The 56748-nt window shown below is 72.6% G+C and carries 50 protein-coding genes (1 of these 50 only partly in view); 15 read left to right on the plus strand and 35 right to left on the minus strand.

The annotated features are described in order from the left end of the window. Positions 1 to 84: 84 nt before the first annotated feature. Complete coding sequence (locus tag AB0L89_RS31800; protein ID WP_365148660.1) at positions 85 to 897, plus strand: chaplin family protein; 813 nt, start codon at positions 85 to 87, stop codon at positions 895 to 897. Between the two features lie 96 nt (positions 898 to 993). On the opposite strand, the gene AB0L89_RS31805 is transcribed toward AB0L89_RS31800, so the two are convergent. Next, entirely contained in the window at positions 994 to 1182 is a 189-nt protein-coding gene (locus AB0L89_RS31805) for a DUF5703 family protein (protein ID WP_055702557.1), read from the minus strand. A gap of 47 nt (positions 1183 to 1229) precedes the next feature. Here AB0L89_RS31805 and AB0L89_RS31810 point away from each other — a divergent pair, with 47 nt between their 5' ends. Further along, positions 1230 to 1973, plus strand: coding sequence for a hypothetical protein (locus AB0L89_RS31810; protein WP_365148663.1), 744 nt, complete (start codon positions 1230 to 1232; stop codon positions 1971 to 1973). 91 nt (positions 1974 to 2064) lie between these two features. Here AB0L89_RS31810 and AB0L89_RS31815 read toward each other — a convergent pair whose 3' ends face one another. Next, positions 2065 to 4341 carry a helix-hairpin-helix domain-containing protein gene (locus AB0L89_RS31815; RefSeq protein WP_365148666.1) on the minus strand — a complete coding sequence of 759 codons (2277 nt, stop codon included), beginning with the start codon at positions 4339 to 4341 and terminating at the stop codon, positions 2065 to 2067. Further along, complete coding sequence (locus tag AB0L89_RS31820) at positions 4338 to 5318, minus strand: aldo/keto reductase (RefSeq protein WP_365148669.1); 981 nt, start codon at positions 5316 to 5318, stop codon at positions 4338 to 4340. Before AB0L89_RS31820 ends, AB0L89_RS31815 begins: the two co-directional genes overlap by 4 nt. Positions 5319 to 5557: 239 nt before the next feature. On the opposite strand from AB0L89_RS31820, the gene AB0L89_RS31825 reads away from it, so the two are divergent. Both AB0L89_RS31825 and AB0L89_RS31830 read left to right on the plus strand, forming a co-directional pair. After that, positions 5558 to 6613, plus strand: a complete 1056-nt coding sequence (locus tag AB0L89_RS31825) for an LLM class F420-dependent oxidoreductase (RefSeq protein ID WP_365148837.1) — start codon at positions 5558 to 5560, stop codon at positions 6611 to 6613. A gap of 259 nt (positions 6614 to 6872) precedes the next feature. Continuing rightward, complete coding sequence (locus AB0L89_RS31830) at positions 6873 to 7661, plus strand: ferritin-like domain-containing protein (protein ID WP_365148672.1); 789 nt, start codon at positions 6873 to 6875, stop codon at positions 7659 to 7661. A 21-nt stretch (positions 7662 to 7682) separates the two neighbouring features. Here AB0L89_RS31830 and corA read toward each other — a convergent pair whose 3' ends face one another. Next, positions 7683 to 8681: a magnesium/cobalt transporter CorA gene (gene corA / locus AB0L89_RS31835; RefSeq protein ID WP_365148840.1), complete on the minus strand. Its 999-nt coding sequence runs from the start codon at positions 8679 to 8681 to the stop codon at positions 7683 to 7685. A 62-nt stretch (positions 8682 to 8743) separates the two neighbouring features. Here corA and AB0L89_RS31840 point away from each other — a divergent pair, with 62 nt between their 5' ends. From AB0L89_RS31840 to AB0L89_RS31860, 5 genes are all read left to right on the plus strand, one after another. Further along, positions 8744 to 9430, plus strand: coding sequence for a histidine phosphatase family protein (locus AB0L89_RS31840; protein ID WP_365148675.1), 687 nt, complete (start codon positions 8744 to 8746; stop codon positions 9428 to 9430). Positions 9431 to 9485: 55 nt separating this feature from the next. Then, entirely contained in the window at positions 9486 to 10076 is a 591-nt protein-coding gene (locus AB0L89_RS31845) for a DUF3090 domain-containing protein (protein ID WP_365148678.1), read from the plus strand. Further along, complete coding sequence (locus AB0L89_RS31850) at positions 10040 to 10864, plus strand: SCO1664 family protein (RefSeq protein WP_365148681.1); 825 nt, start codon at positions 10040 to 10042, stop codon at positions 10862 to 10864. The genes AB0L89_RS31845 and AB0L89_RS31850 overlap by 37 nt, the downstream gene beginning before the upstream one ends. A 94-nt stretch (positions 10865 to 10958) precedes the next feature. Then, positions 10959 to 12188 carry a cysteine--1-D-myo-inosityl 2-amino-2-deoxy-alpha-D-glucopyranoside ligase gene (mshC, locus tag AB0L89_RS31855; RefSeq protein ID WP_365148684.1) on the plus strand — a complete coding sequence of 410 codons (1230 nt, stop codon included), beginning with the start codon at positions 10959 to 10961 and terminating at the stop codon, positions 12186 to 12188. A 156-nt stretch (positions 12189 to 12344) separates the two neighbouring features. Then, a complete protein-coding gene (locus AB0L89_RS31860) occupies positions 12345 to 15404 on the plus strand; it encodes an NPCBM/NEW2 domain-containing protein (RefSeq protein WP_365148687.1) in 3060 nt (1019 codons plus the stop codon). An 86-nt stretch (positions 15405 to 15490) separates the two neighbouring features. Here the strand turns inward: AB0L89_RS31860 and AB0L89_RS31865 are convergent, their stop codons facing one another. From AB0L89_RS31865 to AB0L89_RS31880, 4 genes are all read right to left on the minus strand, one after another. After that, positions 15491 to 16093 carry a hypothetical protein gene (locus AB0L89_RS31865; RefSeq protein ID WP_365148690.1) on the minus strand — a complete coding sequence of 201 codons (603 nt, stop codon included), beginning with the start codon at positions 16091 to 16093 and terminating at the stop codon, positions 15491 to 15493. Between the two features lie 99 nt (positions 16094 to 16192). After that, positions 16193 to 17947, minus strand: a complete 1755-nt coding sequence (locus AB0L89_RS31870) for a S8 family peptidase (protein WP_365148693.1) — start codon at positions 17945 to 17947, stop codon at positions 16193 to 16195. 253 nt (positions 17948 to 18200) lie between these two features. Beyond that, a complete protein-coding gene (locus AB0L89_RS31875) occupies positions 18201 to 19187 on the minus strand; it encodes a PAC2 family protein (RefSeq protein ID WP_365148696.1) in 987 nt (328 codons plus the stop codon). 128 nt (positions 19188 to 19315) lie between these two features. Next, a complete protein-coding gene (locus AB0L89_RS31880) occupies positions 19316 to 19987 on the minus strand; it encodes a FadR/GntR family transcriptional regulator (protein WP_055702570.1) in 672 nt (223 codons plus the stop codon). Between the two features lie 174 nt (positions 19988 to 20161). On the opposite strand from AB0L89_RS31880, the gene AB0L89_RS31885 reads away from it, so the two are divergent. Continuing rightward, a complete protein-coding gene (locus tag AB0L89_RS31885; RefSeq protein ID WP_365148700.1) occupies positions 20162 to 20716 on the plus strand; it encodes a MarR family transcriptional regulator in 555 nt (184 codons plus the stop codon). Here the strand turns inward: AB0L89_RS31885 and AB0L89_RS31890 are convergent. Genes AB0L89_RS31890 through AB0L89_RS31940 form a run of 11 tightly spaced genes read right to left on the minus strand, consistent with a single transcriptional unit; the run spans position 20698 to position 30593 of the window. After that, on the minus strand, positions 20698 to 21711 hold the full coding sequence (locus AB0L89_RS31890; protein WP_365148703.1) for an aromatic ring-hydroxylating dioxygenase subunit alpha: 1014 nt from the start codon (positions 21709 to 21711) through the stop codon (positions 20698 to 20700). The two genes, AB0L89_RS31885 and AB0L89_RS31890, sit on opposite strands and share 19 nt — an antisense overlap. A 1-nt stretch (position 21712) precedes the next feature. After that, entirely contained in the window at positions 21713 to 21937 is a 225-nt protein-coding gene (locus tag AB0L89_RS31895; RefSeq protein ID WP_365148706.1) for a recombinase-like helix-turn-helix domain-containing protein, read from the minus strand. Positions 21938 to 21952: 15 nt separating this feature from the next. Further along, positions 21953 to 22903, minus strand: coding sequence for a PDR/VanB family oxidoreductase (locus AB0L89_RS31900; protein WP_365148708.1), 951 nt, complete (start codon positions 22901 to 22903; stop codon positions 21953 to 21955). 13 nt (positions 22904 to 22916) lie between these two features. Further along, complete coding sequence (locus AB0L89_RS31905; protein ID WP_365148711.1) at positions 22917 to 24545, minus strand: thiamine pyrophosphate-binding protein; 1629 nt, start codon at positions 24543 to 24545, stop codon at positions 22917 to 22919. Between the two features lie 10 nt (positions 24546 to 24555). Next, entirely contained in the window at positions 24556 to 25332 is a 777-nt protein-coding gene (locus AB0L89_RS31910; protein WP_365148714.1) for an SDR family oxidoreductase, read from the minus strand. A gap of 19 nt (positions 25333 to 25351) precedes the next feature. Beyond that, positions 25352 to 26092, minus strand: a complete 741-nt coding sequence (locus AB0L89_RS31915; protein ID WP_365148716.1) for an SDR family oxidoreductase — start codon at positions 26090 to 26092, stop codon at positions 25352 to 25354. After that, positions 26085 to 26606, minus strand: a complete 522-nt coding sequence (locus AB0L89_RS31920) for a cupin domain-containing protein (protein WP_365148719.1) — start codon at positions 26604 to 26606, stop codon at positions 26085 to 26087. The genes AB0L89_RS31915 and AB0L89_RS31920 overlap by 8 nt, the downstream gene beginning before the upstream one ends. A gap of 15 nt (positions 26607 to 26621) precedes the next feature. Continuing rightward, positions 26622 to 27392, minus strand: a complete 771-nt coding sequence (locus AB0L89_RS31925; RefSeq protein WP_365148722.1) for an alpha/beta fold hydrolase — start codon at positions 27390 to 27392, stop codon at positions 26622 to 26624. Next, on the minus strand, positions 27389 to 28183 hold the full coding sequence (locus tag AB0L89_RS31930) for an aspartate dehydrogenase domain-containing protein (protein ID WP_365148725.1): 795 nt from the start codon (positions 28181 to 28183) through the stop codon (positions 27389 to 27391). Before AB0L89_RS31930 ends, AB0L89_RS31925 begins: the two co-directional genes overlap by 4 nt. Beyond that, entirely contained in the window at positions 28180 to 29085 is a 906-nt protein-coding gene (locus tag AB0L89_RS31935) for a VOC family protein (protein ID WP_365148728.1), read from the minus strand. Before AB0L89_RS31935 ends, AB0L89_RS31930 begins: the two co-directional genes overlap by 4 nt. A 20-nt stretch (positions 29086 to 29105) precedes the next feature. Further along, a complete protein-coding gene (locus AB0L89_RS31940) occupies positions 29106 to 30593 on the minus strand; it encodes an aldehyde dehydrogenase family protein (RefSeq protein WP_365148731.1) in 1488 nt (495 codons plus the stop codon). Positions 30594 to 30876: 283 nt separating this feature from the next. Here AB0L89_RS31940 and AB0L89_RS31945 point away from each other — a divergent pair, with 283 nt between their 5' ends. Continuing rightward, positions 30877 to 32289: an MFS transporter gene (locus AB0L89_RS31945; RefSeq protein ID WP_365148734.1), complete on the plus strand. Its 1413-nt coding sequence runs from the start codon at positions 30877 to 30879 to the stop codon at positions 32287 to 32289. A 28-nt stretch (positions 32290 to 32317) separates the two neighbouring features. Here the strand turns inward: AB0L89_RS31945 and AB0L89_RS31950 are convergent, their stop codons facing one another. The 8 genes from AB0L89_RS31950 to AB0L89_RS31985 are packed head-to-tail and all read right to left on the minus strand — an operon-like array spanning position 32318 to position 40469. Beyond that, a complete protein-coding gene (locus AB0L89_RS31950; protein ID WP_365148737.1) occupies positions 32318 to 33079 on the minus strand; it encodes a ferredoxin reductase in 762 nt (253 codons plus the stop codon). Next, positions 33072 to 33701: a sulfite oxidase-like oxidoreductase gene (locus AB0L89_RS31955; protein ID WP_365148740.1), complete on the minus strand. Its 630-nt coding sequence runs from the start codon at positions 33699 to 33701 to the stop codon at positions 33072 to 33074. The genes AB0L89_RS31950 and AB0L89_RS31955 overlap by 8 nt, the downstream gene beginning before the upstream one ends. Continuing rightward, on the minus strand, positions 33698 to 35053 hold the full coding sequence (locus tag AB0L89_RS31960; RefSeq protein WP_365148743.1) for an amidohydrolase: 1356 nt from the start codon (positions 35051 to 35053) through the stop codon (positions 33698 to 33700). The genes AB0L89_RS31955 and AB0L89_RS31960 overlap by 4 nt, the downstream gene beginning before the upstream one ends. A 40-nt stretch (positions 35054 to 35093) precedes the next feature. After that, positions 35094 to 35855, minus strand: coding sequence for a purine-nucleoside phosphorylase (locus AB0L89_RS31965; protein ID WP_365148746.1), 762 nt, complete (start codon positions 35853 to 35855; stop codon positions 35094 to 35096). Then, a complete protein-coding gene (locus tag AB0L89_RS31970; protein ID WP_365148749.1) occupies positions 35852 to 36754 on the minus strand; it encodes an ABC transporter permease in 903 nt (300 codons plus the stop codon). The genes AB0L89_RS31965 and AB0L89_RS31970 overlap by 4 nt, the downstream gene beginning before the upstream one ends. Beyond that, on the minus strand, positions 36754 to 37863 hold the full coding sequence (locus AB0L89_RS31975) for an ABC transporter permease (RefSeq protein WP_365148752.1): 1110 nt from the start codon (positions 37861 to 37863) through the stop codon (positions 36754 to 36756). The genes AB0L89_RS31970 and AB0L89_RS31975 overlap by 1 nt, the downstream gene beginning before the upstream one ends. A 1-nt stretch (position 37864) precedes the next feature. After that, positions 37865 to 39436: an ABC transporter ATP-binding protein gene (locus AB0L89_RS31980; RefSeq protein WP_365148755.1), complete on the minus strand. Its 1572-nt coding sequence runs from the start codon at positions 39434 to 39436 to the stop codon at positions 37865 to 37867. Continuing rightward, the gene (locus AB0L89_RS31985; protein WP_365148758.1) at positions 39420 to 40469 is read right to left on the minus strand and encodes a BMP family ABC transporter substrate-binding protein; all 1050 of its coding nucleotides are present in this window, start codon (positions 40467 to 40469) and stop codon (positions 39420 to 39422) included. The genes AB0L89_RS31980 and AB0L89_RS31985 overlap by 17 nt, the downstream gene beginning before the upstream one ends. A gap of 340 nt (positions 40470 to 40809) precedes the next feature. Between AB0L89_RS31985 and mtnA the strand changes: the two genes are divergently transcribed. Further along, complete coding sequence (gene mtnA / locus AB0L89_RS31990) at positions 40810 to 41871, plus strand: S-methyl-5-thioribose-1-phosphate isomerase (protein WP_365148761.1); 1062 nt, start codon at positions 40810 to 40812, stop codon at positions 41869 to 41871. 123 nt (positions 41872 to 41994) lie between these two features. Here mtnA and mtnB read toward each other — a convergent pair whose 3' ends face one another. The 8 genes from mtnB to AB0L89_RS32030 all read right to left on the minus strand — a co-directional run bounded on the left by mtnB (position 41995) and on the right by AB0L89_RS32030 (position 50404). Next, positions 41995 to 42621 carry a methylthioribulose 1-phosphate dehydratase gene (gene mtnB / locus AB0L89_RS31995; RefSeq protein ID WP_365148764.1) on the minus strand — a complete coding sequence of 209 codons (627 nt, stop codon included), beginning with the start codon at positions 42619 to 42621 and terminating at the stop codon, positions 41995 to 41997. Beyond that, a complete protein-coding gene (gene mtnC / locus AB0L89_RS32000) occupies positions 42618 to 43358 on the minus strand; it encodes an acireductone synthase (RefSeq protein ID WP_365148767.1) in 741 nt (246 codons plus the stop codon). Before mtnC ends, mtnB begins: the two co-directional genes overlap by 4 nt. A gap of 11 nt (positions 43359 to 43369) precedes the next feature. Beyond that, entirely contained in the window at positions 43370 to 43954 is a 585-nt protein-coding gene (locus AB0L89_RS32005) for a cupin (protein WP_365148770.1), read from the minus strand. 72 nt (positions 43955 to 44026) lie between these two features. Beyond that, positions 44027 to 45091 carry an LLM class flavin-dependent oxidoreductase gene (locus AB0L89_RS32010; protein ID WP_365148773.1) on the minus strand — a complete coding sequence of 355 codons (1065 nt, stop codon included), beginning with the start codon at positions 45089 to 45091 and terminating at the stop codon, positions 44027 to 44029. A gap of 110 nt (positions 45092 to 45201) precedes the next feature. After that, complete coding sequence (locus tag AB0L89_RS32015; protein WP_365148776.1) at positions 45202 to 46812, minus strand: glycerol-3-phosphate dehydrogenase/oxidase; 1611 nt, start codon at positions 46810 to 46812, stop codon at positions 45202 to 45204. A 5-nt stretch (positions 46813 to 46817) separates the two neighbouring features. After that, entirely contained in the window at positions 46818 to 48362 is a 1545-nt protein-coding gene (gene glpK / locus AB0L89_RS32020) for a glycerol kinase GlpK (RefSeq protein ID WP_365148779.1), read from the minus strand. A gap of 69 nt (positions 48363 to 48431) precedes the next feature. Beyond that, positions 48432 to 49223, minus strand: coding sequence for an MIP/aquaporin family protein (locus AB0L89_RS32025; RefSeq protein WP_365148782.1), 792 nt, complete (start codon positions 49221 to 49223; stop codon positions 48432 to 48434). A gap of 416 nt (positions 49224 to 49639) precedes the next feature. After that, positions 49640 to 50404, minus strand: a complete 765-nt coding sequence (locus AB0L89_RS32030; protein WP_365148785.1) for an IclR family transcriptional regulator — start codon at positions 50402 to 50404, stop codon at positions 49640 to 49642. 266 nt (positions 50405 to 50670) lie between these two features. Between AB0L89_RS32030 and metH the strand changes: the two genes are divergently transcribed. The 3 genes from metH to AB0L89_RS32045 form a co-directional block, all read left to right on the plus strand. After that, on the plus strand, positions 50671 to 54207 hold the full coding sequence (gene metH / locus AB0L89_RS32035) for a methionine synthase (protein WP_365148788.1): 3537 nt from the start codon (positions 50671 to 50673) through the stop codon (positions 54205 to 54207). A 99-nt stretch (positions 54208 to 54306) separates the two neighbouring features. After that, on the plus strand, positions 54307 to 54999 hold the full coding sequence (locus tag AB0L89_RS32040; protein ID WP_365148791.1) for an HAD family phosphatase: 693 nt from the start codon (positions 54307 to 54309) through the stop codon (positions 54997 to 54999). Between the two features lie 347 nt (positions 55000 to 55346). Beyond that, positions 55347 to 56748, plus strand: the 5' portion of a protein-coding gene (locus tag AB0L89_RS32045) for an ABC transporter substrate-binding protein (protein ID WP_365148794.1). It continues 206 nt past the right edge of the window; only the first 1402 of its 1608 coding nucleotides appear in the window; it begins with the start codon at positions 55347 to 55349; its stop codon lies off the right edge, out of view.

Here is a 56748-nt window from a genome sequence, read left to right on the forward strand (position 1 = left end):
CCATGCGCTCCGGGGCCGACGGGCATTCCACGTCGGGGTCACCGGGCCCGGACGTATTCCGGAAGGTAGAAGGCAGGGACAGCTATGCGACAGGTCACGCGCAAAGGCCTGATCACCGTGGCGGCCGCGAGCGGCGTACTCGCCGTGACCGGTGGCTACGCACACGCGGACTCGGGTGCCAACGGGAGCAGCTCGAATTCCCCCGGCGTACTGTCGGGCAATTCCGTCCAGGTTCCCGTTGACGCTCCGGTCAACGTGTGCGGCAACACCGTGAATGTCGTCGGGGTCCTCAACCCCGCGATGGGCAACAAGTGCGCCAATTCCTCCCAGGGCGGGGGCGGCGGTTCGCACAAGCCCTCCGGCGGCGGCTCCAAGGCGCACGGTCACACCAGTGACTCGCCCGGCGTCGGCTCCGGCAACAACGTGCAGGTTCCGGTCCACGCGCCGGTCAACGTCTGCGGCAACAGCGTCACCATCGGCGGCCTCGGCAACGCGGCCATGGGCAACGACTGCGCCAACGGCTCCGACGGCTCGGTGACCCCGCCCGGCGGAAAGCCCCCGACGGGACCCGAGCACCCGGGCAAGCCGGAGCACCCGGGCAAGCCCGAACAGCCGGGCAAGCCCGGCAACCCCGATCACCCCGGGAAGCCGGGGAAGCCGGGGAATCCGAACACTCCCGGCAAGCCGGGCAGTCCGAACAACCCCGACAAGCCGATCTCCTCGGACGACCGTGCCCTGCCGAACCACCCGGGCACGCAGAACGTCGCCCAGCCCGCGGGCACGTCGCGCCTCGCGGAGACGGGCAACGAGGTGCCGCTCGGCCTCGCGCTGCCGGTGGGGGCCGGGGCGCTGCTCGCGGGCGCGGTGCTCTACCGCAAGGCGCGGGCGAACGCCTGAGTCGCCCCGAGCGCGAGCACACCGAACGGAGCGGGCCCCGCCGTCGCGGGGCCCGCTCCGTTTCCCCGCTCTTCGTTCAGGCTCCCCCGTCCCCGGTCACCAGGTGGCTCTCACCTGGCGGATGATCCGTCGCTTCAGCCGCACCCTGCGGCTGCCGTCGCGGTGCAGGCTGAGACGGTCCAACTCCCAGTGTCCGTACTCCGCATGGTCCGTCAGCAGGCGCGTGGCTTCCTTGCGGGTGACCCCGCGCGGTACATACACGTCGACAAATTCGTATTCCGGCATCGCATCTATTGTGCGGGCATGGGCCCGGTACGGATAGCGTCTGCACTATGTCTGATGCTGCGCAGCCCACCGCTGCCGAGGTACGCGCCGCCGCCGAGGCGGTCAAGACCGCGCTCGACCGCCACTTGGCCGCGGTCGAACGCAGGTCGGGCGAGGACGACCCGGCCGTCTACGAAGCGTTCAACGAACTCGCCGCCGCGGCCGAGGAGTACGACGAGCTCCTCTACGACCGCTACGACGAGGTCACCCCCTTCGAGATCCCCGGCACCGGCGACCAGCTGCCGCCGTACGAGGGCCCGGAGGAGGCGAACGCGCTGAGCGTGCTGATCCGCCGCGACTACGCCGTGGTGGAGCCGCAGCGACTCCTCGCCCAGGCCCAGCGGGTCGCCGACCTCGACGCGGGCGGCGAGGCGGGTCCCGGCCCCGCCGACACCGTGCACGGCGCGCTCGGCGTCCTCTTCGGGGAGTTCGAACCGGACGAAATCGCCTCCCGGCACAAGGAGTTCGGTCTGGAGGAGGGCGACTCCACGCTCTGGGTCACCGCCGCGGACGCCTCCGCCGAGACGGGGGAGTGGCTCGACGCCCCCTTCGACCAGGCCGACCCGCACCGCGTGGTGTGCCGCTTCGACGTCAGCGCGGTCTTCGACGACGAACTGGACGACGACGGCGTCGACGGCCTCGACACGGACGTCGACGACATCGACCCGGGGGTGGCCGTGTCCCTCGACGAGATCGACGAGATCGACGAGGACGAACGGGACGGCAGGGGCGCCACGGGCGTCGGCCGCTGACGGCCGTACGCAGCGCGTTCGCGCCGAATCGCTCCTGCAACCGCCGGGGCCCCTCCTCCTCGGGAGGGGCCCTTGGCCGCGCCGGAAGAGGTCAGGCCGCCGCCGTCGGCACCTGGGGGCGCAGCAGCGTCCCCAGGCGCGTCGTACGGTCCTTCCAGAGGCGCTCGGCCACCGCGCGCGGCAGCTCCTGCCCCACGCCCTGGACGACCGACAGATGCCGCTCCGCGCGGCTGAACGCGGTGTAGACCCACGGTCGGGTCAGGACCTGCGCCGCGTCGCCCGGCAGCACCACGACCGCGGCGGGCCAGCGCAGCCCCGTCGCCTGGTGCGCGGTGAGCGCCCAGGCGTGCCGCACCTCCTGCTCCACCCGCTCCTTGCCCACGACGACGGGGGCGCCGTCGCACTCCAGGTGCAGCCCCTCCGCGTCGGCCCGCACCACGCGGCCGAGCGTCGTGCGCCCCGGCGCGGGGGAGTGGGCGACGCGGTCGCCGGGGTCGAAGCCGCCGAACCGCCCCGGGCCCGGGTTCAGCCGCTCCTTCAGCGCGGCGTTCAGCGCGCGCGTGCCCGCGGCGCCGCCGTGGCCGGGCGTGATGACCTGGGTCTGCTCGGCGGGCACCCCGATCGCCCGCGGCACCGAGTCCGCGACGAGCTGCACGGTGCGGTGGATCGCCTCGGCGGCGTCACGCACCGGGACCAGGACGACCTCCTTGCCGGGCGCCTCGACCTCGGCCAGCTCGCCGATGCCGATGCCCGACGTCAGCTCGCCGATGGGGCCCGGGTCCGGGGTGCGCGAGACGACCTGCGGGCAGCAGCGGGCGGCGACGAGGTCGGCGAAGACCCGGCCCGGACCCGCCGACCACAGCACGCCGGGGTCGCCGGCGAGCACCAGACGGGCGCCGTCCGGCAGGGACTCCACGAGCATCGCCGCCGTCTCCACGTCCAGCTGCGGCGCGTCCAGGACCACGAGGAGGTCGAGCGCGAGCGCGCCGTCCGCGTCGCGCCCGGGGCCCTCGGTCCCGGAGAGCAGCCCCGCCACGGTCACCGCGGTCTGTGCCGAGCCCGTCGCGGCGGCGAGGCGGCGGCGTCCGTCGGCGCCGTGGGCCGCGGCGCACACCCGCAGGCCGAGCCCGGCCGCGGCGCTGACCAGCGCCGCGGGCTCCGCGCGCGACTCCTCGCCGCCGGAGTGCAGCACCAGGCCGTGCCCGGCGACGGCGCGGATCAGCTCGGCCGCGGACCCCGAAGCCCGCGCGGCGGAGGCCTCCCAGTCGGCGTCCCGCGGGCCCGAGGCCTCGTCCTTCGAGAGGGAATTGATCACCCGGGCGAGGCCGTCGGCGAGGCTCTCCTCGGCCAGGGCGTACCGCTCCAGGCCGATCAGGACGCGGACCGGGCGCTCCGGCTCGGCCTCCTCGCCGTCCTCGCCCGCCGCGCCCGCGCCTTCGCCGTCGGCGCGCTGGACCGGCACCTCGGCCCCTTCGAGGGCGTCCTGGAAGACCAGGGCGTCGCCCTCCGCGAGCGCGCTCTGCACGGCCTCGTCGGGCTCCGGCACCCCGTACCGCCCGAGGGCCGCGGTCAGGGCCGGGGCGTCGAGCGCCGTGTGTCCCGCGACGGCGGCCTGTTCCAGGAGCCAGACGGTGACCGCGCGGCCCCTGCGCTCGTCGGCGGGCCCGCACTCCGCGCCGAGCAGCGCCCGCGCGAAGCCGTCGGCCTGCTCGGGCCGCACTCCGGAGACCCGCAGCAGCTGCCAGGGGTCCGTGCGCAGCTGCTCCTCGGCGTCCTCGCCGAGCGCGGCGGCCGTCCGGTCGGCGAGCGCGGCCGGCGCTCCGCCTTCGGTGAGCACGGCACGGACCGCGTCGACGGTCCGCGCGGCCGGGGCCGGCGCGGCCTGCGGCGGGCGCACGGGCTCGGGGGCGGGGGAGGGTGCGGCCTTGCGCGGCGCGGGCTCCGGCTCCCGGAAGGCTCCGGCGACCGGCTTCTCGCCGCTCTCCACGGCCCGCACGGCGGCGAGCAGGTCGGCCGCGGTCCCGCTCAGCTTGGTCCCGGCGTCGATCGGCCCCTGCTTGGCCGCCTTGCGCTGCTCGATCCGCTCGCGCAGCTCGCGCTGGGCCGCGATCTCGGCCTCGGTCTCGGACAGCTCGGTGCCTTCGGCGGCATCCGCAGCGGCACCTTCCGCCGCGCCGTCACCGTCGCCCTGGCCCTCGCCCTCGCCCGCGTCTTCGTCCGCGTCTCCGTCCGGGCCGGGCGCGCCCTCGCCGTCCGACACGCCGTCGGCCTCGGCCTCGGCGGTGGCGCCGGATGCGGTGTCCGGCGCGGCCTCGGCCTCCGGCGTCCCCGGCGCGGCTTCCTCCGCGGCAGCGGGTTCCGTACTCACAGCGTGCTCCAGTCGTGATCGGGATAGCGGTGCACGGGCGCCGACACGTCGTCGAGCGCCTGGCAGATCTCGTCAGGAAGACTAAGGGTCTCCACTGACAATGCGGCCGTGAGCTGCTGCGCGTTGCGCGCGCCGATGATCGGGGCCGTCACTCCGGGGCGGTCGCGCACCCAGGCGAGGGCGACGTGCAGCGGGCTGGTGGCGAGGCCGTCGGCGGCCGTCGCGACCGCGTCGACGATGCGGCCCGCCGTGTCGTCCAGGTACGGCGCGACGAACGCGGACATCTGGTCGGAGCCGCCGCGCGAGTCGGCGGGCGTGGAGTGACGGTACTTCCCCGTCAGCACGCCCCGGCCGAGCGGCGAGGAGGGCAGCAGCCCCACGCCCAGGTCGACGGCCGCGGGCAGCACCTCGCGCTCCACGCCGCGCTGCAGCAGGGAGTACTCCATCTGCGTACTGGCCAGGCCGGTGCGGGTGCCCGGGTGGGCCAGCTGCCAGGTGGCGGCCTTGGCGAGCTGCCAGCCGCAGAAGTTGGAGACCCCCGCATAGCGGGCACGCCCGCTGGTGACGGCTATGTCGAGCGCCTGGAGCGTCTCCTCCAGAGGCGTGTCCGGATCGAAGGCGTGCACCTGCCACAGGTCCACGTGGTCCGTGCCGAGGCGGGCGAGCGAGGCGTCCAGCGCGGAGAGCAGGTGACCCCGAGAGCCGTCGAAGCGGCGCTCGGGGTCCGGCACGCTGCCCGCCTTGGTCGCGATGACCAGATCGCGCCGGGGCACGAGCCGCTCGATCAGGCGCCCGAGCAGATACTCGGCCTCCCCGTCGCCGTACACGTCGGCGGTGTCGACGAGGGTGCCGCCCGCCTCCCAGAACACCTTCAACAGGTCGGCGGCGTCGTTCTCCTCGGTGTGACCCCAGGTGAGGGTGCCGAGTCCGATGCGGGACACGCGCAGGCCGGTCCGGCCGAGATGCCTCTGCTCCATGGGCGCTGAGATTACTGGCCGGGCTCCCGTGACGGGCGAGCCTGTGGACAAACCAGCGATTATGGATAACTCGGCCACCGGTTCGAGGGAAGGCGCCCCCGCGCGCCCCCGCGCCCTCCCGCCGCGAAGGAGGGCGAGGGCCCCTCTCGTCCCGCCCGTCACTGACGGATCCGCCGCCGCGCGCTACAGTCCCCGGCACAGGGACGTTACTCATGAGTACATCGGTTAGGGGATCGGCCATGCAGCTCGGGATCAACCTCGGCTACTGGGGCGCCGGGATGGACGCGGACAATCTCGCCGTCGCCAAGGAGGCCGACAAGCTCGGCTACGCGGTCTGCTGGGCCGCCGAGGCGTACGGCTCGGACGCCGCGACGGTGCTCTCCTGGGTGGCCGCGCAGACCGAACGCATCGACATCGGCTCCGCGATCTTCCAGATCCCGGCCCGGCAGCCCGCGATGACCGCGATGACGGCGGCCACCCTCGACTCGCTCTCCGGCGGCCGCTTCCGCCTGGGCCTCGGCGTGTCGGGCCCGCAGGTCTCCGAGGGCTGGTACGGCGTGAAGTTCGACAAGCCGCTGGCCCGCACGCGCGAGTACGTCGAGATCGTGCGCAAGGCCATGACCCGCGAGCGCCTCTCCTACGAGGGCGAGCACTGGACGCTGCCGCTGCCCGGCGGCCCCGGCAAGCCCATCAAGCTGACCGTCCACCCGCAGCGCGAGCACATCCCGCTCTATGTCGCCGCGATCGGCCCCAAGAACCTGGAGCAGACCGGCGAGATCGCCGACGGCGCCCTGCTGATCTTCCCGGCCGCCGAGCACCTGGAGGAGACCGCGATCCGGCATCTGCGCGCCGGGCGCGAGAAGGCCGGCAAGACGATGGAGGGCTTCGACGTCGTCCCGACGCTGCCGCTCGCCGTCGGCGAGGACTCCCAGGTGGGCGCGCTCGCCGACATGTTCCGGCCCTACACCGCGCTGTATGTCGGCGGCATGGGCAGCCGCAAGCAGAACTTCTACAACCAGCTCGCGCAGCGCATGGGGTACGAGAAGGAGGCCGCCGAGATCCAGGACAAGTACCTGGCGGGCGACAAGGAGGGCGCGGCCGCCGCGGTGCCGCAGCAGCTGATCGACTCGACGACCCTGCTCGGTTCCGTGGACCGGATCGCCGACCGGATGCGGGCCTACGCCGCGGCCGGCGTCACCACGCTCACCCTGGCCCCCGCGGGCTTCACGCTGGACGAGCGGCTCGCCTCGCTGCGGGCCGGCACGGAGGCCCTGGAGCGCGCCGGACTGGCGTAGCCGGGGGCCGCGATCGCGCAAACGGGATCGCCCAGGAGGAAGAGAAGGATTTCTGCGGCCGTGGTGGGGGCTCGGGGGGTCTTCCCCGCCACGGCCGTCACGGGGAACAACGCGTCACGGGGCCCGCGGTTACGGCCTCCGGGGCGGTCGGCGTCCTTCGTTCGGCGGAGCTGACTTGTACAGCTGTTGCCCTGTCGTGAACCTCGCACTTGACTATTTCTTTGCGGAGGTTCGCACACAGGGCATGGAGGTGCCAGTGATGCTTTCGGCCAGGACTGTCTTCGAAGAGATCCTCGACAACGACGAGTCGTTCCGGCTCTTCTGCTCCATCGCGGCCAGTGGTGAGGCCCAGGGCGGCTGGGAGAACGGCCGCATCGCCGCCCTCGTCCCCGAGGGCGAGCGGGCGCTCGCGCCCAAGATCGCCCGGCACGGCGCCGACGAGGACAAGCACGGCAGGATCTTCCACGCCCTGATGAAGAAGCGCGGCCTGCAACCGGTCGACATCCCGCACGAGACCGACTACACCATGCTCCTGGAGAGGCACGGCATCGGCCTCGCGCACGAGCAGCTGAAGGCCGAGCAGCCGCTCACCGTGCAGGACATCGTCACGTATCTCGCCCACAGCAGGGTGACCGAACAGCGGGCCTCCGAGCAGATGCGGCTGCTCCTCAAGTACTTCGCCGACCACCCGGACATCGGGCGCGCGGTGCGGATGATCTCCCACGACGAGGACAACCACCTGGCCTACTGCCACGAGGAGCTGCTGCGCTTCGCCCGCGCCGGACACGGCCACGCCATCCAGCGGACCCTGCGCGAGTGCGCGCTGGCCGAGATTCGCGTCTACCGCGACGTGAGCCTCGCCGTGATGGACCACATGGGCCGCATCCTCCGCTGGTCCCCGGCCAAACGGAAGCTGCTCGCCGCCGGCATCCACGCCGTGTACGGGTACGAGCGGCTCGGCGGCTGGCGGCGCATGGTGTCCCTGCGGATGCCCGAGCGGCGCGACGCCCTGGGCGGGCCCGCGGCGGCGGCCCCCGAGTTCGCCTGAGCCGGGAGCCCGGCCCGCGCGCTAGAGCCAGCCGCGGCGCTTGAACATCCGGTACAGGCCGACCTCCAGGAGGACCATGAGGACGATCACCGCGGGGTAGGCCCACCACCAGTGCAGCTCGGGCATGTGGTCGAAGTTCATGCCGTAGACCCCCGCGATCATCGTGGGGACCGCGGCCATGGCCGCCCACGCCGAGATCTTCCGCATGTCGTCGTTCTGCCGCACGCTCATCTGCGCCAGATGCGCGGACAGGATGTCCGACACGAGCCGGTCCAGACCCTCCACCGACTCGTTCACGCGCGTCAGGTGGTCGTAGACGTCCCGGAAGAAGGGCTGTGCCGATTCGTCCACGAACGGCACGGCGGGACCGAAGGGGCCCGCTCCGGACAGGCGGGCCACCGGCAGTGCCAACGGGCCGGTGGCCCGCCGGAATTCGAGGATCTGCCGCTTGAACGTGTAGATGCGGGACGCCGTGTTGCGCGAACCGCCGCCGTCCGGCGAGAAGACCTCCGTCTCCAGGACCTCCAGGTCGGCCTGGAGCTCGTCGGCGACCTCCAGATAGTGGTCCACCGAGGCGTCGGCGATCGAGTACAGGACCGCCGTCGGGCCGTGTCTGAGGACGTCGGGGTCGGCCTCCAGACGGTGGCGTACGACGCCCAGCGGCGCGCCCTCGCCGTGGCGGACGGTCACCACGAACGAGTCGCCCACGAAGACCATGACCTCGCCGGAGGAGACGGCGTCGCTGTCCGGCTCGTACACGACCGGCTTGAGGACCATGAACAGCGAGTCGTCGTAGACCTCCAGCTTGGGCCGCTGATGGGCCTTGAGGGCGTCCTCCACGGCCAGGGGATGCAGCCCGAACTCCTGGCTGACCTTGTCGAACTCGGTCTCCGTCGGCTCGTGCAGACCGATCCACACGAACGCGTCCCCGGCCGCCCGTGCCTCGTCCAGGGCATCGGAGAAGTCCTCGGGGCCCTCGGTCCGTCGCCCCTCGCGGTAGATGGCGCAGTCGACGATCACACCGCGCATTCTTCCCAACCTCCACACCGGACGCACCTCCTCGGGCGCTTAGGCTGAACCGCATGCCCACGCTGATCCTCGTCCGCCACGGACGCTCCACCGCCAACACCGCGGGCCTGCTCGCCGGGTGGACCCCCGGAGTGGCCCTCGACGAGCGCGGCGCCGCCCAGGCCGCCGCGCTGCCCGAACGGCTCGCCCCGCTGCCGATCTCCGAGGTCGTCACGAGTCCCCTGCAGCGCTGCAGGGAGACCGTGGCGCCGCTGCTCGCCGCCCGCCCCGGACTCCAGGCGCACACCGAGGACCGCATCGGGGAGTGCGACTACGGCGACTGGTCGGGCCGCAAGCTCGCCGAGCTCGCCGACGAACCGCTGATGGAGGTCGTCCAGCGGCACCCCTCCGCCGCGGCCTTCCCCGGCGGCGAGTCCATGCGCGCCATGCAGACCCGGGCGGCCGAGGCGGTCCGCGAGTGGAACGAGCGCATCGAGCGCGAGCACGGCGAGGACGCCGTGTACCTGATGTGCTCGCACGGCGACATCATCAAGTCGCTCGTGGCCGAGGCCATCGGGCTCCACCTCGACCTGTTCCAGCGCATCTCCGTGGAACCCTGTTCCGTCACCGTGATCCGCTACACACGGCTGCGCCCCTTCCTCGTACGCCTCGGGGACACCGGGGACTTCGCCTCGCTGGCGCCGCGCGAGCAGCCGTCCGGCAGCGATGCCACGGTGGGGGGCGGTGCGGGCGCACCGTGATCGTCACCCGCAGTAGGGTGAAGCCGACTTGCAGTCGAATCAATGGAGACAGGACGTGTCCCGTCAGGTGTTCCTCTACGACCCGCCCGAGCGTTTCGTCGCGGGAACGGTCGGGCTGCCCGGACGGCGTACCTTCTTCCTTCAGGCCTCCGCGGGCATCAGGGTGACCAGCGTCGCCCTGGAGAAGACCCAGGTGGCCGCGCTCGCCGAGCGCATGGAGGAGCTCCTCGACGAGGTCGTGCGCCGCAGCGGGGGCAGTGCCGCCGTGCCGGCCGTCGCGCCCGCCGAGATCTCCGACAGCGCGCCGCTCGACTCCCCGGTGGAGGAGGAGTTCCGCGTCGGCACGATGGCGCTCGCCTGGGACGGCGCGGAGGAGCGGATGATCGTCGAGGCCCAGGCCCTCGTCGAACTGGACGCCGAATCCGAGGACGACCTCGCCGAGGCCGAGGAGCGGCTCCTCCAGGACGAGGAGAACGGCCCGCCGATGCTGCGCGTCCGGCTCACCGGCGCGCAGGCCCGCGCCTTCGCCAAGCGCGCCCTCGACGTCGTCAACGCCGGCCGCCCGCCGTGCCCGCTGTGCAGCCTCCCGCTCGACCCGGAAGGACACGTATGCCCGCGCCAGAACGGATACCGGCGGGGAGCGTGACCGTCCGGGATTCCGTCGAGCTCCTCACCCGCGGGGAGCTGACCGTGCGCGGGCGGATCCGCGAGGCCTCGAACGCGGTGCTCTACTGCACGGTCGCGTACGACGGCCGGGAGGCCGCCTGCGTCTACAAGCCCGTCGCCGGGGAGCGCCCCCTGTGGGACTTCCCCGACGGCACGCTCGCGCAGCGCGAGGTCGCCGCGTACGAGGTGTCGCTGGCCACCGGCTGGGACCTCGTGCCGCCGACCGTGCTGCGGGAGGGGCCGCACGGCGAGGGCATGTGCCAGCTGTGGATCGAGGACTCCGGCGACGCCGAGCTGCTGGCCCTGGTCGACGGCGACGAGCCGGGCGAGGGCTGGAAGGCGATCGGCCTCGCGCAGGTCGACGAGGAGCGCACGGCGCTGCTCGTGCACGCCGACGACGTGCGGCTGCGGCGGCTCGCCGTCCTCGACGCGGTGATCAACAACAGCGACCGCAAGGGCGGCCACCTGCTGGCCGCCGACGGCCGCCTCTACGGCATCGACCACGGGGTCACCTTCCACGCCGAGAACAAGCTGCGCACGCTGCTGTGGGGGTGGGCGGGGGAGCCGCTGACCGACGAGGCGGTGGAGGTCCTGCGCGCCCTGCGGGACGGGCTCAAGGAAGGTGCCGCGCTGGCCGAGCGGCTCGGCGGGCTGATCACCGGCGCGGAGACCGGGGCGCTGCGCGCGCGGGTGGCGGCGCTCCTGGAGTCCGGCCGGCACCCGGAGCCGTCCGGTGAGTGGCCCGCCATTCCCTGGCCACCGGTGTGAGCGCACCGGCCGCGGGGCCCCGCGGCGCTGTGATCCGTACGCGGATGTAGATCCCCACTCGTATACGGACGCCCCGTCCGGTTACGCTCATGGCATGCATGCCTGGCCCGCTTCTGAGGTCCCCGCCCTTCCTGGCAAGGGCCGCGACCTCCGGATCCACGACACCGCGACCGGCGGACTCGTCACCCTCGACCCCGGTCCCGTCGCCCGTATCTACGTCTGCGGCATCACCCCGTACGACGCGACCCACATGGGTCACGCGGCGACCTACAACGCGTTCGACCTCGTGCAGCGCGTGTGGCTCGACACCAAGCGGCAGGTTCACTACGTCCAGAACGTGACCGACGTGGACGACCCGCTCCTGGAACGCGCCAACCGCGACGGCAAGGACTGGGTCGAGCTCGCCGAGGGCGAGACCGCCCTGTTCCGCGAGGACATGACCGCGCTGCGGCTCCTGCCGCCGAAGCACTACATCGGAGCCGTCGAGGCGATACCCGGCATCGTGCCGCTCGTCGAGCGGCTCCGTGACATGGGCGCCGCCTACGAGCTGGAGGGCGACGTCTACTTCTCCGTCGAGTCCGACGCCCACTTCGGGGAGGTGTCCGGGCTCGACGCGGCCGCCATGAAGCTGCTCTCCGCCGAGCGCGGCGGCGACCCGGAGCGGCCGGGCAAGAAGGACCCGCTCGACCCGATGCTCTGGATGGCGGCCCGCGAGGGCGAGCCGAGCTGGGACGGCGGCAGCCTGGGCCGCGGCCGGCCCGGCTGGCACATCGAGTGCGTGGCCATCGCCCTCGACCACCTGGGCATGGGCTTCGACGTGCAGGGCGGCGGCTCCGACCTCGCCTTCCCGCACCACGAGATGGGCGCCTCGCACGCCCAGGTCCTGACCGGCGAATTCCCCTTCGCCAAGGCGTACGTCCACGCCGGCATGGTCGCCCTGGACGGCGCGAAGATGTCCAAGTCCAAGGGCAACCTCGTCTTCGTGTCGAAGCTGCGGCGCGACGGCGTCGACCCGGCCGCGATCCGCCTCGCCCTGCTCGCGCACCACTACCGCGCGGACTGGGAGTGGACGGACGCCGTCCTGGAGGAGGCCGTCGAGCGGCTCGGCCGCTGGCGCGCGGCCGTGTCCCGTCCCGACGGGCCCGCCGCCGAGGCGCTGGTCGAGGAGATCCGCGACGCCCTCGCGAACGACCTGGACGCGCCGACGGCGCTCGCCGCGGTCGACCGCTGGGCGGCCCGCCAGGACGCGGAGGGCGGCTCGGACGAGGGCGCCCCCGGTGTCGTGTCCCGTGCCGTGGACGCGCTTCTTGGCGTGGCCCTGTAGCGGTTTTCCTCGCTGAGGTCGATCGCCCTGCGGGCTCGTCCTCACACGCCGGACGGGCTCACACCCCGTCACCCCGAATGGGCCGCTCCGGAAATCCAGGAGCGGCCCATCAAAGTCCATGGCCGTGGGGGCCGTTGACGCGCTAGACCTCCGCCCATGAGATCTCCCACGCGCTTCAGATCGGTGGCCGCGGCCGCCCTCCTGGGCCTTCTGGCGGCGTTCGCGGGGCCCGGCGGCGGTACCGCGCGGGCCGCCGACGAACCCGCGACCACCGTCGGCGACGTCACCGGATTCGCCCACGAAGGCGCCGTCTACCGGCTGTCCGCGGGCGCCGCCGAGGCCCGCGTCAGCTTCGTCTCGCCCAAGACCTTCCGGCTCGAACTCGCCCCCGACGGCACGTTCACCGACCCCGCGGGCAAGGACATCGTCCTGCCGCAGGGGAAGGCGCCGCGCACCACGTGGGCGGACAAGGGCGACCGTTACGAGCTGAGCACCTCCGAGGTGACGCTGCGCGCCTACAAGTCGCCGCTCCGCTTCGCCCTGTACCGCGCCGACGGCAGCCGCGTCTGGGCCGAGTCCCAGGGGCTCTCCTGGACGAAGGACGCCACGACGCAGAGTCTGGCGCGCGGTGCCGACGAGCAGTTCTACGGCGCGGGGATGCAGAACGGCCGCGGCAACACCTCGCACCGCGGCAAGAAGGTCGAGGTCGGCGTCGACTACGAGTGGGACGACGGCGGACACCCCAACTCCGTGCCCTTCTACCTCTCCTCGGCGGGGTACGGCGTCTTCAGGAACACCTACGCGCCCAACACCTACGACTTCGCCGAGCCGGTGACCGCCACCGCGAAGGAACAGCGCTTCGACGCCTACTACTTCGCCGGGAAGGGCGACGACGCGGCCAAGGACGTCATCGGGCAGTACACGAAGCTGACCGGCAAGCCCTTCCTGCCGCCGATCTACGGCATGGAGATCGGCGACGCCGACTGCTACCTGCACAACGCCAACCGCGGCGAGCGCCACACCTTGGACTCCCTGAAGGTCGCCGACGGCTACGTCGAGCACGACATGCCCAACGGCTGGATGCTCGTCAACGACGGCTACGGCTGCGGCTACGAGAACCTCGCCGAGACCTCCAAGGGCCTGGCCGAGCGCAAGATGAAGATGGGCCTGTGGACCGAGGACGGCCTGGAGAAGATCGCCGACCAGGTCAAGGCCGGCCAGCGCGTCGCCAAGCTGGACGTCGCCTGGGTCGGCGACGGCTACAAGAAGGCGCTCGACGGCTGCAAGGACGCCTACCGGGGCATCGAGGACAACAGCGACGCCCGCGGCTTCACCTGGGCGCCGGAGAGCTGGTCGGGCGCGCAGCGCTGCGGCGTGCAGTGGTCCGGCGACCAGAGCGGCAGCTGGGAGTACATCCGCTGGCAGATCCCGACGTACGCCGGGGCGACCATGTCCGGGCTCGCCTACACGACGGGTGACGTCGACGGCATCTTCGGCGGCAGCCCCAAGACGTACGTACGCGACCTGCAGTGGAAGATGTTCCTGCCCGTCACGATGACGATGGACGGCTGGGCCGCCAGCGACAAGCAGCCCTTCCGCCAGGGCGAGCCCTACACCTCCATCAACCGCAGGTACCTGAAGCTGCACGAGTCCCTGCTGCCCTACCTCTACTCGTACGGGCACGAGGCGACCAAGACCGGCGTGGGCGCCGTGCGACCGCTGGCCCTGGAGTACCCGGACGACCCGAAGGCCGCGACCGACGCCGCCAAGTACGAGTTCCTGTCCGGCGAGGACTTCCTCGTCGCGCCCGTCTACAAGGACACCACCACCCGCGACGGCATCTACCTGCCCAAGGGCACCTGGACGGACTACTGGAGCGGGCGGACCTACCGGGGGCCGACCACGGTCGACGGCTACAGCGCGCCCCTGGACACGCTGCCGCTCTTCGTCCGGGGCGGCGCGACCGTGCCGATGTGGCCGGGCGGCATCCGGTCCTACGAGGACCGCAAGGCGGACTCGCCGCTCGCCTGGGACATCTACCCGCAGGGCACCTCGTCCTTCGAGCTGTACGAGGACGACGGCGTGACCCGGCAGCACCGCGCGGGCGAGTATGCCGTCCAGCGTGCCGACGTGAGCGCGCCGCGCTCCGGCGCGGGTGACGTGCGGGTGCGGATCGGCGCGAGCAAGGGCGGGTTCGCCGGGAAGGCGGACGCGCGGCCCTACGCGTTCACGCTGCACACCGGGGACGCGCCGAGCCGCGTGGAGCTCGGCGGGCACCGGCTGCCGCGCCTCGCGTCGAAGGCCGCGTACGACGGCGCGCGGCAGGGCTGGTTCTACGACCGGGACGACCGCGGCGGCGTCGTGCGGGTGAAGACCACCGCCCAGCGCACCGACCGGTCCTTCGAGCTGAGGCTCGACGACACGAGCGCCGTCGGCGGTGCCGTGCCCGGCGCCCCCGCCACCGTCGGGGTTCCCGCGGGCCAGGAGCTCGGCGCGGGCACGCCGGGGAAGGTCGCCGTCGACGTCACGGCCGGCACCCGGGACGCCACCGGCGTCGAGGTCGGCGTCGACGCCCCCGAGGGCTGGACCGCCGGCACCGTGCGGACCGGCCGGATCCCGGCGGGCGCCACGCGCCGCGTCGAGGTGGCGCTCACCCCGGCCAAGGGGGCGGAGCCCGGCGAACAGCCGCTGACCGCGACCGTCCGCCACCGCGCGGCCGGGCAGGAGCGCACGGCCGTCCAAAGGTTCGCGCTCGGCGTGATGCCCCAGGCGCCGGACCAGGACACCTGGGCGAGCGACATGGTGTGGCTGAAATCCACCAACGGCTACGGGCCCGCCGAACGGGACCGCAGCAACGGAGAGTCGGGCGCCGAGGACGGCCGCACGCTGACCCTCGCCGGTAAGACGTACGAGAAGGGGATCGGCACGCACGCCGACTCCGTCATCGAGGTCTATCCGGGCGGCCGTTGCTCGCGGTTCACCGCGGACGCGGGCATCGACGACGAGATCAACGGCTACGGCGAGGTGGCCTTCTCCGTCGAGGCCGACGGCAAGGTGCTGTGGACCTCGCCGAAGGTGACGGGCGCCTCGGCGACCGTGCCGGTGGACGTCGACGTGAGCGGCGCGCGGCACGTGGAGCTGAAGGTGACGGACACCAACGGCTCCAAGAGCGGGGACCACGCGGACTGGGCCGCGGCCCGGTTCAGCTGCGCCTGAGCGGACAGGGAGCGGCGCCGGGCGGGAAGGACTCCGCCCGGCGCCGCCGTCTGTTCACGCGAGGAGAGGATCGCGTGCCCCTGCCGCTACTTGGTGACGACGATGGCCAGCAGGTAGCCCGGGTTGTTGGTGTCGTAGTACCCGATCACCTGCTGCCCGAAGGCGAACGCTTCCTGGACCTCGTCGTGGGTCTGCGGGTTCGGGTTGATGAACGCGCGCCAGGCGTTGTTGACGTGCAGATACAGGGTCGACGCCTGGCCGGGCAGCGGCTGGACGACGTCCCAGAACGCCGTCGCGACGTTCGAGGTCAGCGCCTGGGTGCTGATCTCGGGCGCCTGCGCCTGCGGGACCTGCTCCTGGCCGAACTGCTCAAGCAGCTGCTGGAACGGCTGCTGTTGGCCGAGCTGCTGGAGCTGCTGGCGCAGCTGCGGCGGGACCTGCTGGATGCCCTGCTGGCCCGGCATGCCCTGCTGGCCCTGGATGCCCATCGAGCTCTGGATGCCCGAAGGAACCTGCATGCCCTGCTGGTGGCCGTACTGCTGCTGGCCGTACTGCTGCGGCGGGGACGTGCTCGGGCTCTGCTGCCGCTGGCCGTACTGCTGCTGGCCGTACTGCTGCGGCCCGTACTGCTGGCCGTACTGCTGTCCTTGTTGCTGGCCCAACTGACTCATCTGCGGGGTGGTGCTCATGCGGGTGCCACCTTCCCTCAATGGTTGTGGTGCTTCAGCAGTGCTGGACGTGCTGGTCGTTCCGGTCGTGCTGGTCGTGCTGGACGTGCGGGTCGTGACTCAGCCCGTGACGACCAGGCCGACGACCTCGTCGTCCGAGAACCAGACGCGTACGTCCGGTCGGCCCCCGGCGAAGGCGGCGTGCACCGCCTGCCGCGTCTCGGGGGACGGGTTGTCGAGATTGCGCCACTCCCCGGCCACGAACAGCCGGAGCCTCGGCGGGAGTTCGGGCGGATACGGGAGCAGTTCGTCCCAGTACCGCTCGGCCCGCCCCGAACCCACCGCCGACGGCAGCAGGTTCGTGACCGCCGCCTTGATGTCGGGGCGGTTGCCTATCCGCTGGGACGCGGGCCTGCCCGGCGCGTCCTGCTGCGGCGAGCCCGTGGAGCGCAGCACCGTGCGGGCCCGGTCCGGCGTCATCAGCTGCTGGCCGGAAGCCTTCAGCATGCCCTGGAGCGCGGCCAGGGCGCCGACGACGACCGGTGAGGCGGAGGACGTGCCGGAGAACGTGTCGGTGTACCAGGCGATCTCCTCGGCGCCGCCCTGAAGATCGCCGGGCCGGTCCCAGAAGCCGCCGGTCGTGGTGGTCTCGCGGCCCCAGCCCTGGGCGTCGAGGCGGGCGCCGTAGTTGGAGAACGCCAGGCGGGAGCGGTCGGGGCCGTGGTCGCGGCCGTGCGTGCCGGGCGGCGGCGCGCCCGCGCCGACCAGGACCGCGCCGGAGGACCGGTTGGTGGGGTTGAACGGGTTGCGCCACCAGGACGGGAAGCCGTCGGGCCGGCGTTCGTAGGCCGCGTCGTCCAGGGACTCCGCGCCGTTGCCCGCCGCGCCCACGACGAGGACGCCCTTGGCGGTGGCGAAGCGGATCGCGGCGTAGTCGTCGGGCCACCACTCGATCGCGATGTACCCCTTCTGGTCGTCGCGCGGCTCGAAGTCGAACTTCGGTCCGGGGCGGTGCAGTTCGAGCAGGATGATGTCGCCCGGGTTCAGCCGCTCGGCCGCCGCGTGGATGGTGGCCGCCGTGCCGAGCGGCTGGAAGGAGGCCGCCGCGGTCACGGCCTGCGGCGCGATGCCGGTGACGCCGAGGGTGTTGCGGTCGCCGCCGATGACACCGATCACGGCGGTGCCGTGGTTGCGCCAGGCGAGGTCCTGGATGGGGGTGCCGATGACGACGCCGGCGAGCTTCGCCGCGAGGTCCTCGTGACGCAGCTGCCAGGCGCCCTCCACGTCGATGACCGTGATGCCCTCGCCGGAGCCGCCGATGCGCTGCCAGGCCCAGCGGGCGTCGACGCCCTCGGGCGCCGGGTTCAGGTAGCCCTGGCGGCTGGTGAAGTCGGGCGTGACGGGCATGCCCTCCTTGCGGCGCCGGGTCGCCTCGTCGAGGTCGTGCGGCTGGGTGTGCGAGGGGTTGATGGAGGCGGGGACGGCGCCCGGTTTGACGTACGCCGTGTCGATGCCCGGCAGCGCGGCCATCCGCGCGCGCAGCTCCTGGGCGCGCTCCTCGCCGCCGCGCACACGGTAGAACAGGGCCAGGTCGGGCACGTCCTCCTCGCCCGGGGCGGGCGGGGCGGCGGACCGCAGCCGCTCCTCGTTGCCGAACAGGGGCTCCAGGGCGAGCTGTTCGTCGGAGAGGAACATGTTCAGGGCCGAGACGTCGGAGCCCGACGCCGAGCGGATCTCCCGCTCCCCGGCACGCAGCCGGGCCTCGGGCCGGGCGACGACGATCAGCTCCTGCTCGGCTCCTCGGTAGGTGAATCCCATTCCGTCGGGGCCCGGTCCACCGGCTCCGGGGTCCCGCGCCGGGTCTGCCTGGGTCATCGCTTCACCGCTCCCTTCGGTCCTTCGGGGGTGCCGTGCCGTGCGCCGCGCCGCGCCTTCGGGGCACACCCTGCTACGGGCCGGGCCGCTCGTCCACCCCTCTTTTGCGCAACTGCGTTTGAGAAGAAGTTGAAGAGGGAACCCTGCGCAATTCGGCCATGGGAAGCAGATCGGTCACGGGAGGCAGATCGGTCATGAACACCAGAAGGGGGCGGCATCCGTGCGGATGCCGCCCCCTTCTGGTGTGGACCCCTCAGTCGTCCGAGGACTCGCCGGGACCGGAGTCGTCGTTGCCGTCCCCGTCGCCCTCCGCGGCCGGACCGGGCCGCTGTGTCGGCTTCGGCTTCGGCGGCCTGGTGCGGTCGCTGGGCGCGTCCCGCAGGTACGCCGCCCCGTCGCCGCCGTCGCGGCGCCGCAGATAGCGCTCGAACTCGCGGGCGATGGCCTCGCCCGACGCCTCGGGGAGCTCCGCGGTGTCCCGCGCCTCCTCCAGGGACTGGACGTACTCCGCGACCTCGCTGTCCTCCGCGGCCAGCTGGTCCACGCCCAGCTGCCAGGCGCGCGCGTCCTCGGCCAGCTCGCCCAGCGGGATCCTGAGGTCGATCAGGTCCTCCAGGCGGTTGAGCAGCGCGAGCGTGGCCTTCGGGTTCGGCGGCTGCGAGACGTAGTGCGGCACGGCCGCCCAGAGGCTGACGGCGGGGACGCCCGCGTGCGTGCACGCCTCCTGGAGGATGCCGACGATGCCCGTCGGGCCCTCGTACTTCGTCTCCTCCAGGTCCATGGTGCGGGCCAGGTCCGGGTCGGACGTCACGCCGCTGACCGGGACCGGGCGGGTGTGCGGGGTGTCGCCGAGCAGCGCGCCCATGATCACCACCAGCTCGACGCCCAGCTCGTGCGCGAAGCCCAGGATCTCGTTGCAGAACGAGCGCCAGCGCATCGACGGCTCGATCCCGCGGACCAGGACGAGGTCGCGCGGCTTGTCGCCGCCGACGCGGACCACCGAGAGCCGGGTCGTGGGCCACGTGATCTTGCGCACTCCGCCGTCCAGCCAGACGGTCGGGCGGTTGACCTGGAAGTCGTAGTAGTCCTCGGCGTCCAGCGCCGCGAACACCTCGCCCTTCCACTCCTTGTCGAGATGCGCGACCGCGGTGGAGGCGGCGTCGCCGGCGTCGTTCCAGCCCTCGAACGCGGCCACCATGACCGGGTCGACCAGCTCGGGTACCCCCTCGAGCTCGATCACCCAGGCCTCCTTCCGACGTTCCCTTGCGTACGCCCCAACCTTACGGCGTCGGCGGGGCCCGTCCGCAGCCCCCTTGCGTGGGGGAGTGCGTGATCACTGCCCATCCACACCGCCGGGAAACGGCCGCGTCACAGCGTCGAGCGCAGCCACTGCTCCACGCTCGCGATGTGCACCGTCGCCCAGGACCTCGCCGCCTCCGCGTCGCGGTCCCGCAGCGCGGTCAGGATCGCCCGGTGCTCGTGGAGCGTGCGGCTGACCGCGTCCTCCTGGGTCAGGCCGCGCCAGACGCGGGCCCGGGTGGTGGGCCCGGACAGGCCGTCGAGCAGGGAGCACAGGACGGAGTTCCCGGCGCTCTGCACGATGCCGCGGTGGAACTCCAGGTCGCAGGCGACCAGCTCCTCCACCGAGGGCGCCTCGCCCAGCGCGTCCAACTGCGCGGTCAGCGCGTCCAGTTCGGCCTCGGTGATGTGGGCCGTGGCCATCGCCGTGGCCGCCGGTTCGAGGATCCGGCGCACGGCGAGGAACTCCAGTACGGTGTCGTCGCGGTGGAAGTCGACGACGAAGCTCAGGGCCTCCAGCAGGAGTTGGGGGTCCAGGCTCGTCACGTACGTGCCGTCGCCCTGGCGCACGTCGAGGATCCGGATCAGGGAGAGCGCGCGCACGGCCTCGCGCAGCGAGTTGCGGGAAAGGCCCAGCTCGGCGGCGAGTTCGCTCTCCTTGGGCAGCCGGTCGCCGGGGCGCAGCGCGCCGGAGACGATCATGCCCTTGATCTTCTCGATGGCCTCGTCGGTGACAGCCATGGGGACCTCGCCTCACGTGTCAAAAAGCAGGAAAGACATCGGATGTATCAGGCGATTATGGCCCCTCGCGCGGCCGCCCCGCAGGTGAGTACGGGGATTGGCCCATTTCTTTGAGGGCTAAGATTTCCTCACGGATCCCGGTCGACCACCGGGCGGTCCAAGGAGGGGCGGCACATGGCAGGGAAGAAGGCGGCGCACCAGCCGGACGCGGTCGCGTCGATCATCGACGACTGGGCGCGCGAGCGGCCCGACCTCGACACCTCGCCCCTGGAGGTCCTCGCCCGGCTGCACCGCACCTTCATCCGCTACAACACCCGCCTCACCGGCGCGATCGAGCGGCACGGCCTCGCGGTCGCCGGATTCGACGTGCTCACCGCGCTGCGCAGGGCCGGCGCGCCCTACCGCCTCACGGCGGGCCAGCTGGCCGACTCCGGTCTGGTCTCCTCGGCCGGGGTGACCCTGCGCATCGACCGCCTGGAGAAGGACGGCCTGATCGTGCGCGAGCGCGACGCCGAGGACCGCCGCGTCGTCTACTCACGGCTCACGGACGCCGGACTCGCCAAGATCGACGAGGTCTTCGCCGAGCACCTCGACAACGAACGCCGGATGCTCGGCGGACTCTCGCCCGCCGAGCGCCGTCAGCTGGCCCGTCTGATGTCCAAGCTGGAGCGGTCCATCACCGACTCCGACCTCGCGGAGCCAGACGGGCCTCACACGGAGGAGGCCTGAGCCTCCGCCTGCGCGCGGTACATGCGGCGCAGCCGCACCACGCCCAGGTCGTGCTGGTAGAGGTTCTCCCGCTGGTCGGCGTCGGCCGGCATGGCCTCCAGCATCACCCGGTCCTGTTCGAGGACCTGCCAGTGGCGCTCCTCGATGAGCGTCCTGTAGAGGAAGCGCCAGGTGTCGCGCTGCCAGCCCTGGACCCGGCGGTAGCGCCAGAAGAAGACGCCGGTGCGGTGCTCGTCGACCGGGCACACCATGCCGACGATCCCGAACGGGCCGCCCGGGCCCGCCGACGGCGGATACGGAATGGTCAGGTCGACCCAGTCGACCCCGGTGCGGCACAGCTCCACCCAGTCGAAGTTGACGCCCCGCTGGTCGGTCTTCTCGAAGAAGTAGCCGCGCTCCGTCTCGCGGATGCGGAACTTCGCGGTGGTGTCGCCGTCGTACATCGTGTGCGACTCGTGGTGCAGGAACGCACCGTGCATCGGGTCGAGCAGGTTCTCCACGGCGAACCGCCACGGGCCGTTCCACTCCGCGTAGCACAGGATCGCGTCGACGTCGGGGTCGGTGAGCGGCTCGGGCAGCGTCAGTTCGGCCGGTTCGGGGTGGTGCTCGTCGCCGAAGTAGGCGAGCACCGCGCCGCCGACCTCGCGCACGGGCAGCGACGCGACGAGCTTCTTGCCCTCCAGGCTGCAGCCCGGCAGGCCCGGCACGGACGAGACGGTGCCGTCGGTCTCCACCTCCACACCGTGGTACCAGCACGCCACCCGGTCGCCCAGGTGCTTGCCCAGCGAGAGGGGCGCGCCGCGGTGCGGGCAGCGGTCGGCGAGCATCGACAGCGCGCCGTCGGAGCGGCGGAACAGCAGCCACCGCTCGCCGAGCGCGGTGACCTCGCGCATCGCGCCGGGCGCGACGAAGGAGGAGGGGACGACCGGATGCCACTGGTTGCGCAGCCCGGTGGCGTAGATGTGGTCGGCGGAGTCGTGCGCGGACAGCGTCATCTCAGGCTCCCAGTCGGTTCATCTCGGCGCGGAAGGACTCCTCGGTCCAGGGGGAGCCGTCGGGCCCGTGGACCTGACGGGCATTCAGGCCGCGGACGATGTCGTCGAGTTTGTGGCCTTCCTTGGTGAAGACCTCTTCGAGGGTGGCGGCCAGCTTGTACTCGTACGGGCTCGGTTCGCGCGTACGGGACTGGTGGACGTCCAGGTAGGGCCAGGTGGTGGTCATGGATGCCTCCGGGGGTCACAGGTCGAGGACGAGGCGGCCCGCCGCGCGGCGCGAGACGCAGATCATCATCGAGGCGTTCGCGGCGTGCTCCGCCTCGCTGAGCAGGAAGTCACGGTGGTCGGGCGTGCCGTCGAGCACCCGGGTCTCGCAGGAGCCGCAGATGCCGTCCCGGCACGAGCTGTTCACGGCGAGCCCGGCGGCCTCGGCGGCTTCGAGCACCGAGGTGTCCGCGCCGACGGAGAGCGTCACGCCCGAGCGGCGGCACTCCACCTCGAACGCCGCGTCGTCGCCGGTGCGGGGGGCGGCCGGTGCCGCGAACCGCTCCACGCGCAGCCGCTCGGCAGGGCAGCGCTCCTCCACCGCGGCGAGCAGCGGCTCGGGCCCGCAGCAGTACACGAGCGCACCCTCGGGCAGCCCCGCGGCGCCGCCGAGCGCGTCGGCGAGGTCGATGTGCCCCCGCTCGTCCTGCGGTACGAGGGTCGACGCGCCGCCCAGCGCGGCCAGTTCGTCGGTGAAAGCCATCGAGTCGCGGGTCCGCCCGCCGTACACGAGCCGCCAGGGCACCCCGCGCCGCGCCGCCTCGCGGGCCATCGCCAGGATCGGCGTGATCCCGATGCCGCCCGCGACGAAGACGTAGCCGGGCGCGTCCTCCAGCGCGAAGTGGTTGCGCGGCCCGGCGACGGTGACGGACTGGCCGGGGCGCAGCCGGGTGTGCACGTAGCGCGAACCCCCGCGCGAGGAAGGCTCGTTCAGGATTGCGACGCGGTACGTCGCCGTGGCCCGCGGATCCCCGCACAGGCTGTACTGCCGCACCTGCCCGCCCACATGGACGTCGAGGTGCGCGCCGGGCTCCCAGGCGGGCAGCGGCTTGCCGTCGGGATGGACGAGCTCGACGGAGAGCACGCCCTCGGCCTCCCACGTCATCCGGCGCACCCGCAGCTCCAGGGTGGTCTCTTGTGAGGTCATGGCTGCGGCCTCCCTACGCGGGGATCTGCACGGGCGGGGTGAACGGACTCTTCATCGGGCCGAGCGCGGCGAGGTCCACCTCGACGAGCGTCGGCCCGTCCGAGGCCACGGCCTCGGCCAGGACGGGGCCGGCGTGCTCGGCCGCCCCGATCCGCAGATACGGCAGCCCGCAGGCGCGGGCCAGGAGCGCGAAGTCGGGCGTGGTGAGGTCGACACCGGCGCGGCGCTCGCCGTAGCGGTCCTGCATGTTGCGCAGCACGCCGTAGCCGCCGTCGTTGAAGACGACCAGCGTCAGGCGCGGCCGCTCCTGGGCGAGGGTCAGCAGCTCGCCGAGGTGCACCGCGAGCCCGCCGTCGCCCGCGAGGACCACGGTCGGCGCCCCGGGCCTGGCGAGCGCCGCGCCGATGCCCATGCCGAGGCCCTGCCCGATGCCGCCGCCGCGCGGGAAGACGTTGTCGCGCGGGTCGTACATCTCCAGGAGCCGGTTGCCCCAGCTGCTGGAGGCGATGGTCACGTCCCGGGCGACGACCGCCTCGCGGGGGAGCGCGGCCCGCAGCGCGTCGCAGATCGCCGCCTGGGGGCCGATGGCCTCGCGCAGGTCCGCCCGCACCTCCTCGCGCACGGCCGTGATCCGCCGGCCCCAGCCCGACTCGGCGGTGGTGCGGCGGGCGTAGGGCAGGAGCGCGCCGAGCACGTCGCAGGCGTCGCCGCACAGGCCGTGCGCGACCGGATACACCCGGCCGAGCGCGGCCGGGTCGACGTCGATCTGGAGGTGCGCGGCGGGCAGTTCCAGGGCGTAGTCGGCGGTCTCGTTGGACCGGAAGTGCGTGCCGACGCTCACCAGGACGTCGGCGTCGGCGAGCAGCGCGCGGCCCGCCGGGGTGGTCGCGAAGTTCCCGACGACCCGCGGGTCGTCCTCGGGCACCGCCCCGCGCCCCGAGTTGGAGGTGAGCAGGCCCGCCCCGGTCGCGGCCAGCAGCTCGGCGAGCTCGGTGCCCGCGCGCGCCGCGCCGCCGCCCGCCCAGACCAGGGGCCGGCGCGCCGACGCCAACAGCTCACCGGCGGCGGCCAGGTGGGGCCCCTGCGGCGCCGTGAAGATCGGCTCCGGGAGGTCGAGGACGGCGTCGGTCTGGGCCGCGTACTGGAGGTCGACCGGCCACTCCACGCTCGCGGGGCCGCCCGGCGAGGCGAGGGCGGCGCGGGCCGCCTCGCGCAGGACCCGGCCCGCGTCGGCGGCCGACGGCACGGTGGCCGCGTACGCGGAGACGGCCCTCAGCATGCCGAGCTGGTCCTTGGTCTCGTGGATGAAGCCGCGCCCGCTGCCGAGGTGGCGGCTCTCCACCTGGCCGGTGACGTGCAGCACGGACGTGCCCGCGCTGAGCGCCTCGATCAGCGAGCCCGCGGCGTTGCCCGCGCCGGTGCCGGTCGAGGTGAGCGCGCAGCCCAGCGAGCCGCGGGCCCGGCCGTGGGCGTCGGCGGCGTTCACGGCGGTCGCCTCGTGCCGCACGGGCACGAAGCGCAGCTCGCGGTCGACGGCCTCGACGAGCGGCAGATTGTGCACGCTGACGATCCCGAAGACCGTGTCGATGCCGAGTTCGCGCAGGACGGCGACGAGGAGATCGCCTCCGTTGTCGTAACGCATGAGGGGCTCCTCAGAGGATGCCGCGGCCGACTCCGCCGCAGACGTCGATGCTGGTTCCTGTGATGTAGGAGGCGCGCGGCGAGAGCAGCGCGAGGATCGCGTACGCCACCTCCTCGGCCCGGCCGAGCCGCCCGAGGGCGACGCCCCGGTCGGCGGCGAGCTCCGCCTGCCAGTCCTCGTACGACAGACCGGAGCCGGCGGCGGCGTGCCGGCGCGTCCACTGGCCGGTGTCGATGAGCCCCAGGCACACGGAGTTGACGCGGACGCCGTCCGCGGCGAGCTCCCGGGCCAGGGACACGGAGAGGTTGAGGATGCCCGCGCGGGCGGCGCTGGTGGTGATGAGGCGGGGCTCGGGCTGCTTGGCGAGGACGGCGTTGACGTTCACGACGGACGCCGCGCCACTGGCGCGCAGATACGGGCGCGCGGCGTGCAGCGGGTTGAGGACCCCCGCGAACTTCAGCTCCAGCTCGTCGCGCCAGTCGGCCTCGACCGTCTCGGCCAGGCGCTTCATGCGGGACTGCCCGGCGTTGTTGACGAGCCCGTCGAGCCGCCCGCCGAACGCGTCCGCCGCGCCGTCCACGAAGTCGCGCACGGCGGCGGCGTCGCGCACGTCGCACACCGCCGTGAACAGGCGCTCGTGGTCGCCGATCCGCTGGAGACGGTCGGCGTCGCGCCCGCAGGCGGCGACGTTCGCGCCCTCGTCGAGCAGGGCGCGGACCGTGGCCAGGCCGACGCCCGAGCTGCCGCCGGTGACCAGGACGGTCCGGTCGGCGAGGCCCAGATCCATGACTGATGGCTCCTGTGGGTCAGTGGGTGGTGAAGCCGCCGTTGACGGCGATCACCTGTCCGGTGAGGTAGCGGGACTCCTCCGAGAGGAGGAAGGCGGCGAGGCCGACCAGGTCGTCGGGCCGCTGCGGACGCGGGATGGCCCGTCTCGCGCGGTACAGGGCGTGCCGCTCGGCGGGCACCGTCTCGGTGGCCTCGCACTCGGTGAGCCCCGGCGCGAGCGCGTTGACGGTGATGCCGCGCTCGCCCAGCTCCCGTGCCATCGCCCGGGTCAGGGCGATGACGGCGCCCTTGGACGCGACGTAGTGGGCGAGCCGCGGGGAGCCGTACAGGGCCGCGTCGGAGGCGATGTTGACGATGCGGCCCTCGGGCCCGAACAGCGGGTGCAGAGCCTTCGCCACCAGCCAGGGCCCGCGCGCGTTGACCGCCATCAGCCGGTCCCACGCCGCGACGTCGATGTCCTGGAACTCCGCGCCGCCGACGCCGTTGGCGAGCGCCGCGTTGTTGACCAGGCCGTACAGCGGACCCATCTCCCCGACGCAGGAGGCCAGTTCGTCGACCGAGGCGGGGTCGGCCACGTCGCAGCGCACGAAGCGGGCGTCCAGCCCCTGGGCCCGCAGCTCCCGCGCCGCCCCCTCGCCGCGTCCGGCGTCCAGCTCGGCGACGACGACCCGGAAGCCGTCGGCGCCCGCCCGGCGGGCCATGGCGCGTCCCAGGCCACGGCCCGCCCCGGTGATGACGACGGTGCGTGGGTCAGTCACGGGTGACGCCGTGCATCGGCGAGTACGCGGGGTACGACGGCACCTGCGGCTTCCGCGTCCCGATGACGACGCAGAACAGCGCGTCGGTGTCGCCCTCGTTCTTCAGCGAGCGGGTCACCCCGGCGGGTACGACGATCATGTCGCGGTAGCCGAGCGTGCGGTACTCGACCTCGTCGGGGCCGCGGTGCACGCCGACGCGGACCTCGCCCTCCAGGACGAAGAAGGCCTCCTCCACGTCGTGGTGGGTGTGGGCGGGGCCCTCGGCGCCGGGCGGCAGGAGCATGTTGGAGAAGGTGAAGCCGCCCGACGGCAGGATCCGGCTGTCGCTCTCGTGGTTGCCGGTGGCGCCGGAGCCGACGTAACGGATCTGGCCGCGGCGGTACTGCGGGCCTGCCTTCTCTTGGAAGGAGAGCGTGTCGAAGTCGGCGACGCGGGACTCCTTGGTGGCGATCAGGGAGTCGGTGTACGCGGCGAGGTCGCCGCCGTCGTCGTACTGGGTGGTGGTCAGGGGCATGATGTCCGTCCTTTGTCAGGCAGTGACGATGTGCAGGTGGGACAGGACCCAGGCGTTGAACCGCTCGGGCTGTTCCTGGTTGGCCAGGTGACCGGCGTCCTTGACGATCACGTAGGCGGTCTTGTGCAGGGCCCCGGCGAGGACCTGCGAGGCCTCGACGCCGGTGACCCGGTCCCGGTCGCCGCAGACGACGAGGGCGGGCGCGGTGATCGCGGGGAGCTCGCCGCGCAGATCGGCCGCGGCCATCGACTCGGCGGCGTACGCGTAGCCGGGCAGCCGCACCGCGGCGGCCATGGTGGCCACGACCCGCTCGACCAGCGCGTCCGGCGCGTCCGGCGAGACGAGCCGGGGGCCGCGCCGCTCGGCGAACGCCCGGGGCCCGGCCTCGGCGAGCTCGGCGGCCCGCTCCCGCATGCCCGCGGCCTTCTCGGGGTCGGTCCCCGAGCCCGCGCTGGAGTCGGCGACGATCAGCGAGTCCACGAGGTCCGGGTGGCGCACGGCCAGCCGCAGGGCGATGACGCCGCCCCACGAGACGCCCAGCACGTGCGCCGAGGGGCCGTGGAGCCGGATCAGGTCCGCGGCCGCGTCCGCGAAGCCGTCGAGGTCCAACGGTCCGTCCGGATCGAGGGACTTGCCGTACCCCGGTGCGTCCCAGGCGACCACCCTGGCGTGCTCCGCGAGCCCGTCGAGCTGCGGCGCGAACGCCGCCGACGAGGAACCGATCCCGTGCAGGCACACCAGCAGGGGGCCGCTGGCGCCGGCCTCCTCCACGTGCACGGCGGTCACAGGATCTGTCCCGGGCGCCCGGCGAGCGCCGCCAGCGAGCGCAGCACCGCGTACGGCACGACCTGGCTGGTCGCCGGGTTGTCCGGGTCGGGCCGGTGCGCGACGTCGAAGCGGTACGCGCCGTGCTCCCCGGACGCCTCGACGACGTGCCGGGTCAGGGTCGCCCCCGGATCGGCGACGACCCGGACCCGCACAGCGTCCGGGTCGCCGACGGCGAGGGCGACCGAGGCCGCGACGTTCGTCGACTTGGGGAACTTCACCGGTACGTCGCGCGCGGTGCCGGACATGACCTCGACCGGTCCGGTCGCGGACCGCAGCCGGGCCAGCAACTCCTCGTCCATCCAGGGCTGTTCGAGTGTCGAGGGCAGCTTGGTGGTGGTCAGCCGCACCTCGTCGAGCGGGCCGAGGGCGCGCACCGCCTGGAGCAGGTCGAGCCCGCCGACCGCGCCGCCGGTGAAGTACACGCGGCCGGGCCCCGCGGCCAGCAGCCGTTCGGCCAGCCCGTCGTCGGTGAGCGCGCCGGTCGAGGCGACGAGCAGATCGGTCCCGGAGGCGAGGACGCGCTCGCCCCACTCCCGTACGACGCCCTGGCCCGCCGCCTCCACGATCAGGTCGCAGCGGTCCAGTGCCTCGTCGAAGGGGACCTGCGGCGCGGGCGCCGCCTCGCCGAGCGGGCGGTTGTCGACGACGCACACCAGCTCGGCGCCGGGCATGTCCCCGCGCGTCAGGGCCGTGCCGACGACGCGGCCGATGGCGCCCCAGCCGACGAGTCCCACCTTGAGCGTGTTCATCCGTGATTCCCTTCGGGCGAACCGGCCATGTGACAGCGGATCTCCTTCGACGGCGGGCCCGCCGTGCCCCACAGGTCGGACAGCTCCGGGACGCGCCGCCACACCCGGGCGATCCAGCGGTCCTCGACGACCTGCGCGACCTCGGAGGTGTACTCGCACACGAGCCCGGTCGGATCGGTGAAATAGGAGAAGGTGTTGTTGCCGGGCCCGTGCCGGCCGGGGCCCCACTGCGGGACGATCCCGTGGTGGCGCAGCCGCCCCAGGCCTCGCATGAAGTGGTCGACCGAACTCATCTCGTACGCCACGTGGTTGAGGGACACCCACGCGGCCTGGTTGAAGGCGACGCAGTGGTGGTCGGCGTTGCAGCGCAGGAACGCCATCTGGTGCTCGGACCAGTCCGAGACCCGCAGGCCGAGCACGTCGCGGTAGAAGGCGACGGAGGCGTCGATGTCGGGGGTGTTGAGGACGGCGTGCGTGACGCCCACGGGCACCGCGCCGTCCCGGCCGCGCGGTGCCACCGCCCAGGTGTCGGCGGACAGTTCGATCACGCGGCCCTCGTGGTCGGCGAAGCGCAGGCCGTAGCCGCCGCCCACCTGGTCGAGCGGTCCGGGGCCCGCCAGCGGGGTGATCCCGCGCGCCGTCAGGCGCCGCGCGGCCTCGTCGACCTCGGCGGGGGTGGCCACCGCGAAGGTGAGGCGGCCGAGTCCGCTCCGGTCGGAGCGGGTGAGCTGGAGCGCGTGGTGCTCCTCGCCGGTGCCGCGCAGCCAGCTCGCGCCGCGCTCGGCCTCGACGACCTCCAGGCCCCAGGCGTCCTCGTAGAAGTCGGTGGCCTGCGTGAGGGACGGGGTGAGCAGCTCGACGGAGCGCAGGGCGCGCAGCCGGGCTATCGGGGGATGGGACATCGGGTTCTCCGGGGGTGTGGTCAGCGGGCCCAGGGCAGCGGGGTCTCGGCGGTGCCCCAGTACAGGGACTTCTGGCGCTGGTAGCAGCGGATGCCGTCGCGGCCCTTCTCCCGGCCGAGCCCGCTGTCCTTCGTGCCGCCGAAGGGGGTGGAGATGCTGAACTGCTTGTACGTGTTGATCCAGACGGTCCCCGCGTCGACGCGGCGCGCGATCCGCCGGGCGGCCAGGTGGTCGCGCGTCCAGATCCCGCACGCCAGGCCGTACACGGAGTCGTTGGCCTGGGCGACCAGGTCGTCCTCGTCGGCGAAGGGCAGCGCGACCAGGACGGGGCCGAAGATCTCCTCCTGGCAGGTGCGCGCGGAGTTGGGCAGTCCGTCCAGGACGGTGGGCAGGTAGTACGCGCCGTCCGCGTACGCGGGGCCTTCGGGCGCCGCGCCGCCGCACAGCACGCGCGCGCCCTCCGCGCGGGCCAGGTCGACGTAGCGGGCGACCGCGTCCCGGTGGTCGTGGTGGACGAGCGGCGCGACCTGGGTGTCGGGGTCCGTGCCGGGGCCGACGCGCAACGTCTGCACACGCTGGACGAGTTCGCCCACGAAGTCGTCGTACAGCTCCCGCGCGACGAACAGCCGCGAGCCGGCGATGCAGGACTGCCCGCTGGAGGAGAAGACCCCGAACATCACCCCGGCCAGGGCCTGTTCGACGTCGGCGTCGGCGAGGACGACCGTCGGCGACTTGCCGCCCAGCTCCAGGGAGAACGGCATCAGCTTCTCGGCGGCGGCGTGCGCGATGGTCCGGCCCGTCGTGGTGCCGCCGGTGAAGGCGACCTTGCCGACGCGCGGGTCCCGCACGATCGCGTCGCCGATCACGCTGCCGCGGCCGGGCAGGACCGACAACAGGCCTGCCGGGAGCCCGAGTTCGTCGAGGGCCCGGCTGATCAGGCGGGCCAGCGCGAGCGAGACGAGCGGGGTCCACTCGGCGGGCTTGAGCAGCACCGCGTTGCCGCCGGCCAGGGCCGGGGCGAGCTTCTGCGCGTCGCCGGCGACGGGGGAGTTCCAGGGGTTGACGGCGCCGACGACGCCGATCGGCTCGTGGACGCTCATCGTGACGTAGGCGCCGCGCGCCGGGGTGATCGCCTCCTCGGCGGTCTCCAGGGCGGCCGCCGTGTAGCGGAAGGTACCGGCCGCGCTGGCCACCAGGGCGCGGGTCTCGGCGAGCGCCTTGCCGGTGTCGGCGGTCTGGAGCGCGGCCAGTTCCCCGGCGTTCTCCTCGATGGACGCGGCGACGCGGTGCAGGAGCCGGGCCCGCTCGTGCGGCAGCAGTTCGCGCCAGCGCGGGTCGGCGGCGGCGCGGGCGGCGCCCTCGGCGGCCTCGGCGACCTCCTCGACGGTGACCGCGTGCACGGTGGCGAGCACGCGGCCCGTGGCCGGGTCGACGGTGGGCGTGGCGGCACCCGCGCCGCGCCGCCACTCGCCCGCGATGAGGGCTTCGTCTGCGGGTGTTCGGGGCATGCGGGGGCCCTCCTTGCGGGGCGGGGGGAGTTGGGGAGTCGGGGGGCGGGGGAGCCGAGGGGGAAGCGGAGTTGAGGCCGCCTTGGTCAAGCGCTAGAAATCTAAGGGCTTAAATATCTGGGATGCAAGACCCGGTCGTCCATTCTTTCCGTGTTCAAGCTCTTGACGACGTCCCGCCTGCGGGCGGTACAACTTAAGCGCTTAAAAACTTTGCGCTAACTCGTTCCCGGCGCCGGGTCCCAGGCCGCGCTCCCGCTCCCCCTCACCGCCGCGGAGTACCTGCATGACGCTCAACGCTTCGGACACACCGCCGGATCACACCACCCTGGCCACCCGGGCCCACATCGCCGCCCGCTTCGAGCGGCTCCCCCTGTGCCGCTGGCACGTCACCGTCCGGCTCATCGTCGGCGCCGTCACCTTCTTCGAGGCCTTCGACCAGCTCCTGATCGCCTACGCCCTGCCCGAACTGCGCCACGAATGGGACCTGTCCACCTCGCGGGCGACGCTGCTGCTCACCGTCGGCTCGATCGGCATGCTGGTCGGCGCCCTGCTCTCCGGGCGCCTCGCCGACCGCGTCGGCCGCGTCAAGGTCATCGCGCTGTGCGTGGCGGTCTCCAGCGTCGCCAACCTCGCCCTCGCCGCGTCCCCTTCGCCCGACGTCTTCATGGCCCTGCGCTTCGTCCAGGGCCTCGCGATCGGCGGTGAGGTCCCGGTGGCCGCGACCTTCATCGCCGAGATCACCCGCAGCCACCAGCGGGGCCGCTTCGTGCTCCTCTACGAACTCGTCTTCCCCGCCGGTCTCACCGTCGGCGCGCTCGTCGCCGCCTGGGTCGTGCCGATCCTCGGCTGGCGCTGGATGTACGCGATCGCCGCCGTGCCCGGGGTGCTCTGCGTCCTCGTGCGGCGCAAGGTCCCCGAGTCGCCGCGCTGGCTCGCGGACCACGGCAGGACCGACGAGGCCGCCGCGGTGATGACCGGCATCGAGCGGGACGTCGAGCGGATCACCGGGAAGCCGCTGCCGCCGGTGGCCGAGGCGCCGCCCGTCCAGGAGCCCGCCGCCGCGCCGGAGGAAGCCGCCGCGAGCGGACCGCGCGGCCTGTTCACCGGCCGCTACCGCCGCCGCACCCTGGTCATCGGCGTCCTCTGGTTCACCGGCTACTTCGTCAACTACGGCATCACGTCCTGGCTGCCGACGATCTACCAGAACCGCTACGACCTGTCCCTGTCGGACGCGCTCCTCTACTCCACCGTCACGTCCTGCGCCGGTCTGCTCGGCTGCCTCGTCGCCGCCCTCACCGTCGACCGGGCCGGGCGCAGGCGCGTGATCACCGGCTGTCTGGGCGGGGCGGCGGCCATGCTGCTCGTCCTCGCGTTCCTCGGCGCCCGCACCCCCGTCGAGGTGCTGGTCTGGACGTCGCTCGCCGCGGTCTTCTTCTTCGGCTCCAACATCTGCCTGTACCTGTACACGCCCGAGCTGTTCCCGACCCGGATGCGGGCGCTCGGCGCCAGCGTCGGCGGAGCCATGAACCGGCTCGGCGTGATCCTCGGCCCGATCGTCGTCGGCGCCGTCTACGCGGGCGGCAGCATCGCGACCGTCTTCGTGACGCTGGGCGCGGTGGCCGTCGTGGGCGCCGTCGTCGCGGCGCTCGGCGCGGAGGAGACGGCGGGCCGGCGCCTGGAGGAGGTCTCCCCCTGACGGCCCGTGCCCGCCGTCCCGGCGGCGGTCAGCCGAAGCGTTCGATCCTGATCCGGTCGACCGGCTGGCCGCCGTCCACCAGGAGTCGGGACGCGTGCTCCGCGAAGCCGTTGGAGCCGCAGATGTACGCCTCCCAGCCGCCCTCGGGCCGCCCGGCCCCGCTCAGGAAGGGCGCCAAGTGGCCCGCGTTCAGGCGGCCTTCGGCGCGCGTCAGGACGGCGGTGGTCTCCTCGCCGTACTCACCGGCGTAGATGAGGTCCTCCCGCGTGCGCGCCGAGACGATCAGGCGCAGCGGCACGTCGAGCCCGGCGAGCCGGTGGTGGCGGATCATCGACATCAGCGGCACCACGCCGGAGCCGGCGCCGAGCAGCAGCGCGGGGCGGTCGCCCGGCCAGGCGAAGAAGCCGGACAGCGGACCGCGCACCTCGACCGTGTCGCCGACGCGGGCCACGGCGTGCAGATGCCCGGACACCTCGCCGCCCGGCACGTGGTCGAGGGTCAGCTCGATCTCGCCGCTGCCGTCGGGCGCGGAGGCGATGGAGTAGTGCCGCTGGGCGACGTAGCCGTCCTCGGCGGTGAGCCGCAGCATCAGGTGCTGGCCGGGCAGGTGCCCCTGCCACTCGGGCACCTTGAGGCGGAACGTCGAGGCGGCGGGCGTCTCCCGGCGGATCTCGACGACGGTCGCGCGCTGCCACACGGCGGCGGCGCGGTTGCTCACCGCGATGCGGCCGGGCACGGCGAACGCGGTCGGCGGCACGAAGGCCCGCGGGGATCGGGAAAGGTCAGTCACCGGAGTAGCGCTCCTCCGCCCACGGGTCGCCCCGGTGGTGGTAGCCGTTCTGTTCCCAGAAGCCGGGCTCGTCGTGGTCCAGGAGCCTGAGCCCCGCGATCCACTTGGCGCTCTTCCAGAAGTAGAGGTGGGGGACGATCAGCCGGGCCGGGCCGCCGTGCTCGGCGGGCAGCGGCCCGTCGCCGTACTCCCAGACGATCCACGCCTTGCCGTCCGTCACGTCGGACAGGGGCAGGTTCGTGGTGTAGCCGGTGTGGGAGTACGCGACGACGTGCGTGGCCTCGGGGAGCGGGCCCGCGGCGGCCAGGAACGCGTCAAGGCCCACCCCGCCGAAGCGCACCCCGAACTTGGACCAGCTGGTCACGCAGTGGATGTCGCCCCGGTACTCGGACGGCGGCAGCGCGTGCGCCTCGTCCCAGGTCCAGGTGCGCGGTGTCGCGACCAGGCCGTCCACGCGGAACGTCCAGTCGGCGGCGGCCAGCTTCGGGGTCACCTCGGCGGACAGGACGGGCCAGCCGTCGCGTGCGTCGTACTGCCCCGGCGGCAGCCGCGGATCGCGGTCCGCGGCGCGGGCGCGGCCGGTGAAGCCCCGGGTCGGCTCGAAGGCGGTCCCCGGGCTCATACGGCGCTCGCCTCCGGATGCGCGGCCGCCGCGGCGGACAGCTCCCGCAGCACCGCCGCCTCGTCCAGCGTGCGCAGCGCGCGCTCGCGCATCAGGACCCGCCCGTCGACGACCGTGTCACGGACGTCGGAAGCGGCGGCGGCGTACGCCAGGGTCGAGAACGGGTCGTGGCGGGGCAGCAGGTGCGGGCGGTCCCGGTCGACGACGATCAGGTCCGCGCGCTTGCCCGCCTCCAGCGAACCCAGCTGGTCGCCGAGGCCGAGCGCCCGCGCCGACTCGATGGTCGCCATCCGCACGGCCTGCTCCGCGCCGACCGCCGTGGGGTCGCCGCCCGCCTTGTGCACGAGCGCGGCGAGCTTCACCGCGCCGAGCAGGTCGAGGGCGTTGGAGGACACCGCGCCGTCCGTGCCGAGGCCCACCGTCACGCCCGCGTCGAGCAGCTCGGGCACGCGGGCGATGCCGCAGCCCAGCTTGAGGTTGGAGACCGGGCAGTGCGCGACCGGCGTGCCCGTGCGGGCCAGGGTCGCGATCTCGGCGTCCGTGAGGTCGACGGCGTGCGCGAGCAGCGTGTCCGGGCCGAGCACGCCGAGCGAGTCCAGCAGCTCGACGGGCCGCATGCCGTGCTGCTCGACCACGGTCGCGACCTCGGCCGCGTTCTCGGAGGCGTGGACGTGCAGCAGCGCGCCGTACTCGCGGGCGAGCGCGGCGATCTCCTTCAGCTGACCGGCGTTCAGCGTGTACGCGGAGTGCGCGCAGACGACAGGCCGCGTGCCCGGCGCCGGAGTGTGCGCCCTCAGGTACGCGGTCGCCCAGTCGAGCCGCTCGGCGTAGGGGCGGCCGTCCGGCGGGCCCGGCACGTCCATGAACGTCGGCCCGGTCAGCAGCCGCCACCCGGCCTCACGGGCCGCCGCCGCGGCCGCCTCGTGGAACCAGAACATGTCGAGCGCCGTGGTGACCCCGCCGCGCACCGACTCCGCGACCGCGCCCCGGATCGCCGCCGTCACCGCGTCCGGCGAGAGGATCTCGGCCTCGCGCGGGACCACCCGGGCGAGGAAGCCCTGGAGGGTGACGTCGTCGGCGATGCCGCGCATCAGGTTCATCGCCAGGTGCGTGTGCGTGTTGATCAGGCCCGGCAGGACCAGGCAGCCGCGCGCGTCGATCTCCTCGGCCGCCTCGTACACGGCGCGCAGCCGCTCGGCGGGACCCACCTCGACGACGCGGCCCGCGCGGACGGCCACGGCGCCGTCCGGCACGACGGTGCCCGCGTCGTCGACGGTCAGGACGTCCCCGCCGTGCACCAGCAGGTCGAGGGGGCCGCTCCGGTCCTGGACCGGCAGGTCAGTGGCGTGCATGGTTCCGTTCTCCCTGGTCGCGGACGGTCGCTGCGGTCGGTCAGCGCTCGGCCGAGGCCAGCAGGCGCAGCGCGTCCAAGGTTATCCGGGCGCCCCGGTCGACTCCTTCGGCGACCACGTTCCGGTGCGGGTCGTAACCGCCGGTGGCCTCCGTGTCGACCAGCTCGTCGGCGTTCGCGCCGTCGACGACCAGGGCGCCGCCCGCGATCAGGCCGTGCGTCGAGGCGAAGACGAGCAGCGCGGACAGCTCCATCTCGATGGCGGCGATCCCGGCGGCCGCGTACGCCTCGCCGGGCAGCGGCAGGAAGCCCGGCTGGAACGCGGCCCGCGTCCACACCACGCCCCGGTGGTGCGGCGCCCCGGCGGCCCGCGCGGCGCGCTGGAGGGCGATCACCGCCTCCGGCGCCGAGAACGCCGGGTACTCGGCGGGGATCAGCTGCTGGGTCACGCCGTCGTCGCGCACCGCCGCGTCCGCGATGACCAGGTCGCCGTCGCCGATGCCGGGGCGGATCGCGCCCGCCGTGCCGAGCCGCAGGATGGTGCCGACGCCCGCCTCGGCGAGCTCCTGGAAGAGCAGGATCGCGCCGGGCGCGCCGACGCCGTGCGAGGCGACGACGACCTCGGTGCCCTGCCAGGAGCCGGTGAAGGTGCGGTACTCGCGGTGGTACGACACCTCCTTCGCGTCGGACAGCAGGCCGGCGACGGCCTCCGCGCGGCCCGGGTCGCCGACGACGACCGCGTGGGCGGGCAGGCCGGTGCGGGGCACGCGGGTGATGGGCAGGGCGTCGGGGGACGAGGTCATGAGGCTGCTCCTACCAGGGGCTCGGGACGCTTGCGGCGCTTGCGGCGCGCCGTGGACAGGAAGAGGGCGACCAGGGTCACCACATAGGGGGCGGCGTCGGCCGCCTGCTGCGGCAGGCCGTTGCCCTGCAACCGGAAGCCGACCGCCTCGGCGACGCCGAACAGCAGCCCGGCGAGCAGCACCCCCAGAGGCAGCGCCCGGCCCAGCATGACCGCGACCACGGCGATCCAGCCGCGCCCCGCCGTCATGTTCTCCGAGAACAACGTGACGTTTCCGAGGGCGAGTTGGGCGCCCGCGAGGCCGCAGAGCAGTCCGCTGGTGAGGACCGCGAGGTACTGGTACTTCGCCGGGCTCACCCCGAGCGTCGCCGCCGCGTCGGGCGCCTCGCCGACCCCGCGCAGCCGCAGCCCCCACGGGTGGCGTGCCAGGAACACGGCCGCGACGGCGACGGCCGCCCAGGAGACGTACACGAGCGGGGAGTGCCCGGAGAACACCGGCCCGAGGAAGCCCAGGTCGATGCCGCCGAGGCCCGCGAGGTCCGGGTCGGAGAAAGTGCCCTGCACGCCGAAGGTGGTGCGCAGCAGGAAACCGGTCAGGCCGACCGCGAGGAGGTTCAGCGCGACGCCCAGGACGACCGCGTCGCCCCGCAGAGTGATGGTGCCCACGGCGAGGATCATCGCGTACGCCCCCGAGGCGAGCGCCGCCAGGGCGACGCCCAGCCAGGCGCTGCCGGTGGACCAGCTGCCCGCGACGGCCGCGAAGCAGCCGATCAGCATCATGCCTTCGAGCCCGATGTTGAACACGCCCGCGCGCTCGCAGATCGCGCCGCCGAGCGCGGCGAGCAGGATCGGGGTGAGTGCGAGGAGCGCCGAGTGGAACAGCGCGGAGTCGACGGACATCAGAGGTCCCCCTCGGTGCGGACGGATGTCCCGGCGGGTGCGGGCACGTCGGCGGGCGCCGCCTTCCTGGCCCGCCGCCACGTCAGGCGCAGCCGCGCCGCCAGGAAGACGATGACGACGGCCTGGAGCACCTGCGTCAGCTCGCGCGGCACCTCGGTGGCCCGCTCCATGGCGAGTCCGCCGACGTCGAGCGCGGCGAAGAACAGCGCGGCGAGCGCGGTCCCGACCGGCGCGGCGGAGGCGAGGAGCGCGGCCGTCAGACCGGTCCAGGTGTGCCCGGCGGCGGTCAGCGAACCGTCGATGAAGCGGTACGGGAAGCTGAGCACGCCGATCGCGCCGACGAGCCCGGCGACCGCGCCGGACAGCGCCATGAGCCGCAGCGTCAGGCGGGGCCGGTCGACGCCCGCGTACGCGGCGAAGCGCGGATTGAGGCCCGTCATGCGGATCTCGTAGCCGGTGGCGGTGCGGGCGTCGGCGAACAGGAAGACGCCCGCGGCCAGGACGACGAGGACGAGCCCCACCGTGACCGTCGAGGAACCGAACGCGGGCAGCTCCACGCCCTCCGGCAGCCGCCGCGTCTGCGGCAGGCTCGATCCCTCCTCCTTGAGCGGGAACCGCGCGAGGTAGGAGGCGAAGGACACCGCCGGATAGCTGAGCAGCAGACTGCTCACCAGGAGCGGTACGCCGAACCGGTTCTGGCACACGGCGGCGAGCGCGGCGTACGCGGCGCCCGCCAGCATCCCCGCGACCAGCGCGGCGAGCACGGCGAGCGGTGCGGGCAGCGGCACGTACAGACCGGTGGCCGCGGCGGCGATCCCGCCGAGCACCAGCTGCCCGTCACCGCCGAGGTTCAGCAGCCCCGCCCGCATCGGCACGGCCAGCGCGACGGCCAGGCCCAGGATGCTGGTGCCGGTGGTCAGCGTCGACCCGATGCCGTCGGGCCCGAGCGCGCCGCTGACCACGGAACCGTACGCCCCGAAGGGGTCGGCCCCGGTCCCCACGAGGAACAGCGCCCCGACGAGGACGGCGGCGACGACGGAGTGCAGGGCGGGCGAGCGCAGCAGCCGCGCCCCGGCCGCACGGCTCCAGGCCGGACTCTGAACGGCCATGTCAGGGAGCCTCCTTGGCGGGTACGGGCGCTGCGGCGGGGGAGCCGGACGCGCGCGCGGAGCCGTCGGGCCCCGCCCCCGCGCCGGCCATCGCGAGGCCGAGGCGCCGCTCGTCCGCCTCCTCGCGCGTGAACTCGGCCGCGATCTCGCCCTCGTACATCACCAGGACCCGGTCCGACAGACCGCGGATCTCGCTGAGTTCGGCCGAGACGAGCAGGATCGCGTGGCCCGCGTCGCGGTGGGCGACGAGCTGGTCGTGGATCGTCTGGACGGCGCCGATGTCCACGCCGCGCGTGGGCTGCTCGACGATCAGCAGCGGTGATTCATGCGCCAGTTCACGGCCGATGACGAGCTTCTGCAGATTGCCGCCCGACAGCGAGCCCGCCGCGTGGTCCGCGGACGCCGCCTTGATCCCGAAGCGTTCGATCAGGACACGCGCGTGCTCGCGCAGCCGGCCGGGGCGCAGCAGCCCGTGCCCCCGGTGGTGGCCCATCGCCAGGTTCTCGGCGATGGTCGCGGCCGGCGCCGTGCCGACGGCCGCGCGGTCCTCGGGGACGTACGCGAGACCCGCCGCGCGGTGCTCGGCGGCCGTCGCGTCCGTGACGTCCCGGCCGCCGAGCGTCACGCGGCCCGCCGTGACGGGCCGCAACCCGGCGACGGCCTCGACCAGTTCGGACTGGCCGTTGCCCGCGACGCCCGCGATGCCGACGATCTCCCCGGCGCGGACCGTGAGCGAGACGTCCCGCACCCCGTCCGTCGTCAGGCCGGCGACCGTCAGGACCTCGCCGCCCGGTGAGCCCGCCGGGCGCACCCGGTCCAGCTCGACCGCGCGGCCCGTCATGGCCGCCGCGATCCCGTCCGCGCTCGTGTCCGCGGTCCGCATCCGCGCCGCGACCCGCCCGTCGCGCAGCACCGTCACCGCGTCGCTGCCCTCCATGACCTCGCGCAGCTTGTGCGTGACCAGCAGGACGGTGCGGCCCTCGTCCGCCAGCGAGCGCAGCACCCCGAACAGGGCGTCCGCCTCCGCGGGCGTCAGGACGGCGGTCGGCTCGTCGAGGATGAGCGTCCGGGCGCCCCGGTACAGGAGCTTGAGGATCTCCACGCGCTGGCGCACGCCCACCGGGAGGTCCCCGACCTTCGCCGTGGGATCCACGGCGAGGCCGTGCTCCTCGGCGAGCGCGGCCACCCGGCGCACCGCCTCCGCCCGGTCCGCGAGACCGAAGCGGCGCGGCTCGGCCGCGTACACCACGTTCTCGGCGACCGTGAAGGACGGGAACAGCTTGAAGCTCTGGTGCACCATCCCGAGGCCCGCGGCGATCGCCTCGCTCGGGCTCCCGAAGGACACCTCGCGCCCGTCGAGCAGGATCTGCCCGGCGTCCGGGCGCTGGAGCCCGTACAGCACGGACATCAGCGTCGACTTGCCCGCGCCGTTCTCGCCCATCAGGGCGTGGATCTCGCCGCGGCGGACGGTCAGGTCGACCCGGTCGTTGGCGAGCGTGCCGGGGAACTCCTTGGTGATGCCGCGCAGTTCGACGGCCGGGGCGTCGCCGCCCGGCTCAGGCGGCGGGGTCATCGACGGTCAGCTTCCCGGCGACGATGTCGTCGCGCAGCTCCTCGACGCGCCGGAGCACGTCCTTGTTGGCGGGCTTCGCGATCAGGCACTTGGAGTCGGCGAGGCCCGGCTCCAGGCCGGTCAGCGACATGCCGCCCTCCTTGAGGCCGTACGACACCGTGGTGCCGCCCTTGCCGTCGAGGATCTGCGCGATGCCCTTCTCCACGGCGACGTCGGTCTTCTTCAGGACGTTGTCGACGACGACGCCGGGGCTGCCCAGGCACTGGTTGGCATCCACGCCGTACGCCTGGAACCCCTTGCTCTTCGCCGCCTGGAAGACACCCGTGTTGCCGCCGGCCGCGGCCGCCATCACCTGGTCGACGCCGCCCGAACCGAGCGTCGCCGCCTGGTCCTTGGCGCGGGCCGCGTCGTTGAACGGCGACTGCCCGCCCACGAACAGCGTCCTGGACCGCGCCCCCGGCGTCACCTTCTTCGCGCCCGCCGCGAACGGCTCGCTGTACCGGCGGAACTGCGGGGTGTCGAGCACGTCGACGGCCCCGACCTTCTTGCTCTTCGTCAGCAGCCCGGCCTCGGCGCCCGCGAGGAAGACGGCCTCGTGCTCGCGGAACACGGCACAGGTGACGTTCTTGTACGTCTTCTTGGTGCACGCGTCGACCAGCAGGAACTGCTGCTTGGGGTGGGCCTCGGCCTGCTGCGCCACGATGTCCGCGAACTCGAAGCCGACCAGCGCGATCACGTCGGGCGCCGCGTCGACGGCGGACGCCACGTTCTGCTGCCGCGAGTCGTTGTCGCTGCTCTGGAAGACCTTCTGCGAGCCGCCCTGCTCCTTCGCCGCGGCCTTCACCCCGGCCACGGCGAGCTTGAGGAACTCGTTCTGGGCGACGGGGTCGGGCGTGACGAGCGTGAACGCCTTGCCGTTCCCGCCCTTGTCCGCGTCCCCGCCCTTGGCGGCGGCGTTGCAGCCGGTGGCGAGCAGGACGGCGCCGACGGTCGCGGCGGTGAGTCTCAAGGACGTACGTATACGCGGGGACATGGAGATCGCCTTCGTGGAGGTGCCTGGGAGCGGGCCCGGACGGTGTCAGGAGAGTCGTGCGTGCGTGGAGCGGCGTGGCTCAACAGGAACAGCGGCGACAGCGGCACATTCGGCAGCCGCGGGACACGGCGGGGCAGCGCGTCGCGGCGGCTTTCGCGGCCATGGCTGTCCTCCTCGCACCGTGGATCGGATCGATCATTCCTTGGGTGGCGGTGAGAGTAACACCGGATTTTGGACAGCCGCACAAACGTCTCGAAATGTGGTTCGACCACGTCAGGTACGGTGACGGCACCCCTCCTCCCGTGGCCGGAATCGTCCCCCATCAATCGGAGTTGAGCACATGAGCAGCCAGGACCTGCGCGCGGTCACCTGGACGGCGGGCACGGCGGACGGCGCCCCGTCGCCCGCCCTCTCCCTCATCGACCAGACGGTGCTCCCGCACGCGCTGGAGCGCCTCGACGTCACGACCGTCGACGCCCTGGTCGACGCGATCGTGCGCCTCGTCGTCCGTGGCGCCCCCGCGATCGGCGCGGCCGGCGCCTATGGCGTGGCGCTCGCCATGGCGCAGGCCGAGCGCGAGGGCTGGGACCGCGCCCGGCTCGACGCAGAGGTCACGCGCATACGCGAGGCCAGGCCCACCGCGGTGAACCTGATGGTGTGCGTGGACCGCGTGAAGCCCTTCGTCGACCAGGGGATGGCCGCGGTGCTCGCCGAGGCCGACGCCGTCGTCGAGGAGGACCTGGCGGCCAACCACGCCATGGGCGCGTACGGCGCGGACTGGCTGCTCAAGCGCGTGGCCGCGGACTCCGGCCGGCCGCTGCGGATCCTCACCCACTGCAACACCGGCGCCCTCGCCACGGCGGGCTGGGGCACGGCGCTCGGCGTCATCCGCGAACTGCACGCCAGGGGCCGCCTGGAGACGGTGTACGCCGACGAGACCCGCCCCCTCCTCCAGGGCGCCCGCCTCACCGCCTGGGAACTCGCCCAGGAGGGCATCCCGCACTACGTCCAGGCGGACGGGGCCGCGGCGGGCACGATCCTGCGGGGCGAGGTCGACGCGGCGATCGTCGGGGCGGACCGCATCGCCGCGAACGGCGACACCGCGAACAAGGTCGGCACGGTCGGTGTCGCGCTGGCCTGCGCGTACGCGGGCATACCTTTCATGGTGGCGGCGCCCACGACGACGGTGGACCTCGCGACGCCCTCGGGCGACGGGATCCACATCGAACTGCGTTCCGAGGACGAGGTCCTGGAGTGGGCGGGCATCCGCACGACCCCACCCACGTCCCGGGGCCACAATCCCGCCTTCGACGTCACCCCCGGCTCCCTGGTGACCGCACTGGTCACGGAGCGGGGCGTCCTTGAGGTGTCGGAGGGGGAGGTGCCGGGGGCCGCGGGCTGACGGGGTACCTCGCTCCGGAGGGGCCGGTATTCAGCCCCTCCGGCGTTTGAGGAGCGGGGTCCGGGGCGGAGCCCCGGTTACGGGAAGGGGCGGGACCGGGGAGAGAACCGCCGGAGGCAGACCTCAGCCCCGCGCCAGCGCCAGCTCAAGGAGCCACTCCACCACTTCGGCCCGATGCCGCGCCTCGCGAGGATCCGCGCCCCAGACATAGATCCCGTGCCCCGCCACGACCACCGCCGGCATCCCGGGAGACATCGCCGCCTCCAGCCGGTCCCCGAGCTCCGCCATGTCCTGGCTGTTCGCGATCACCGGCAGGGTCACCGACACCTCGTGCGTCGGATGCCCGAGCCCCTTCAGCATCTCCAGGCCCTCGAAGGGGATCCCCTCAGGAGACCGCTGCCCCATCACCACGGAGGCCACCGTGTGGACGTGCACCACGGCCCCCGCCCCGGTGAGCCGCACCACGCGCGCGTGCAGCGCGGCCTCGGCGGACGGCCGCCCCGGCCCCACGGCCGCGCCCTCGCCGTCCGTCAGCACCACGTCGGACGACGTCAGTTCGCCCTTGTCCCGCCCGCTCGCCGTGACGGCGAGCCGCAGCGGCTCCCGCGAGAGGACCAGGGACAGATTCCCGGATGTCCCCCGCATCCACCCGAAGGCCGCGAACCGCGCGGCCTCCGCGGCCAGCACGGCACCCGCTTCCTGAAGATCCTGCGCGGCAGCGCCCGCGGTGGAGGGCGTCGTCCCGGTCATGAACTGCTCCTAGCGGCAAGGGTGATCTGATGGAAGTCCGCGACCCGCGGATGGTCGCCGAAGTCGGCTTCGGCGTACGGCTCCCCGGCCCGGCGCACGCCGGCCGCCCGCCAGCCCGCGGCCCGCGCCGCGTCCAGCTCACCGGGCCGGTCGGACAGGAACAGCAGCCGCTCGGGGCCGCCCTCGGCCCCGACGGACGAGGCGATCTTCCGGTAGGAGTCCGCCTCCTGCTTGGGCCCCGCGTTCTCCGTGTCGTACAACCCGCCGACCAGACCGAGGAGATCACCTTCGGCCGAGTGCGCGAACCACGCCCGCTGTGCCGCCACCGACCCGGACGAGTACACGTACAGCCGCACCCCGTCCGCGTGCCAGCGCCGCAGGACGCCGATGACGTCCGGGTAGAAGTGCGAGACGAGCTCGCCGCGCGCGAAGCCCTCCGCCCAGAGGATGCCCTGGAGCGTCTTCAGGGGCGTCGCCTTGCGGTCGGCGTCGACCCACTGGCCGAGGATCTCCTCCACCCGCCGCGCGTCGGCGTCCGGCTCCCCGGTCTCCGCGCGCACCTGCGCGACGGCCCGCGCCACCTCAGGCTCCCCGCCCCGCGAGGCGAGCAGGTCGCCGAAGCGCTCGCGCGCGTACGGATAGAGCACGTCCACCACGAACCCCGTGGCGCTCGTGGTGCCCTCGATGTCGAGCACCACGGCGTCCACGTCGAACACCGCACCGGAACTGTCGGACACCGCACCGGGACTCACGCGGCGTACCCCGCGTGGATCGTGTCGAAGTCGGGGAAGCGGTCGGCGATCGGGCTGCCGGTGAAGCTGCCGATCCAGCCGTCCTCCTCGTGGAAGAAGCGGATCGCGGTGAACGCCGGCGAGGTGCCCATGTCGAACCAGTGCGTCGTGCCGCGCGGCACCCCGAGCAGGTCGCCCTTCTCGCAGTAGACGGCGTGCACCTCGCCGTTCACGTGCAGATAGAAGATGCCGGCGCCCGCGACGAAGAAGCGCACCTCGTCGTCGTCCTCGTGCGTGTGCTCGGCCAGGAACTTCTGGCGGGCCGCCGCGGCCTTCTCGGGCCATGCGGGGTCCTCGCTCGGGTGCAGCGCCACCACGTCGACGGTCTGGAAGCCCTCTTCGGCGTTGAGCTTGTCGATCTCCGCGCGGTAGGCGGCGAAGACCGTGTCGCTGTCCGCGTCGGCCGGGACGTCCTCGCGCACCGGCCACTGCTCGTAGCGCACGCCGACCGGGGCGAGCGCGGCGGCGATCTCGGCCGGGTCCGAAGTGCGGCGCACGACGGTCTCGGGGCCGGCCTCCGGCCAGGTCGTCAGGAGAGTCATGGTCACTCACTCCAGGTCAGATGGGGTCGTGCGAGGGGTGTGCCTCGGATCGTAATCCGAGCCGAGGACATGTCACAGGGAGTCCCACAGCGTGGACGGCGCCGCCCGCCGCACCACCGGAGCGACCTCCTCCGCGAACCGCTGCAACGTCTCGGTCTGCTCCGCGCGCCCGAGCCCGAAGCCGTCCACGGAGACCGACTGGAGCCCGTGCCCGTACACCTCGTGCCAGCCGAGGATCTTGTCGATGATCTGCTGCGGGGAGCCGATGAGCTGGGGCCCGTCCGCGATGGCGTCCTCGATGGTGCGGAACGGCGTGTTGTAACCGGCCTTGCCCGCCAGGTCGGGCCGGAAGGTCTGCGCGACCTTCGCCTCGTACAGCTCCTTGTAGCGCGTGACGGCCTGCTCGGCGGTGTCCGCGATGAGCAGGCCGCCGGAGCCCGCCGCGACGTGCGCGCGGGCCGGATCGTGCCCGTACGCCTCGAACCGCTCGCGGTAGTGGCCGATGAGCGAGGCGTACGCCGAGCGCGGCTGGATGGCGTTGGCCGTGAAGAGCGGATCGCCGTGCCGGGCGGCGAGCTCGGGGGAGTTGAGGGAGGTCGCCGAGCCGTGCCAGACCCGGGGCGCCCCGGCGTAAGGGCGCGGCACCGTCGTCACGTTCTTCAGCGGCGGCCTGAACTCGCCCCGCCAGTCGACGCCCTCCTCCTCCCACAGCCGGCGCAGCAGCTCGTACTTCTCGCGCTGGAGGTCCCACTGCCGCGCCTCGTCGAGCCCGAACAGGTCGAAGTGCCCGGCCTCCGCGCCCTTGCCGATGACGAGTTCGACACGGCCGCGCGAGAGCTGGTCGAGCGTCGCGTAGTCCTCGGCGACCCGCACGGGGTCCAGGATCGCCACGACGGTGACGCCGGTCAGCAGGCGGATCCGGGTGGTGTGCGCGGCCAGGGCGCCGAGGACGACCGTCGGGCTCGACGACAGGAACGCGCCCGCGTGCCGCTCGCCCACGGCGTACGCGTCGTACCCGAGCCGCTCCGCGACGACGCCGACCTCGACGACCTCCTCGAACCGGTCGGCGGGGGAGGGGAGTTCACCGGTCAGCGGGTGCGGGGAGTGGGAGATGAGGGAGAGCACCTGAAACTTCATGATTCAACACTGCGCGTCGAACATTGCGGTGCTGTGGCGGCGGCATGGCATGCGTAAGGGGCGGCCGCCCATGGCGACCGCCCCTTACTTGCCTACTCCGTAGAGGGCTGTCAGGCCTTCTTGCCCAGCAGGTCATCGACCTTGCCGCGCACCTCGTCCGTGGCCAGGCCGCGGATCGTCAGCGTCGTACGGCGGCGCAGCACGTCGTCCGCCGTCTCGGCCCACTCGTTGTCGCGGGCGTAGACGACCTGGGCCCAGATCTCCGGGGCGTCGGGGTGGACGCGCTCGGCGAGCTCCGGGTTCTCGTTCGCCAGGCGGGCGATGTCGAAGGAGAGCGAGCCGTAGTGCGTCGCCAGGTGCTTGGCGGTGTCGGCGGCCATGCGCGGGCCGGGCGCCGGGCCGTCCACCAGGAGGCGGTGGGCGACGGCACGCGGGTTGGCGATGCCGGGCAGCGGCAGCTTCTTCGGCAGCGAGGAGATCGGCTCGTAGTCGTCACCCAGCGGGTGGCCCGGCAGCGACTCCAGCTTCTTCATGATCGTCCGGCCGATGTGGCGGAACGTCGTCCACTTGCCGCCGGCGACCGACAGCATGCCGCCGGCGCCCTCGGTGACGACCGTCTCGCGCTTGGCCTTGGACGTGTCACCCGGACCGCCGGGCAGCACGCGCAGACCCGCGAAGGAGTACGTGATCAGGTCGCGCGAGAGCTGCTGGTCGCGGATGGAGAACGCGGCCTCGTCCAGGATCTGGGCGGTGTCCGACTCGGTGACCCGCACGTCCGCCGGGTCGCCCTCGAACTCCTCGTCCGTGGTGCCGAGCAGCAGCATGTCCTCCCAGGGGAGGGCGAACGTGATGCGGTACTTGTCGATCGGGGTCGCCAGCGCGGCCTTCCAGGGGGCGGTGCGCTTGAGGACGAGGTGCGCGCCCTTGGAGAGGCGGATGGACGGCGCCGCGTCCGGGTTCTCCATCTTGCGCAGGTGGTCGACCCAGGGGCCGGTCGCGTTCAGGACCAGACGGGCGTTGACGCCGAACTCGTCGCCGCTCATGCGGTCCTTGAGCTCCGCGCCGGTGACCCGGCCCTTGGTGAAGCGCAGGCCGGTGACCTCGGCGTGGTTGAGGACGGCGGCACCGGCCTCGACGGCCGCGCGGACCGTCATCAGGGCCATGCGGGAGTCGTTCATCTGGTCGTCGCCGTAGACCGCGACGGCCTTGAGGTTGTCCGTGCGCAGCTCCGGCACGTCCTGCGCGGCCTTGGCCGGGGAGAGCAGGTGGCCGACGCCGTCGCCGAAGGCGGAGAGCGCCGAGTACGCGAAGACGCCCGCGCCCAGCTTGGCCGCGCCGTGCGGACCGCCCTTGTAGACGGGCAGGTAGAAGGTGAGCGGGTTCGCCAGGTGGGGGGCCACCTGACGGGAGACCGCGCGACGCTCGAAGTGGTTCTCCGCGACCAGCTTCACCGCGCCGGTCTGCAGGTAGCGCAGACCGCCGTGGAGCAGCTTGGAGGAGGCGGAGGAGGTGGCGCCGGCGAAGTCGCCGGCGTCCACCAGGGCCACCCGCAGGCCCGACTGCGCGGCATGCCAGGCGGTGGAGATGCCCAGGATGCCGCCGCCGATCACCAGGAGGTCGTACGTCGCCTTGGAAAGCTGCTCCCGGGTCTCGGCGCGGCTCGGGTTGGAACCGGCAGCCGGATGCGTCCCGAGGGCAGGGACGCTCTGCAGGGTGGTCATTGTTCTTACTCCTCGCCACTCTCGTCGAGCCAACCCATGGACCGCTCGACGGCCTTGAGCCAGCTCTTGTACTCACGGTCGCGGGTGTCCGCGTCCATGTGGGGGGTCCACTCCGCGGCCCGCCGCCAGTTGGCGCGCAGCTCGTCGGTCGAGGACCAGAAGCCGACGGCGAGACCGGCGGCGTAGGCGGCGCCGAGGCAGGTCGTCTCGGCCACCATCGGGCGCACCACCGGCGCGTCGAGGAAGTCCGAGAGGGTCTGCATCAGCAGGTTGTTGGAGGTCATGCCGCCGTCGACCTTGAGGGCCGCGAGCTCGACGCCGGAGTCCTTCGTCATGGCGTCGGTGATCTCACGGGTCTGCCAGGCCGTGGCCTCCAGGACGGCGCGCGCGATGTGCGCCTTGGTGACGTACCGGGTCAGACCGGCGATCACACCGCGGGCGTCGGAGCGCCAGTACGGGGCGAACAGACCGGAGAAGGCCGGCACGAAGTAGGCGCCGCCGTTGTCCTCGACCGACGACGCGAGCGTCTCGATCTCGGCGGCGGAGTTGATCAGGCCCATCTGGTCGCGCATCCACTGCACCAGCGAACCGGTGACCGCGATGGAACCCTCCAGGGCGTAGACCGGCTTCTGCTCGCCGATCTGGTAGCCGACCGTGGTCAGCAGCCCGGAGTAGGAGTTGATGGCCTTGTCACCGGTGTTCATCAGCATGAAGGTGCCGGTGCCGTACGTGGACTTGGCCTCGCCCTCGTCGAAGCAGGTCTGGCCGAACAGGGCCGCCTGCTGGTCGCCGAGCGCGGAGGCGACGGGGATGCCGCCGAGCAGGTCGCCGAGCGGGCCGCCGGTGACCTCGCCGTAGACCTCGGCGGAGGAGCGGATCTCGGGGAGCATCTGCATCGGCACGCCGATGGAGTGGCAGATGCGCTCGTCCCACGCCATCTCGTGCAGGTTCATCAGCATCGTGCGGGAGGCGTTGGTGACGTCGGTGACGTGCTTGCCGCCGTCGACACCGCCCGTCAGGTTCCAGATGACCCAGGAGTCCATGGTGCCGAAGAGGATGTCGCCGGCCTCGGCGCGCTCCTTGAGGCCCTCGACGTTGTCGAGCAGCCAGCGGGCCTTGGGGCCCGCGAAGTAGGAGGCCAGCGGCAGGCCGGTCTCGCGGCGGAAGCGGTCCTGCCCGACGTTGCGGCCGAGCTCCTTGCAGAGCGCGTCGGTGCGGGTGTCCTGCCAGACGATGGCGTTGTGCACCGGCTCGCCGGTGTTCTTGTCCCACAGCAGCGTGGTCTCACGCTGGTTGGTGATGCCGATCGCCTTGATGTCGTCGCGGGTGATGCCGGCCTTGGAGATGGCTCCGGCGACGACCTCCTGGACGTTGGTCCAGATCTCGGCGGCGTCGTGCTCGACCCAGCCCGGCTTCGGGAAGATCTGCTCGTGCTCCTTCTGGTCGACGGAGACGATCCGGCCGTCCTTGTCGAAGACGATGCAGCGGCTCGAGGTGGTGCCCTGGTCGATGGCCGCGATGAAGGGGCCTGCGGTGTGTGCGTCGGTCACGGTGTGCTCCAGAAGATTCTTGCTGGCGGTCTCAGGCGTCTGAGGCGGTCATCGGTCGCTGTCGCGGGTCTACTTGAACGCGACGTTGTACAGACCGCCGGCGATGGCGCCACCGATCAGCGGGCCGACGATCGGCACCCAGGCGTAGGACCAGTCCGAGCTGCCCTTGTTCGGCAGCGGGAGCACGGAGTGGACGATGCGCGGACCGAGGTCACGGACGGGGTTGATGGCGTAGCCCGTGGGGCCGCCGAGCGAGAGGCCGATGCCGACCACGACGAGGGCGGTGATCAGCGCGCCGAGGACGCCGAGGCCGTTGCCGCCGTCGTTCAGGCCCTGCGTGAGGATGGCGAGGACCAGGACGACCGTGGCGATGACCTCGGTGAGCACGTTCTGGACGGAGTTACGGATCTCGGGGCCGGTGGAGAAGATGCCGAGCACCGGGCCGGCCGACGGGGCGGCCTTCTGGTCGACCATGCCTTCCTCGGCGGGCTGCGCCGCGAGGATCTCGGGGTCGGTCAGGTGGGCCTTGAACTGGCCCATGTAGGTGACCCACACCAGGAAGGCGCCGATCATCGCGCCGAGCAGCTGCGAGGCCAGGTAGAGCGGAACGTCGCTCCACTTGGTGCCGCCCTCGATGGCGAGCCCGAGCGTGACCGCCGGGTTCAGGTGGGCGCCGGAGACGCCGCCCGCGAGGTAGGCACCGGTCAGCACGGCGAAGCCCCACCCGAAGGTGATGGCGAGCCAGCCGGCGTCCTTGGCCTTTGAGCGCTTGAGCGTGACGGCGGCACACACGCCACCGCCCAGCAGGATGAGCACGGCGGTACCGATGGTCTCGCCGATGAAGATGTCGGAGCTGGACACCCGCGACTCCTTTGTCCTTCGTCCAGGGGAAGGCGAACCCCGGGTCCCTCCGGTGGTCCGCGACCTCAGGTGAGGTCGTTGCCGGCCCTTGGCCTTGTCACACTCTAGCGCGTAATGCCGGTAGGTGTTCGACAATGCCGACCGATGGACGCGAGTCTCGCCCTGGTGTTACTCGCTCGTCAAGAGTTCTGTTATTGAAAACACGATCGTTATTGATCGTTCCGCCTTATCGGTCGGGCCGTGTCGGTCCCATGGCGGCGAATGTGTTCATCGATGGTCGCGCGAATGGGTGCCACCTGCATGTTGAGGCGGCGCGGCCTTGGGTGGGGGAGGCCCGGCGCGGGAGAGGTCCGGGGCAGGAGAGGCCCGAGGCGGGGGAGGCCCGAGGCAGGGGAGGCCCGGGGCGGGGGGCGGGCTCAGAACCGCCCGGCGCCCAGATCCCGCGAGACGGCGCGGGCGCAGTCCCGCACGGCGGCGATCAGCTCGGGCCGCAGCTCCCCGTCCCGGCACACGCGCTCCACGGCGCCGGTGACGCCGACCGCGCCGACCGGCATGCGCCGCCGGTCGTGGATGGGGGCCGCCACGGAGGCGATGCCCTCCCAGGTCTCCTCGACGTCGGCCCCGTACCCGCGCGCGCGGGTCAGATCGAGGACGCCCTCGAAGTCGTCGGGGCCGGTCACCGTGTGCACGGTGAAGGTCTTGCGCTCGGCCTCCAGGGCCTCGTTGTGCGCGACCGGGTCGTACGCGGCGAGCACCTTGCCGAGCGCCGTGGAGTGCAGCGGCTGCATGGCCCCGACCTCCAGGACCTGGCGGCTGTCGTCGGGCCGGAAGACGTGGTGGACGATCAGCACGCCCTGCTGGTGCAGGACCCCCAGGTGCACGCTCTCGCCGCTGGAGCGGGCCAGGTCGTCGGTCCACACCAGGGCGCGGGCGCGCAGCTCGTGCACGTCCAGATAGCTGTTGCCCAGGCGAAGGAGTTCGGCGCCCAGCTGATAGCGGCCCGAGGCCGAGTCCTGCTCGACGAAGCCCTCCGCCTGGAGGGTGCGCAGGATGCCGTGCGCCGTCCCCTTGGCGAGGTCGAGCGCGGAGGCGATCTCCGAGAGGCCGAGCCGTCGCTCGCCGCCCGCGAGCAGCCGCAGCATCGCCGCGGCCCGTTCGAGCGACTGGATGTTGCGTGCCATCGCAGCCCCGACCTCCGTCCCCTCGCACCACTTCCACGTTCGACAATGCTGAACACTATCGGTCGTTGTCGACCTCTTGCTAATGCACGGACACCCCGTGTTGCCCCCGCCTTCCGTGTCAAGCACCTGTTCGAGCCAGGCGCGTCCCGCCGGTCCGCCCCGTGGACGGCTTCACAACGGGACCTTGGTCCCGGCTACCCTGGCCGAGTGCGCCCTCCAGCAGAAGGCGCAAAGCCGACAGCCGTCGCACTCCAGGGAGCTCTTTCATGGCCTCGTCGCCAACCCCGTCGTCGCAGTCCACGTCCGTTTCGTCCGAGAGCCGGGCGCGAGCCGACGCCCTCCGCGAAGCCCTCGCCACCCGTGTGGTCGTGGCCGACGGCGCCATGGGCACGATGCTCCAGGCGCAGGACCCCACCCTCGAGGACTTCCAGAACCTCGAGGGCTGCAACGAGATCCTGAACGTCACCCGCCCCGACATCGTGCGCTCCGTGCACGAGGAGTACTTCGCGGTCGGCGTCGACTGCGTGGAGACCAACACCTTCGGCGCGAACTTCGCCGCCCTGAGCGAGTACGACATCCCCGAGCGGAACTTCGAGCTCTCCGAGGCGGGCGTCCGCATCGCCCGCGAGGTCGCCGACGAGTTCACCGTCTCCACCGGACAGCAGCGCTGGGTCCTCGGCTCGATGGGTCCCGGCACCAAGCTGCCGACCCTCGGCCACGCCCCGTACACCGTCCTGCGCGACGCCTACCAGACCAACGCCGAAGGCATGATCGCCGGCGGCGCCGACGCCCTCCTGGTGGAGACCACCCAGGACCTCCTGCAGACCAAGGCCGCCATCCTCGGCGCCCGCCGCGCCCTGGACGCCACCGGCGCGAACCTCCCGCTGATCTGTTCGGTCACCGTCGAGACCACCGGCACGATGCTCCTCGGCTCCGAGATCGGCGCCGCGCTCACCGCGCTGGAGCCGCTCGGCATCGACATGATCGGTCTGAACTGCGCCACCGGACCGGCCGAGATGAGCGAGCACCTGCGCTACCTCGCCCGCCACTCGCGCATCCCGCTCGCCTGCATGCCCAACGCGGGCCTGCCGGTCCTCGGCAAGGACGGCGCCCACTACCCCCTGACGGCGTCCGAGCTGGCCGACGCCCAGGAGACCTTCGTACGCGAGTACGGCCTCTCCCTGGTCGGCGGCTGCTGCGGCACGACCCCCGAGCACCTGCGCCAGGTCGTCGAGCGGGTGCGCGGCGCGCAGACGCACGCCCGCGATCCGCGCCCCGAGCCCGGCGCCGCCTCGCTCTACCAGACCGTGCCGTTCCGCCAGGACACCTCGTACATGGCGATCGGCGAGCGCACCAACGCCAACGGCTCGAAGAAGTTCCGCGAGGCCATGCTGGAGGGCCGCTGGGACGACTGCGTGGAGATGGCCCGCGACCAGATCCGCGAGGGCGCGCACATGCTCGACCTCTGCGTCGACTACGTGGGCCGCGACGGCGTCAAGGACATGGAGGAGCTGGCGGGCCGCTTCGCCACCGCCTCCACCCTGCCCATCGTCCTGGACTCCACCGAACTCCCCGTCCTCCAGGCCGGTCTGGAGAAGCTCGGCGGCCGCGCGGTCATCAACTCCGTCAACTACGAGGACGGCGACGGCCCCGAGTCGCGCTTCACGAAGGTCACCGCGCTGGCCAAGGAGCACGGCGCCGCGCTGATCGCGCTGACCATCGACGAGGAGGGCCAGGCCCGCACCGCCGAGAACAAGGTCGCCATCGCCGAGCGGCTCATCGAGGACCTGACCGGCAACTGGGGCATCCACGAGTCGGACATCCTCATCGACACCCTGACCTTCACCATCTGCACCGGTCAGGAGGAGTCCCGCGGGGACGGCATCGCCACCATCGAGGCGATCCGCGAACTCAAGCGCCGCCGCCCCGACGTGCAGACCACGCTGGGCCTGTCCAACATCTCCTTCGGCCTCAACCCGGCCGCCCGCGTCCTGCTCAACTCCGTCTTCCTCGACGAGTGCGTCAAGGCCGGCCTCGACTCGGCGATCGTGCACGCCTCCAAGATCCTGCCCATCGCGCGCTTCGACGACGAGCAGGTGAAGGTCGCCCGCGACCTCATCTACGACCGCAGGGAAGAGGGCTACGACCCCCTCCAGAAGCTCATGGAGCTCTTCGAGGGCGTCTCCACCAAGTCGATGAAGGCGGGCAAGGCCGAGGAACTCCTCGCCCTGCCGCTGGACGAGCGCCTCCAGCGCCGCATCATCGACGGCGAGAAGAACGGCCTGGAGGCCGACCTCGACGAGGCCCTCCAGGACACCCCCGCCCTCGACATCGTCAACAACACCCTCCTGGAGGGCATGAAGGTCGTCGGCGAGCTCTTCGGCTCCGGCCAGATGCAGCTGCCGTTCGTGCTCCAGTCCGCCGAGGTCATGAAGACCGCGGTGGCGCACCTGGAGCCGCACATGGAGAAGTCCGACGCCGAGGGCAAGGGCACCATCGTGCTCGCCACCGTCCGCGGCGACGTGCACGACATCGGCAAGAACCTCGTCGACATCATCCTGTCCAATAACGGCTACAACGTGGTCAACCTGGGCATCAAGCAGCCCGTCGCCGCGATCCTGGACGCCGCCGAGGAGCACCGCGCCGACGTCATCGGCATGTCGGGCCTCCTGGTCAAGTCCACCGTGATCATGAAGGAGAACCTGGAGGAGCTCAACCAGCGCAAGATGGCGGCCGACTTCCCGGTGATCCTCGGCGGCGCGGCCCTGACCCGTGCGTACGTCGAGCAGGACCTGCACGAGATCTACGAGGGCGAAGTGCGCTACGCCCGCGACGCGTTCGAGGGCCTGCGCCTGATGGACGCCCTCATCGCGGTCAAGCGCGGCGTGCCCGGCGCGACCCTGCCCGAGCTCAAGCAGCGCCGCGTCCCCAGCAAGGCCTCCGCCGCTGTCCTTGAGGTCAACGAGGACGAGGGGCCCGCCCGTTCGGACGTCGCCACCGACAACCCCGTGCCCACGCCGCCGTTCTGGGGCACCCGCGTCGTCAAGGGCATCCAGCTCAAGGAGTACGCCTCCTGGCTCGACGAGGGCGCGCTCTTCAAGGGCCAGTGGGGCCTCAAGCAGGCCCGTACCGGCGACGGACCCTCGTACGAGGAGCTGGTGGAGACCGAGGGCCGTCCGCGCCTGCGCGGCTGGCTGGACGAGCTGCACACCAAGAACATGCTCGAAGCGGCCGTCGTGCACGGCTACTTCCCGTGCGTGTCCAAGGGCGACGACCTGATCATCCTCAACGACGACGGCTCGGAGCGCACCCGCTTCTCCTTCCCGCGCCAGCGCCGCGGCCGCCGCCTGTGCCTCGCGGACTTCTTCCGTCCCGAGGAGTCGGGGGAGACCGACGTCGTCGGCCTCCAGGTCGTCACCGTCGGCTCGAAGATCGGCGAGGCCACCGCCGAGCTGTTCGCCGCCGACTCCTACCGCGACTACCTCGAACTGCACGGCCTGTCCGTGCAGTTGGCGGAGGCCCTCGCCGAGTACTGGCACGCGCGCGTGCGCGCCGAGCTCGGCTTCGGCGGCGAGGACCCCTCCGACGTCGAGGACATGTTCGCCCTGAAGTACCGCGGCGCCCGCTTCTCGCTCGGCTACGGCGCCTGCCCCGACCTGGAGGACCGCGCGAAGATCGCCGAGCTGCTCCGGCCGGAGCGGATCGGCGTGCAGCTCTCCGAGGAATTCCAGCTCCACCCCGAGCAGTCCACCGACGCGATCGTCATCCACCACCCCGAGGCGAAGTACTTCAACGCGCGGTAATCCCCCGCGGACGTACACTGGTCGGTCCAGTGCAGGCCGGTTGCCTTTCTGTCACAGAAGGCAACCGGCCTTCTCGTCCCTCATGGAAGGTGTGGTCGCATGACCAGTACGGTTCCCGCGCTCGGCACCCGAACGGCCTCGGGCTCCCTCCAGGGCGTCCTGCTCGACATGGACGGCACCCTCGTGGACACCGAGGGCTTCTGGTGGGACGCCGAGGTCGAGGTCTTCGCCTCCCTCGGTCACGCGCTCGACGAGGCCTGGCGCGACGTCGTCGTCGGCGGCCCCATGTCGCGCAGCGCCGGCTTCCTCATCGAGTCCACGGGCGCCGACATCACGCTTGACGAGCTGACCGTGCTGCTCAACGACGGCTTCGAGAACCGCATCAGCCGCTCCCTGCCGCTGATGCCGGGCGCGGCCGCCCTGCTGGCCGAGCTGAGCGCGCACCGCGTCCCGATGGCCCTCGTCTCCGCCTCGCACCGCCGCATCATCGACCGGGTCCTGAACTCCATCGGTGCCCACCACTTCGAGCTGACCGTCGCCGGTGACGAGGTGCCCCGCACCAAGCCGCACCCCGACCCCTACCTCCTGGCGGCCGAGGGGATCGGCGCGGAGCCCGCCCGATGTGCCGTCATCGAGGACACCGCCACCGGCGTCACCGCGGCGGAGGCCGCGGGCTGCCGGGTGGTGGCCGTGCCCTCGGTCGCGCCGATCCCCGCCGCCGCGGGACGCACCGTCGTGCCCTCGCTGGAACACGTCAACCTTCCTTTCCTGCAAGGCCTCATGACCCTCTGACAGGTCGGAAGGATCCCGTCCACGCCTGATTGAAGGTGTGACGTTTCCCACGTCATTCGGGATCGACAGTGGGGCTCTTGTGTGCAGTGCCCCCTCCTGGGGTCCCTGGTGGAGTGACGTTGTGTCCCGATTGGTGGGAGCGTGCACGAAACCTTCCGGTGTCGGGTTATCGGTGTGTCCGCGCCCGGTTTCGCAGCGTGATGGATGGCCGGTTCACGCACTCCCCGACAGGAACCTGGTGCGGACTAATCTCGTCGCGAGAACATCGCCCCACCCCCCGTGCCCCACCAACCCACACCCCGCGTTGCGGGATTCACGGGATTCAACAGCTCTGGAGAACGTCGAGCATGAACCGCAAGACTTTGGTGCTGCCGGCTGTCATAGGTCTGCTCGCTCCCGCGCTGGCCGCGTGCGGCGGCTCGGGCGGCGGCGACGGCGACAAGGCGATCGCGGTCGGCACCACGGACACGTTCGCCGTCTCGAAGGAGGTGCCGGCGCCCTTCGACCCGGCGTACGCCTACGACGCCGGTTCCTGGAACGTGCTCCGCCAGACCATCCAGACGCTGATGGCGATGCCCCGCGGCGACGGCGAGCCCCAGCCCGAGGCCGCCGAGCGGTGCGGCTTCACCGACACGGGCAACGAGCGCTACGCCTGCACCCTGCGCAAGGGCCTGACGTTCTCCGACGGCTCGCCGCTGACGGCCGCCGACGTGAAGTTCTCCATCGAGCGCGTCCGCGACATCAAGCTCAAGGACCCCAGCGGTTCGGACGGCCTGGTCTCCAACGTCGACCACATCGAGGTCGAGGGCGACCGCGACGTCGTCTTCCACCTCAAGACGCCCGACGCGACCTTCCCGTACAAGCTGGCCACGCCCACCGCGGGCATCATCAGCAAGGACCACTACAGCAAGAACAAGCTCCGCGACGGCTTCGACGTCGACGGTTCGGGTCCGTACACGGCCAAGCACGAGATCAAGGACAACCGCGTCGTCAAGACCGTCTTCACCAAGAACCCCAAGTACAAGGGCGGGTTCAAGGTGCAGAGCGACAAGGTCGAGCTGCAGAACTTCGCCGACGCCGACGCCATGGGCAAGGCGCTCAAGGACGGCGACATCGACCTGATGACGCGCACCATGTCGCCCGAGCAGGTCAAGCAGCTCGACGGCTCCACGAGCAAGCAGATCGACCTCGTCGAGATGCAGGGCCTGGAGATCCGCTACCTCGCCTTCAACACCGACGCCCCCACGGTCAAGAGCAAGGCCGTGCGCCAGGCCATGGCCCAGGTCATCGACCGCGGCGCGCTCGCCTCCTCGGTGTACGGCTCGACGGCCGACCCGCTGTACTCGCTGGTGCCGACCACCATCACCGGCCACGCCAACTCGTTCTTCAACAAGTACGGCAACCCGAGCACGGACAAGGCCCGCTCGCTGCTCGCCAAGGCCAACATCACCACTCCGGTGAAGCTGACGCTGCACTACACCACCGACCACTACGGACCGGCCACCAAGAAGGAGTTCGAGGTGCTGCAGAAGCAGCTCAACGACTCCGGCCTGTTCGAGGTGTCGATCAAGGGCACGCCGTGGAGCACCTTCCGCGCGGCCGAGCGCGACGGCAAGTACGCCGTCTACGGCATGGGCTGGTTCCCCGACTTCCCCGACGCCGACAACTTCGTCGCGCCGTTCCTCGACAAGGACAACTTCCTCGGCTCGCCGTACGTGAACCGCACGATCAACGACCAGCTGATCCCGA

Source organism: Streptomyces sp. NPDC052114 (assembly GCF_040680155.1).
GTDB lineage: Bacteria > Actinomycetota > Actinomycetes > Streptomycetales > Streptomycetaceae > Streptomyces.

Bases quoted from the DNA above. Each gene is read 5' to 3' on its own strand.
- AB0L89_RS31885 (WP_365148700.1), top strand. From the start codon at position 20,162: ATGGCAGGGAAGAAGGCGGCGCACCAGCCGGACGCGGTCGCGTCGATC.
- AB0L89_RS31945 (WP_365148734.1), top strand. From the start codon at position 30,877: ATGACGCTCAACGCTTCGGACACACCGCCGGATCACACCACCCTGGCC.
- AB0L89_RS31900 (WP_365148708.1), bottom strand. From the start codon at position 22,903: ATGACCTCACAAGAGACCACCCTGGAGCTGCGGGTGCGCCGGATGACG.
- mshC (WP_365148684.1), top strand. From the start codon at position 10,959: ATGCATGCCTGGCCCGCTTCTGAGGTCCCCGCCCTTCCTGGCAAGGGC.
- AB0L89_RS31920 (WP_365148719.1), bottom strand. From the start codon at position 26,606: ATGCCCCTGACCACCACCCAGTACGACGACGGCGGCGACCTCGCCGCG.
- AB0L89_RS32010 (WP_365148773.1), bottom strand. From the start codon at position 45,091: ATGAAGTTTCAGGTGCTCTCCCTCATCTCCCACTCCCCGCACCCGCTG.
- mtnB (WP_365148764.1), bottom strand. From the start codon at position 42,621: ATGACCGGGACGACGCCCTCCACCGCGGGCGCTGCCGCGCAGGATCTT.
- AB0L89_RS32015 (WP_365148776.1), bottom strand. From the start codon at position 46,812: ATGACCACCCTGCAGAGCGTCCCTGCCCTCGGGACGCATCCGGCTGCC.
- AB0L89_RS31820 (WP_365148669.1), bottom strand. From the start codon at position 5,318: ATGGAGCAGAGGCATCTCGGCCGGACCGGCCTGCGCGTGTCCCGCATC.
- AB0L89_RS31800 (WP_365148660.1), top strand. From the start codon at position 85: ATGCGACAGGTCACGCGCAAAGGCCTGATCACCGTGGCGGCCGCGAGC.
- AB0L89_RS31805 (WP_055702557.1), bottom strand. From the start codon at position 1,182: ATGCCGGAATACGAATTTGTCGACGTGTATGTACCGCGCGGGGTCACC.
- AB0L89_RS31970 (WP_365148749.1), bottom strand. From the start codon at position 36,754: ATGTCCGTCGACTCCGCGCTGTTCCACTCGGCGCTCCTCGCACTCACC.
- AB0L89_RS31890 (WP_365148703.1), bottom strand. From the start codon at position 21,711: ATGACGCTGTCCGCGCACGACTCCGCCGACCACATCTACGCCACCGGG.
- mtnA (WP_365148761.1), top strand. From the start codon at position 40,810: ATGAGCAGCCAGGACCTGCGCGCGGTCACCTGGACGGCGGGCACGGCG.
- AB0L89_RS31840 (WP_365148675.1), top strand. From the start codon at position 8,744: ATGCCCACGCTGATCCTCGTCCGCCACGGACGCTCCACCGCCAACACC.
- AB0L89_RS31825 (WP_365148837.1), top strand. From the start codon at position 5,558: ATGCAGCTCGGGATCAACCTCGGCTACTGGGGCGCCGGGATGGACGCG.
- AB0L89_RS31895 (WP_365148706.1), bottom strand. From the start codon at position 21,937: ATGACCACCACCTGGCCCTACCTGGACGTCCACCAGTCCCGTACGCGC.
- AB0L89_RS31850 (WP_365148681.1), top strand. From the start codon at position 10,040: ATGCCCGCGCCAGAACGGATACCGGCGGGGAGCGTGACCGTCCGGGAT.
- AB0L89_RS32030 (WP_365148785.1), bottom strand. From the start codon at position 50,404: ATGGCACGCAACATCCAGTCGCTCGAACGGGCCGCGGCGATGCTGCGG.
- AB0L89_RS31860 (WP_365148687.1), top strand. From the start codon at position 12,345: ATGAGATCTCCCACGCGCTTCAGATCGGTGGCCGCGGCCGCCCTCCTG.
- AB0L89_RS31985 (WP_365148758.1), bottom strand. From the start codon at position 40,469: ATGTCCCCGCGTATACGTACGTCCTTGAGACTCACCGCCGCGACCGTC.
- AB0L89_RS31965 (WP_365148746.1), bottom strand. From the start codon at position 35,855: ATGACCTCGTCCCCCGACGCCCTGCCCATCACCCGCGTGCCCCGCACC.
- AB0L89_RS31880 (WP_055702570.1), bottom strand. From the start codon at position 19,987: ATGGCTGTCACCGACGAGGCCATCGAGAAGATCAAGGGCATGATCGTC.
- AB0L89_RS31910 (WP_365148714.1), bottom strand. From the start codon at position 25,332: ATGGATCTGGGCCTCGCCGACCGGACCGTCCTGGTCACCGGCGGCAGC.
- AB0L89_RS31870 (WP_365148693.1), bottom strand. From the start codon at position 17,947: ATGACCCAGGCAGACCCGGCGCGGGACCCCGGAGCCGGTGGACCGGGC.
- AB0L89_RS32040 (WP_365148791.1), top strand. From the start codon at position 54,307: ATGACCAGTACGGTTCCCGCGCTCGGCACCCGAACGGCCTCGGGCTCC.
- AB0L89_RS31960 (WP_365148743.1), bottom strand. From the start codon at position 35,053: ATGCACGCCACTGACCTGCCGGTCCAGGACCGGAGCGGCCCCCTCGAC.
- AB0L89_RS31830 (WP_365148672.1), top strand. From the start codon at position 6,873: ATGCTTTCGGCCAGGACTGTCTTCGAAGAGATCCTCGACAACGACGAG.
- AB0L89_RS31810 (WP_365148663.1), top strand. From the start codon at position 1,230: ATGTCTGATGCTGCGCAGCCCACCGCTGCCGAGGTACGCGCCGCCGCC.
- AB0L89_RS31980 (WP_365148755.1), bottom strand. From the start codon at position 39,436: ATGACCCCGCCGCCTGAGCCGGGCGGCGACGCCCCGGCCGTCGAACTG.
- AB0L89_RS31975 (WP_365148752.1), bottom strand. From the start codon at position 37,863: ATGGCCGTTCAGAGTCCGGCCTGGAGCCGTGCGGCCGGGGCGCGGCTG.
- AB0L89_RS32005 (WP_365148770.1), bottom strand. From the start codon at position 43,954: ATGACTCTCCTGACGACCTGGCCGGAGGCCGGCCCCGAGACCGTCGTG.
- metH (WP_365148788.1), top strand. From the start codon at position 50,671: ATGGCCTCGTCGCCAACCCCGTCGTCGCAGTCCACGTCCGTTTCGTCC.
- AB0L89_RS31905 (WP_365148711.1), bottom strand. From the start codon at position 24,545: ATGCGTTACGACAACGGAGGCGATCTCCTCGTCGCCGTCCTGCGCGAA.
- AB0L89_RS31930 (WP_365148725.1), bottom strand. From the start codon at position 28,183: ATGAACACGCTCAAGGTGGGACTCGTCGGCTGGGGCGCCATCGGCCGC.
- AB0L89_RS31935 (WP_365148728.1), bottom strand. From the start codon at position 29,085: ATGTCCCATCCCCCGATAGCCCGGCTGCGCGCCCTGCGCTCCGTCGAG.
- AB0L89_RS31940 (WP_365148731.1), bottom strand. From the start codon at position 30,593: ATGCCCCGAACACCCGCAGACGAAGCCCTCATCGCGGGCGAGTGGCGG.
- AB0L89_RS31955 (WP_365148740.1), bottom strand. From the start codon at position 33,701: ATGAGCCCGGGGACCGCCTTCGAGCCGACCCGGGGCTTCACCGGCCGC.
- AB0L89_RS31865 (WP_365148690.1), bottom strand. From the start codon at position 16,093: ATGAGCACCACCCCGCAGATGAGTCAGTTGGGCCAGCAACAAGGACAG.